This is a genomic window from Larkinella arboricola, from assembly GCF_003259745.1.
Lineage (GTDB): Bacteria > Bacteroidota > Bacteroidia > Cytophagales > Spirosomataceae > Larkinella > Larkinella arboricola.
In genome coordinates this window covers 173,014-230,684 of sequence record NZ_QLMC01000002.1, presented here as the reverse complement: position 1 = coordinate 230,684, position 57,671 = coordinate 173,014, and the positions used below count along the sequence as shown (strand labels likewise).

Genomic DNA, 57,671 nt, shown 5'->3' with positions numbered 1-57,671 from the left:
CACCCACAAACAAATCGTCCAGACCGTCGCCGTTGACATCGCCCACCGCCACCGCCGGGCCGTATTGCGACAATTTATGCGGCAGGAGCTTTTGTTGATTAAAATCGATGTATTCCGGCTCCTGATGCACCCATTTCACCTGGAGCGAATCGGTAACATCCCGAAGCAGGGTTCCGGCGGGCGGGGTAGGCGGCAGCGTAGCGGTTTCGGTCGCGTTTTTCACATCCACCGTCAGCACCTGGTTGGCTTTCACATTCCGCAGGGTTTGTGCTTTGCCGGGCTTGCCGTCCTGTGCGGGCCAGCTAATCCGCACCTCGTCAATCATATTCGTGGCTCCTAACCCAAAATGGGCGGCATTTTCGACCGTTGAAAGATACCCCCGGTAAATGGTGTGTTCGTAGACCTGCTGCTGGCCGTTTCCGTATTTCAGTTCCACAAAGGCCCCGAGCCCCATCCGGTTTTGCTCACTGCCCTTAAACCGGATGCGGAGGTAGTTGGCCTGCTGCGGCTTCTGCTCAACCAGGTTGTTGCGGTACACAAAGGCAGAATCGTTGATGTTATTGATCACCATGTCCAGATCACCGTCGTTGTCCAGATCACCGTAAGCGGCCCCGCCCGAAAACGCGGGTGTCTGTAACCCCCACTCGCGGGAAACATCCGAGAACGTCAGGTTACCGCCATTGTTTTTGAAAGCGTAATTGCTGATTTTAATTACGGGAATCTGGCTTAGCAAATATTCTTTCGTAGCGACCGACGAATTATCGGCATAGTACTGCATGAAATCCCGGTCGGTAATGTCTTTGGGAAAGCCGTTGGTCACCACAATATCCCGAAAGCCGTCGTGGTCGAAGTCCACGGCCAGTGGTGTCCAGCTCCAGTCGGTGGCGGCTATTCCGGCCATCAGGCTGATTTCACTAAAAATCGGGTCACGCGTACCGGGCCGGAAGCCCTGATTCAGTTGCAGGGTATTCCGCATATACTGGTGCGTATAGTTAAATTCTTCGTTGTTGAGGTAGGTCTGGTAGTTGTTCGGCGGAATAAACATTTTCTTCCGCTGGTTATCCTCCGGCAGCATATCCAGTACAACGACATCCATCAGACCGTCGTTATTCAGGTCCGCAATGTCGCTGCCCATCGCCGTATTGCTGGTGTGTTTGAAGAACTGCCCGGCGCGGTCCGTAAAAGCCGGTTTACCAAACCCGCCGTTTTGATTATTGATAAAGAAGTGATCTTCGCTTAGAAAGTCGTTGGTAATGTATAGATCTTTCCAGCCGTCGCGGTTGATATCACAGATGTTCAGCCCCAGGCCATACCCTTCCAACTGAATACCGGCTTCTTTGGACACATCGGTAAATACCGGATGTCCGAGTTTAGGGTCAAAGTCATTACGATATAACTTATCGGTGGTAGGTGACGACCCGTCCGCTACTTTTTTACGGTATGCGTTGGGGTACTTCTCGGCCATATTGGTCAGAACAAAAAGGTCCAGATCACCGTCGTTGTCGTAATCAAAGAAAGCCGCATTTGTGGTATAGCTATCGTCGGCAATACCGTATTCTTTAGCCATTTCCTTAAAAACGGGCACCCCATCTTTCTGCCCCTGCCAGCCCTGATTGACAAACAGCATATTCTCCCGATCATGGGCTGATTTCCGGATGGTTGCGCCAACGTATATATCCAAGAGTCCATCGTTGTTAATATCCACCAGCGCCACCCCCGAACACCATTTGCCGGCCCCGCCGACACCCGCCTGTTCAGTAACGTCTGTGAACTTAAAGTCACCCCGATTCAGGTAAAGTTTGTTAGCCACCAGATTGCCCGTAAAGTAGACATCCTGCAAACCGTCGTTGTTGAAATCACCGATTGCTACGCCCCCGCCATTGTAGAAGTAATCCACATCGAGAATGCTCAGCGTATCCTTCTCAGGCATTTGATTCGAGAACTGAATACCTGTCTCATTAGCAGGCAATAAGCTAAAAAGCGAAGACGTAGTAAATTGGCAGGAACCAAGAAAGTAACCGAAAAGAATAAACAGGCAAAGGCGAACGGCTGGGCGAAACATACCTAAAGAATAATATACAAAATTCATAAAATACAAAAACCAAACAATTTACTCTCAGGAAGATGGAAAGCAAAAATCCATTTTTGCGAAGCGAGGAGGAACCTACAGAAACACACTCTTTCGCTGACAAAATAAAACAAAATACCAGAAATCCTTTGCTATCGCTCTAATAATCAATCCATACCCTAAAATATTGAGAATTTAGTACAGCTTATAACCAAGTTATAATTTGTTAACATTCAAGATAATACAATTAAATAGTATCAACTTATAATAAAATGTTACGACACGTTTTATTATAATATTATTGAGAATGTTTTGAAGTATGTCTAAAGTAATCTTACTTTAGTACGAAAATAAAACCAATTATTACAAAACCTATTATGAAAGCACAATTCTACAGATTGTTTCAATCTGCGTGCGTGGGCGTGTTCGTGCTGCTATGGAGCATAAACGTTATGGCTCAGGAACGCAGAATCTCAGGAAAAGTAACCGGCGCTGATGGTCCCGTACCCGGTGCCAACGTTGTTATCAAAGGCACAACCACGGGTTCATCCACCGATGCCAACGGCGAGTATTCTTTAGTATTACGCGGCACCAATCCAACGTTAGTGATCTCTGCAATCGGTTTCAAATCCAAGGAAGTGGTGGTTGGCAATCGAAGCACCGTTGATATTGCGCTGGAAGATGACGTGACTGCCTTGAGTGAAGTCGTCGTAACGGGGTATACCACCGACAACCGGCGCGAAACGACCGGTGCCGTTTCAACGGTCAAATCCAAAGATTTAACGGCCGTTCCATCGGGTAACGTCGAGCAGCAGTTGCAGGGCCGCGTACCGGGGGTAACGGTTATCACCAACGGTCAGCCCGGTACGGCCAGCCAGGTGCGGGTACGGGGTTTTGGAGCCTTCGGTGGTAACAGCCCGCTGATCATTCTCGACGGGGTTCCGGTGGGTTCATCGGACATCATCGCGCCGGACGATATCGAGTCGACGACGGTGCTGAAAGATGCGGCTGCCGCTTCCATCTACGGAGCCCGGGCCGCCAGCGGTGTGATTGTCTACACGACGAAAAAAGGAGGCAAAACACCCCGCAAATTATCCGTCTCGTATGATGGCCAGTACGGCGTAACAACACCGGGAAAAGGCCAGGAAATGATGAACCCCACCGACTTTGCCACCTGGACCTGGAATGCGTTCCGGAACTCCGGCTGGAAACCGGGCGATGATCAATGGACCCACCCGCAGTTTGGAAATGGCCCCACCCCCGTTATTCCGGATTACCTCATTGTGGGCGGCCGTTATGGTGTTGTGGGTTCAGTTGACCTGGAAGCCGAGCGCGCCAAATACAACATCGACCCATCGCGCGGCTCTATTTATCAGGTTGTAAAGGCGAACAAAGAAGGAACCGACTGGTATAAAGCCATCACCCGTACGGCTCCGCTGACCCGTCACACACTCGGTTTTTCGGGTAGTTCGGAAAGCGCCCGGTATTACGTGAGCTTAACCGCCCAGACGCAGGCCGGGATTCTGAAATACAACAATTTCAATCGTTACACCTTCCGGACGAATACCGAATTTGACCTGTCTCCCAAAGTACGGATCGGTGAAAACCTGCAATTCACCTACCGTTCCGTCGTGGGGCAAATGGGTGGTAACGGTGGACAAGGGGTAGCCGCTGACGAAAACCCGATTCTGGGTGCTTTCCGGATGGCTTCCATCATCCCGATCTATGATGAATTTGGAGGGTATGCCGGAACAGCCGCCAAAGGCTTTAACAACCCGCGGAACCCGGTGGCCGAGCGCGATAACCTGAAAAACAACCGGGCCTTTAACGCCAACGGTTTCGGAAACATATACATTGAATACGATCCGATTCCGGGCCTGACGCTCCGCAGCTCACTGGGTGGTCAGTACGATAACTTCTACAACGTGGGGTACAGTCGTTCCCAGTACGAGAACTCGGAAAACAACGGTAGCTTTGGCTACAACGAAGGCAGCGGGTATGTGTTCCGCTGGACCTTTACCAACACGGCCAGCTACAAGAAGAAGTTTGGCTTACATGGACTTGATCTCCTCGTTGGTCAGGAAGCCCTCAACGACGGTGCAGGCCGGAACATGGCCGGTAACGGTTTGAATCCCTTCTCGACCAATCCGGATTACATCACGCTGACTACGACCTCCTCTTCGGGACGGATCGTGAACAGTGGCTATTTCAAGGGGGTTAATTTCTACTCACTTTTTGGCCGGGCGGTGTATAACTACAATGATAAATACATCCTCACGGGCGTACTTCGCCGGGATGGTTCCTCGCGGTTTGGTGCCAACAACCGGTACGGGGTATTCCCGGCTTTCTCGGCAGCCTGGCGGCTTTCGGCCGAAGAGTTCATGAAGAGTGTTACCTGGATTACCGACCTGAAAATACGCGGGGGCTACGGAACCATGGGGAACTCCAACAACGTTGACCCCAACAACCAGTATAGCCTGTACGCTGCCAACGTGGGACTGTCGGCCTATGACCTCAACGGTACCAACACCAGCACGCTCGAAGGATATTACCGCTCCCGGATTGGCAACGCCGATGCTCGCTGGGAAACCAGTGTTACCAAAAACCTTGGGATTGACGGTACATTCTTTAACGGCAAACTGGACGTCGTCCTCGATTTATGGCAGAAAGATACGCGAGACCTGCTGTATCAGATTCCAACACCGGCAACCGTTGGTTTCCGGGCTTCAGCACCTTTCGTGAACATCGGTAAAATGTCAAACAAGGGGATTGACCTGCAAATCATTACCCGGGGCCGGATTTCCAGTGACCTGAGCTATGAAGTCAACCTGACGGGCGGTATTCTGGAGAACAAGATTGTGGCGCTCGCCGGGGATCAAACCTACATTCCGTATGTTAATCCGGGCTTCCGGGGCATCAACCCCATTCGTAACCAGCTTGGCTACTCCATTTCTTCGTTCTACGGCTATAAAGTTATTGGCCTCTTCCAGAATCAGGAAGAAGTTACCGCTTCGCCCGAACAGGCTGGAAAAGGGGTTGGCCGCTTCCGGTATGCTGACCTGAACGGCGACAACGTTATCAACGATGCCGACCGGACGTACCTGGGCAGCCCGGTTCCGAAGTTTAGCGGAGGCTTGAACCTGCGGTTGAACTACAAAAACTTCGAGTTGGAAACGTACCTGAACGCGTTCCTGGGCAACAAGATTTTCAATGTCTCGAAGCTGTTTACGGATTTTTACCCGACCTTCTCGGGAGCCGCCATCAGCGAACGGGTGAAAAACTCCTGGACGCCAACGAACACCAATACGGACATCCCCATCTTCGAAAGTGCCTCAAACTTCAGTACCAACTCACAGTCGAATTCGTACTTTGTTGAGGATGGTTCGTATATGCGGATGCAGAACATCACCCTAGGATACAAGTTACCAGCCGCACTGCTCGGCAGGCTGAAACTGCAACGGGTTCGGGTGTTCTTTTCTACCAACAACCTGTTTACCGTTACCAAATACCAGGGCCTGGATCCGGGCGTCGGTGGGAATGCTGATACCAACTTCGGGATCGACGTAGGTAACTACCCCGTGACAAGAAGCTTCACGGGTGGTTTGAGCATCGGTCTTTAATTCATGCATTACCCCAATTTTCTTATTTTTGTAAAAGCAATTATTAAAAATGAAAAGTATATATAACAAATGGACGGTTACCACCGCCGTTACGCTAACGCTGACGTTCCTTGGTTACTCCTGCAAGGATTCTTTTCTGGAGGTTCTTCCGACGGGTCAGATTACGGGTGCACAGCTGGCAACCAAAAAAGGAATTGACGGGTCTTTGGTGGCGGTATATGGTCAGCTTAATGGCCGCGATCAGCGGATGGCCAGCCCCTCCAACTGGGTTTGGGGTAGTATCCGCGGAGGTGACGCCAATAAAGGCACAGACCCGGGCGACTTCAGCGATATCAACCCGATTCAACGGTTCGAGTACCTGCCGAGTCAGGGGGTCATTTCCGACAAATGGCAGGGAAATTACGAAGGGGTGGCTCGCGCCAATTCCGTGCTGCGCCTACTGCCCCAGACTACGGACATGAATGAGACCGAGAAGAAACTGGCCGAGGCTGAAACCCGGTTTCTGCGTTCGCACTTCTACTTTGAACTGAAACGGGCTTTCAACAATGTGCCTTACGTAGACGAAACGGTCGACTACAACGAGGGCATTGAACAGGTGAAGAACGATCAGGATATCTGGCCGAAAATTGAATCCGACATGAAGTTTGCTTACGAAAATCTGCCGGAAACGCAGGCTTCCGTAGGTCGGGCCAATAAATGGGCTGCTGCTGCTTACCTGGCGAAGATTTACATGTATCAGAAAAAATTCACCGAAGCCAAAGCCTTATACGATCTGATCATCCCCAACGGGAAAACGTCCAACGGCAAGAAATACGGTCTGTTACCCCGCTACGCTGATCTGTATCGCCCCGCTAGCGATAACAATGAGGAGTCGGTCTTTGCTGTTCAGTCGGCTTCCGGAACCGGAAGCGTCAACAACGCCAACCCGGAGTTTGACCTGAACTATCCGTACAACACGGGTCCGAACGGTCCGGCGGGCTGCTGCGGTTTCTTTGCGCCAAGCTTCGAACTGGCCAACTCATACCGTACCAACGCGAACGGTTTACCGCTGCTGGACAAGTCGTATAACCTGCCGGCTAACGCGCTGAAAAACGACATGGGGATTAAGTCGGATGTAGCCTTTACGCCGGACGCCGGTAACGTCGATCCGCGTCTCGACCACACAATCGGTCGGCGGGGCATTCCGTTCCTGGACTGGATTGTGATGCCGGGCTACGACTGGATCCGGAACCAGCCCAACGCCGGTCCGTACATTACGAAAAAATACGTCTGGTATAAGGCCGACGAATCACTGGTTGACAAAAGCTCCTGGACCCCCGCTTACACGGCCATGAACTACACCATCATCCGGTACGCTGACGTGCTGCTGATGGCGGCTGAAGCAGAAATCGAAGTGGGTTCCTTAACGAAAGCGCTCGAATACACGAATATCGTTCGCAAGCGGGCGGCTAATCCGGAGGGCTTCGTCGTCAATGCGGGCAAACCGGCAGCGAAGTATGTCATCAGTGAGTATCCGGCTTCGGCTTTCGCAACAAAGGATGCAGCCCGGGCCGCCGTTCGGTTTGAACGGAAACTGGAGCTGGCTATGGAAGGACACCGGTTTTATGACCTGGTTCGCTGGGGCACGGCTGATAAAGAAGTCAATGACTATCTGAAATACGACAGCCAGTTCCTGCCGGGTGCGCTGGGTGGTGCGAAGTTTACGCCAAACAAACACGAATTCCTACCGATTCCGCAAGGACAAATCGATATTCTTGGGTCTGACGTTCTGAAACAGAACCCCGGCTATTAAAATTCGTCACGTACTAATTATAGAATTTATAAAGAGGTGGGACAGTTGTTCCACCTCTTTTTTTATCGATAACCTGCCCGGTACTACGGGCGAGCGGCCCAAATCACAAAATCCTGTACGGTATCGCAAAATCCTGCACTTGCTTTTGCAAACAGGAAGCTCTACTTTTGAACCGTCATGAAACACACGCTTTTCCGATACGTCAACCTCCTGATGGCCTGCATCGTACTACTGAGCAGTACGGGCTTTGGCCTGATTGAGCACACGTGCCAGATGCGCGGAAAGAAAGTGTCCATGACCATCAAACGGGAAGCAAAAGCCGGTTGCCCGGTCCACAGTAAAAAAGCGTTTTCTGTTTCAAAAAGCGCTTCCGTCGGCCCGGTCGTTAAACGCACCGACTGCTGCAAGGAAGAGCATCGGTACGAGAACGTCGATTTTTCGTCGTCCATTACCCAACTCGTTGCCAAGTTCCTTAAATCAATAGCCGATGTGGCCGGACTGGGCGCGACGGCCCTGATTAGCTGGCTGATTAATGACCTCCTCCCGGCTGAAACCGTCTCGGCAGCGATCCGGACTGACTCACCTCCTCTCCCCTACGGGCGCGCTCTGCTCTCGTTTGTCCAGAGTTTTTTACTATAGAGAAGTCTTTTTGTGCTGGATAAGGGTCAATGCCGTTGAGGCAGAGGCTGTTGTTTATTTCATCATCACATTTTGACTTGTTATGCATCCACATTCCATCTATAAAAATGGAGTAGCCGCCCTTGTGCTCTCCATGATCACATTCTTTTATACCAACGCACAAACCGTTACCGGTACGGTTTCCGAGCGCGTCAATACCCAAACCGTTCCGCTGGTGGGCGCCACTATTTACTGGGCCGGTACTACGGTTTCTACCACATCCAACGCGGAAGGGAAATTTGAGCTTCCCCGCTCTGGTGTTACCAACCAACTGGTGTTCAGCTTTGTGGGCTTCAAAGCGGATACCGTTGCCGTCACCGACCAGACCGTGCTGGAGGTTATTCTGACTCCCCAGAATACCTTGCAGGAAGTTACTGTTCAGGGCGCTTCGTCGCAGATTGACCGGATATCGCCCATTCAGAACGAGATCATCACGACCCGAACGCTGGCCAAAGCCGCCTGTTGCAACCTCTCGGAGTCGTTCGAAACCAACGCGTCCGTCAACGTGTCGTATAGTGATGCCGTGACGGGAGCCAAGCAAATCCAGATGCTGGGCCTGAGCGGGAATTACGTGCAAACCAACGTCGAGAACATCCCCACCATCCGCGGGCTGGCGTCCACCTTCGGCCTGAATTACATACCCGGCACCTGGATTTCGTCAATCGACATCGGCAAGGGCGCGGGGTCGGTGGTGAACGGTTACGAAAGCATGTCGGGGGCCATGAACGTGGAACTTCAGAAGCCCGATGCGCAGGAACGCGTGCTGGCCAATGCCTACGTCAACAGCTTCGGGCGCGTGGAAGGCAACCTGAATCTATCCAAACCGCTGACGGAAAAATGGAGCGTCGGCTTTCTGGGACACGCCAGCACCCTGCAAAACCGCATCGATCAGAACGGCGACAACTTTCTGGACCTGCCACTCTATAACCAGTATAACGGGATGGTTCGGGCCAAGTACGGCACCGAACGGTTTATGACCCAGTTTGGCGTCAGAGCGCTCTACGAAGACCGTACCGGCGGGCAAGCCACCGAGAACCGCAGCAGCAGCCCAACCTACCGGTTTACCAACACCACCAAACGGCTTGAAGCCTTTTCGAAAACCGCCCGCTTATATCCCGAAAAACCGTATCGCGGCCTGGGCCTGATTCTGAATGCCGTGCATCACGAACAGAACTCGGCTTTCGGCTTCACGCCCTACGACGGTCGGCAACAAACGCTGTACGGCAATCTAATTTACCAGTCGATTATCGACAACACCAACCATTCGTTTAAGGTGGGCGCGAGTTATCTGCTCGACGATTACCGCGAAAAATACCGGGATACCCTCATGACCAGAACCGAGTCGGTACCGGGTGTTTTCGGGGAATACACCTACAAATATCTGGATAAGCTGACGCTCGTGGCCGGGGCCCGGCTGGATTTCCACAACCTGTTCGGCACGCAGTTTACGCCCCGTGTCCACGCCAAATACGACCTGAATCCAAACCTGACGCTGCGGGCGTCGGCGGGCCGGGGTTTCCGGACACCCAATGCGCTGGCCGAAAATTACGGCTACCTGGTGAGTTCGCGGACGGTTTACTTTGACGGCAAACCCCAGGCCGAGGTGTCATGGAATTACGGAACCAGTCTGGCGCAGGAGTTTACGCTGTTCGGGCAAAAAGCGTCGCTGGTGCTGGATTACTACCGCACGGATTTTCAAAACCAGTTGATTGCCGATCTGGAACACCCGCGCGAGCTTCATTTCTATTACCTATCGAGCCGGTCGACGCCGGGAGCGAAAGCCCGGTCTTTTTCCAACAGCTTTCAGGCCGAGCTTAACTACCAGCCCATCAAACGTATGGAAGTCAAACTGGCGTACCGGCTTTTCGACGTTCGGCAGTCGATGGGCATGGCGTTTGGCGAAACGCTATTGCTGCCGCGCATGATGGTGAGCCGCGACCGGGTACTGTTCAACGCCGGGTATGCGCTGCCCTACGACAAATGGAAGTTTGATTTCACGGTACAGTGGAACGGCCCGCGCCGGATTCCGTACCTACGCGAAGGCTACGAGCACACGAGCTACCAGAACATGCCCCGCGAAAATGCGCCCGGTTTTTATAACATCAATGCTCAGGTCAGCAAATCGTTCCGGCTGTGGGAGATCTATCTGGGCGGTGAAAACCTCGGCAATTTCCGCCAGTCTAACCCGATTGTCGGCGCCAACGATCCGTTCGGACGCGATTTCGACGCAGCGGCCCGTGTCTGGGGCCCAATCACGGGCCGCATGATTTACGCCGGATTTCGGTACAAACTTAAAATCTAGTGTCTGAACTGGAATTACGTATGAAACTATACATCAAACACATGGTTTGCGGACGGTGCAAGCGCGCGGTCCGGGAGATTCTGGAAGAATTTGGTATTGACGTTCAGAAGGTTGAACTGGGCGAGGTCGAAGTGGGCGAACTGCCCCCGACGGTTTCGCTGGATCAGATTCGGCAGGCGCTGGCCGAAAACGACTTTGAGCTGCTGGAAGACCGGAAAGCCGTGCTGGTGGAGCAAATTAAAACCATCATTGTCAACGAAATACACCACGATCGGCGCGAGCGCCCGGAGCACCAGAACCTGTCGGATTTCCTGACGCAGAAAATCGGTTACGACTATTCATACCTGAGTCACCTGTTCTCGGCGGTGGAAGCCATGACCATTGAGAAGTACGTCATTGCTCAGAAAATTGAGAAAGTGAAAGAATATTTGCGCTATGGCGAGTTAACCCTTAGTGAGATAGCGTGGCGGCTGGGTTACAGCAGTACACAACACCTGTCGAATCAATTCAAGCAACTGGTGGGGCTGACCCCGAGTGATTTCAAGCGAACGGAAACCGCTTACCGCACGGAGATCGACCGAATAGGTCAGCCAAAATGATGTACAACCGCACCCGGTTTATGTACGTTTGAAGCCGGACCGCCATTCTACTTTTGCATTACCGACCGTAACATAAGAAGATGTAAATCAACTGTTCACTTATATAAACTTACACGGTATGGAAAGTATGCAACGCCACGCAGAGCACGTTCAGATTTGTTTTGATTGCGCAGCCGCCTGCGAACAGTGTGTCACCGCCTGTTTACAGGAAGAACACGTTATGATGATGCGGGACTGCATCCGACTCTGTCGCGACTGTGCCGATTTCTGTAAAATGTGTGCGAGCCTCACCGCCCGCAATTCTGAGTACATGATGGACTTTATGGTACTCTGTGCCGAAGTGTGCGACGCCTGTGCGGAAGAATGCAGCAAACACGACGATGAACATTGCCGGGCCTGCGCCGAAGCCTGCCGCCGGTGCGCCGACGATTGCCGGAAACATTCGGCCAACGCCTGAGGCCCGCCTAATTAACGCGCTATTATCATGAATACAACCTTAAAACCGTTACTCGTACTTTTTTTGTGCAGCATCATCGGGTCAGCCCGGGCAGATGGCTTTCCGGCAGACACCAGCCGGAAGGTCAAGATGCCGCCCGCCAGAAAGATGATGCGGCAGGATAGCATGGACCGTGCCGCCATGAACCACGCCATGCACAACATGATGCAGATGCAACAGGGGATGTCGATGATGTCGCACCTGTATTCGCGGAACCTGCCCATGAACCGGAACGCGTCCGGCACGGCCTGGCACCCCGACCAGACGCCGATGTATATGTACATGGCGCACCCAACCGGCCCGTCTGGCCGCCCGTGGATGACCATGATCCACTACAGCCTTTTCATTCGCCACACCAACCAGAATTTCAACAACCCCGGCAAAAGGGGCCGGGCGACGGCTTTTGACGCCCCCAACTATGTGATGGGCATGGCGCAGCGTCCCGTTGGCCGGCGGGGTTTACTGGCCCTCAAAGCCATGCTTTCGCTCGACCCGTTCACCGTGGGCAACAACGGGTATCCGCTGCTGTTTCAGTCGGGCGAAACCTACAAAGGCCAGCGGCTGGTTGACCGCCAGCACCAGCACGACTTATTCTCGGAACTGTCGGTTGGGTATTCCTACGCGCTTTCGCCCAACGCGGATGTGTTTGGTTACATCGGTTACCCCGGCGAACCGGCACTGGGACCACCGGCTTTTATGCACCGGATTTCGTCGTTCAACAACCCGGACTCTCCCCTGGGACACCACTGGACCGACGCCACCCACATCACCTACGGGGTGGCCACGGCGGGGTTTCGTTACAAAATCGCCAAGCTGGAAGTGTCGAGCTTTACGGGCCGCGAACCGAACGAAAACCGGTATGGCTTCGACCGTCCGCGCTTCGACAGTTATTCGTACCGGCTTTCGGTCAACCCGTCGCCTTCGCTGGCCCTCCAATTTTCGCAGGGATTCCTCAAAAGCCCGGAAGCCATTGACCCGGATCATAACGTGACCCGCACGACGGCATCACTTTTGCACAGTAAATTGCTGGGACGGCCCGACCGCTACGTTTCCTCGGCGCTGGTCTGGGGGATGAATTCGCACGACGGTGTCAATGAAAACGCGTACCTGGCCGAAAGCAGTTTGCAACTGGGCCGAACGGCTTTGTACGGACGGTATGAAAACATCACCAAATCCGTTGACGAACTGGGGCTGCACGATTATTTTTTCGACTATAAAACGGAAGAAACTTTCCCGGTTACCATCAACAGCCTGACACTGGGAATGAACCACCGGCTTTTGCAGTTGGCCCGGACGGATCTGGTGCTGGGTGCGCAACTAACCGGTCATCTCCCCGGAAAATCGCTGGAACCGATTTATGGTAAAATACCGTTATCAGGACAGATTTACCTACGAATTACACCGTCGCTCATGACCATGATGATGCCGGGCGGCCCAATGAACCATTAAACCGATACGCTTTAACAAAAACTCACGATAGCAATGAAAAATTACTTAGCCGGACTTCTTACCCTGTTGTTTCTGGTTGTTGGTATCACCGTTCAGGCGGGCGACGACAACGAAAAGGAAGTCAAAATCAAAACCTCGGCCATCTGTTCCATGTGCAAGGAGCGCATCGAGCGAAATCTGGCGTTTGAAAAAGGCGTCAAGGAATCAAGCCTGAACCTGAAGGACAAAGTTGTGACGGTGAAATACAACCCGAAGAAAACCGACGTGACCCGGATCAAAGCCAACATTTCCAAAACCGGCTACGATGCCGATGAGGTAACCGCCGACGAAAAAGGCTACGCCAAACTCCCCTCCTGCTGCAAAAAAGGCGGACATCATTGAAGGAGGAGTTAAGAATGATGAGTTATGAGTGAAGTGCGTCAGCCAACTCATAACTCATCATTCTTAACTCTTCACTAAAAAGCTATGCTTTTTGAGAATTCTTTAGCGTTTGCCCGGCGGCTTGATCAGGCCGATCCGCTTCGGTCGTACCGTGATCGGTTTCATATTCCCGAGCGCAACGGGGAGCCGCTGATTTATTTGTGTGGCAATTCGCTGGGGTTACAACCCAAAACCGTGCGGCAGGCGCTGGATCGGGAGTTGGGCATCTGGCAGCAGCACGGGGTGGAAGGCTGGTTTGAAGGAGAAAATCCGTGGCTGACCGTTCACCAACGCTGCAAGCAGCCGCTGGCGCAGATTGTGGGCGCTCTGCCGTCGGAAGTTTGTCCGATGAACAACCTGACGGTCAACCTGCACCTGCTGCTGACCTCGTTTTACCGGCCCCAGGCCGGGCGCACCCGGATTCTGACCATTGGCGGAGATTTTCCGTCCGATCAATACGCCCTCGAAACGCATCTGCAAACCCGTGGTCTGAATCCTGCCGATGCCCTCATTGAAGTTTTTCCCCGAACAGACGAACATACCTGGCGCACGGAGGATATGCTGGCGGCCATCGAAGAGCATCGGGATTCGCTGGCGCTGGTCCTGATGAGCGGCTTGCATTACTACACCGGTCAGGTGTTTGATATGGCGGCTATTGCGCGAAAAGCCCGTGCGCACGGTATTCTGGTGGGTTTTGACCTGGCCCATGCCGTCGGCAACGTGCCGCTGCAACTGCACGACTGGGGTGTCGATTTTGCCTTCTGGTGTTCCTATAAATACCTCAACTCCGGACCGGGGGGCGTATCCGGTATTTTTGTTCACGAAAAACATCACCGTGCCGCCCTGCCCCGACTGGCGGGCTGGTGGGGCTACGACGAAACCCGGCGGTTCGATATGACCAAAGGGTTTAGTCCGATGGCCGGGGCCGACGGCTGGCAGCTTAGTACGCCAACCGTTCTGGCAATGGCCGTCCACCACACGGCTTTGCAGATTACCGACGAAGCCGGAATGGAAGCCCTGCGGCAGAAAAGCGAACGCCTGACGGGTTTTCTGGAATTTGTGTTAAAGCAATCCGGCCATCCGCTCAAAATCATGACGCCCGTCAACCCGGCAGAACGCGGCTGCCAATTGTCGCTCCTGATCGAAAACGACGGGAAAGCCGTCTTTAACCGACTTACCGAACAGGGCATCATCGGCGACTGGCGCGAACCCAACTGCATCCGGCTGGCACCAGCCCCGCTGTATAACACGTTTGAGGAGGTCTGGCGGGTTGGGCAGGTATTTCGGGAGGCTTAAAGAGGGTCTTCAAACCGCATCGGGTCCTGGGTAAATGAGCCACCATACCCATCAATTACAACCGTTTTTTTAGCCAGGTCCGGTAGTTGCTTCGTCTGTTCACGAGCCCATGGACAGCTCCTCTGCCCCGGATCCAGCACATACCGCTGACCGGTTTCCAGATCGTCAATTGCTATGCCGACGATAAACCTGCGGTCTTCATTTATCCTTAACAGATGCACGTCGGCTTTCCTGATATTTTTTGTTAGTAGTTGCTGCGGTTTTTCGCGGTCCAGAATATATTCAAACTGCTCTGCGCCTTTCGAATAGACTTTTGCCCGGATGCTACCGTGCGGTTCCAGCCGAATCCGGACGGACCCCGACAGGCTCGAAAGCTGGTCCAGCGGCTGATACGTATTCCACTTTGGAAATCCGTCTTTAGGCCATCCCTCGGGTTCTTCCAAAACCTCGCTAGTGGACTGGCATTGCATCATCGTTAACAGAGTCATCAGAGCAACGGCTCTGCTCAACAAACTGGATTTTCGAAACGTTTTCTTAGTCGGTTTCATGGAAAAAAATGGTTAGACGTTGGCTATTCACATACTGTCTTGAAATTTATACGGTACTATAATGGCTAAAAATAATACATAAACTATAAATATCGTTGAATTTTAGAAAAATATAATTTAACTTACTACTTCACTGCAAATGAGAACGATATGCGTCTGTTTACGCTATTTGCCGCCCTTTTGCTGGCCGAAGCCGCTTTTGCTCAGGCGCCTGCCGCCCGGTATTCCATCAAAGGGTATTTGACCAACCTGAAAGGGCGTACGGTTTATCTGCTGACCCAGTTCCAGTCGGCCAGCGCTCCGTTCGGTTCTAAGGCCGATTCGTGTGTTTCGGCCGATGGTCATTTCTCGTTTCGGGGAGTTCTGGGCGAAGCAAATTATTATACCGTTGCTTTTAAGGATGATGGGAGTGCACAGTCTAAATCCTTCCTTTTGGATTCGAACCCAATTACCGTTATCGGCCATACCGACTCACTCAACCAGTTGTCAATTGTAGGATCACCGGCTTTACGTGATCAGTTGTTGTGGGATAAGATGCTCGAAACACCTTTAAAAAGACAAAATGAACTCAGGCGGTTAATCATCAAATCCGCCCAGAAAGGAGATACCGCGAATACACGTATTTACAGACAGGAATACGAATCTCTATTGCAGGAGATAAGGGCTATAAAGGCAGATTTTATCGATTATCATCCCGGTTCGCTGGTCAGTCTTTTTGAATTAAACTCAATCATCCCGGACATTCCTAACGAAAAAGCCAGGCACTTGTGGAATCATCTGGATTTCTCACTCCAGCAGCATTCGGTCGGGATTAGAATTCACAATCGGATATTTTTTAACCCTGAGCGCAAGCCTGAACCCCGGCAATATATTCCTGACCTGATTCTGGCCGATAAACAGGATAGACCCGTTAGTCTGCTCAACTATAAGGGCAACGTCGTCCTGATTGATTTCTGGGCGAGCTGGTGCGATCACTGCCGCCAGGAACACAACCGGCTTAAATCTCTTTACAAGCAATACAAGGACAAAGGACTCCAGATTATCAGCATTTCGGTGGACGAAGACACGGATGCCTGGAAAAAAGCCCTGCAAAAAGCGGGTTTACCCTGGACCCAGCTCACCGACCGGGTCGGCTCCCGCAACATGGTCGGTACGCAATACGGAAACGGTTCCCTTCCCATCAACCTGCTGATTGATAAAGAAGGCTATGTAATCCGTAAAGGGCTGCACGGCTCCGAACTGGAGAAACATCTGGCGGTAGTCTTCAACCAATAACGTCCGATCCGAAAGTTCCATCGGAACTCATGCCGGGAGCTGCTGATTAGGCGCAGTATTTACGGAATGGTTACCCGCGAAACCGTAAAAGGTAAGACCGGTTGGTTTGGCCCCGTTCGACGGTTCAGCTGACCGTTGACCACCAGAAAATAAGGACCGGCCTTGGCCATCGTGGTGTTAAACAGCAGATTGTCGCCAAAACCGGAGCCGACGCTTCCCTGCGAATAATTATTGATGAGGGTCACGGGAAAAATCCTGTTCACGGCATTTCTCGAAACGTACAGAATACCGTTCTCCAGCCACAAGCCGTCACCGGCATTCACGGGTGCATCCAACTGAATTTCACTAATGGTTTTGTGCTGAATGTCAATACGGTATAATTTACCGAAGGAGGATACCACCACGATCAGGTACCCGCCTTCCGGAGTAATGACAATACCGTTGGCGTTGACGGCATTGGGTGTATACGGAATCTGCTGGTCGGTAAAGGTGAGCCACTGTTCCATATCCCCCGGCTGGGCGGGGGCCACACTGGTTCGGTAGATGTGCTTATTCCACGAATCCGTGAAGTAGACATATTGCCCGTCCAGCACGCAGTCGTTGATAAAGCCGGTGGGCGCAAAAGCCGTCAGGTCCCAGCTTTTCAGTAACGAACCGTCGGGGTTGAGAACCTGAATTTTATTCTGGGTGCCCCCGCAAACCCATAAACGCCCCTGAGCGTCCAGCTTCAGACCATTACAGGTGGGTCGGCCCTGAGCCGCACCGGAAGCAAACAAACTGCTGGCACCGGTTTGAACATCCACTTTCAGAATGTCTCCGTTGCCAATACTGCCCGTATAAAAAACGCCCTGTTTGTCGTCGTAGGCGATTCCTTCCGGAAAAAAGGTGTTTCCCGGAATAATATAGCTTTCCTGCTGAACATCAATCGGATCAATAATATGGTCTTTTAAGCAAGCACTGCAAACGGCAAAAACCAGCCCCAGAAAGAGCAGAGAACGATTCATAGGTTGTGGAGTTAATAACAAGTAACTACCTATGTAACCGTAAACTGACCAAAGCGTTTGGCCGTTAAAGCGATTTTATCAACAAAAGAAGCCCGCCGTCGGTGCTAAGCGGGCAAATAAAGGCTAAACGTTGCCCCTTCGCCCGGCTGGCTCCGGGCGGCAATAGCGCCCCCGTGGTTGTCAACCACTTTCTGGCAGATGGCCAGCCCAATACCGGTGCCCTCGTACTGGCTTCTGCCGTGTAGCCGCTGGAAAACCTGAAAAATCTGATTGGCGTACTTTTCGTCAAAACCAATACCGTTGTCCGACACCTCCAGACAGTGATAGCGGGCCGCTGCCCGGGTGGGTCGAAGGCCAGTGGGAAGATCGTTGGCTGCTACCGCCCGGTAACGAATCCTGATTTGAGGTGACCGACCCGTCTGGTGAAACTTCAGGGCATTACTCAGCAGATTCTGAAATAACTGCCCCAACTGGAGAGAATCTCCGTGAATCGTCGGCAACCGATCGACGTCGATGATGGCCCCCGTCTCTCCGATGGTCAATTCCAGATCCGTCAGCACGGAATCAATAACCCGGTTTAACGACACGGCATCCATCGACTCCTTCTGGGTGGAGATTCGGGAAAAGGTCAGCAAATCCCGGATGAGCGCCGACATCCGGCTGGCCGCAGACCGCATACGATCCAGGTACGCAACCCCCGCCCCCAACTGGCTGGCATACTGACTTTTGAGCACATCACCGAACTGCTGGACCTTGCGCAGGGGTTCCTGCAAGTCGTGGGAGGCCACATAGGCAAACTGTTCCAGATTCAGGTTGATAGTACTCAGGAGCTGGTTCGATTCGGCCAGATTATCGTTTGTTGCCGCCAGTTCCTGGGTTCGTTCCTGCACCTGCTGCTCCAACTGGGCCGACAGCGTCCGATACCGTTCTTCGCTTTCTTCCAGCTTCTGGCGGTTGATCATCTCTTCGGTAACATCCTGAACCACCCCGGCAAACCGCACAACCTGTCCTGCTTCGTTGAAATAGCTCCGGCCCGTCGACCGAATCCACCGGATTGCGCCGTCTTCCCGAATCGTACGGTAAATAACTTTATAAATTCCCCCCGATTCCGGCTTCATGGCCTGCTGGACGGCCTGCTCGATCCGGCTTACATCGTCCGGGTAAACGTAATTCAGGGTTTCATCAAAAGCAAACTGGTTGGCCTTGCTGATGCCAAACAGCTCCCGACAGCGATCGTCCCACTGAACCCGGTTCGTAACGGGGTCTACTTCCCAGACACCCAGACCGGCCGCCTGCAACGCAAAATCTATATCTAACCGTTCGGTAAGCCCTTTCCTATCAAAGGGTTTGCTAGCTTCACTCATCTTGAAGTTGAAGTTGATACCGCAAGTTAAAAACTTGCTTCAAACTCCACGGATCCCCGCCTGAAATTTCAGGTTCAGGTTCGCTACCGATACGAGTGTTTTTTGAAAGTCCTGTTCAAGCCCGAAAAAAAACAGAAACAGTGCCATTAAAGGATGGGTCACTGGCGGATAAAAATTGACTCACTACACCGACAGTTGAAGCGGGCGGAAGGGCATCGGTCCTGCCCGAAATGACCAGAAATTAGTTGGTGCAAAAAGTGATTAAAACGGCCCATTGAAAGACGTTTTATTTTCTTTATCTTGTAGGCACGAAAGCCCAGCATCAGGAAACTTCTCAGCCTACGATCTGTGTTGATTACTTATACTTCACCTAACTAAACTGTACCAGAAAACCAGTCAATGATTATGGCACTGGGGGCTGCTTTCAACCTATATAGCCCCGCTACTACCTTAACATGCCGTCAGCCCTACTCCATTGAACAGGCTCAGGCCGCCAACGAGGCTTTTGATGCCGCCGTTAAAGATTTTCTTCGTGCCTGGATTGAACACGGAACGGTGTCTCCCAAAAGCCTTGAAGGAAGCGCCGATACAGAAGATTTTATTGAACACGGCGCGCTGCGCAGTTTTTTCAAACACCGGGATGACGCATTTGAACGCATTCTCGCTCAGGAAAATCTGGCCCGGCACCTGCTTCGGCCCATTGATGAGGTCTACTTCCAGGGCGATGCCTACGAGCCGCTGCTGGCCAAATTTGAGCGACGTATATACAATATAGCCGCTTCCCGTGAGCACCTGGCGGTTCCGTTCCGGTATAGCCCCGTCAGCCGTCAGGGAGATTATGGCGATACCATCCAGCTCACCGACGCAACCGGCCAGGTGGCCCCGGAGGATATCGGTGTGTATTTTGGAACCCGCCGGGCGGATAATACGGCCCTAACGATTCTGGCGCATCAACTGCGCTGGGAGGCACTGGCCCCTTCCCAGTTGGCCGTTCACGTCATCACGGAAGGGTACATGGAGGATTCGCTTCGGCGGGTGAGAACCCTCACCGAGCAATTCCGTGAACAGGGAATCGATGAATCCCAGTGTTTTGTCATTCAGCGACGCCATGCAGTCGATGATCGCCATCTGGGAACGGCCCTGCTGGTTATGAATCCGCACAGGCCGACCCTGCCCCAGCGAATCATTTTCTGCGATACCCTGCGAACAGGACCACAGCCGCCCTGGTGGGACAAGTTCAAGGCCAAAATTGATACGGTCTTTCCGCAGCCGACGGGTCATCCACCGGCCTCCGACAAACTGGAGGATGGCGGGGTGAAACTCCAGCGACTGCACGACGGTGTGCCCGTTCGCCATCAGGATATTGATTGTGCTTTCTATACAGCCTCTATGGGCCGTGCCCTGATCCAGTTGGCCAAAGCGGAGCCTGAGCTGATTCTGCACGGGTCCATTGAAGCCGTCATCAGCCAGATGACGGCCCGGATGCCGGAATATTACGAGCAGCCTGACCAGCCCAAAGAACCGGCCCTGGTGCGTGAATTCAACGTAATTCAACGGTGGAATACCGGCTGGCACGCGCTGAAAAATATGATGCAGCATCAGTTAACCGGTTTGGCAGAACAGTTCGCGATGCCCATCGAACGCCCTTTGGAGTTCTCCTAATACGCTTTTGCCCGTTTACGGAAAGCACTGAAAAGCCAGACGGATACACACGGTTCTGGCTTTTCCGGCTTTTCAGATTTATAGCCCTGGATTTCGCGCGATCCGTACCTTTGACGCACTTTATCTTCGTTTAGTATTCCATGTCCGGAGAGGCCGTATTATTTGTTTACCTGGGGTCGGTGGGCGCCATCTTCCTGCTGAACGCCGTCCAGTGGAGCTTTTTCCGGGACTGGGTATATGGGTTATTTACCCTGCAAACCCTGATCTGGTTCGCGCATTCGGCCTTTAATCGCCTTTCCGGAGAAGACATCCCCCTTAGCGAGTCGCAGAACATGGCCGTCTACGCGGCTGAATATGGCCTGGTCAGAATTTTCTACGTTGGGTTAATTTACCGCCTGTTTACGATACCGCATCTTCCGCTAACGCAGTGGCTTCGCCGGGGGCAGTTGGGGATGGGTATCTTTTTACTGGTCGAAGTGGGTATGATGCTGCTACAGGAACACTGGCACGTGTCTCCATCCGGGCGGATTCTATCAACGGTCTACTGGTGTCTGCTCATGAGTACCAGCGTTATCGGAAGCTGGGTAGCCGCCCAACGGCGCGACGCAGTTGGCATCCTGTTTCTGATTGGCAGTGTGCTCCTGCTCGTCAATGAAACCAACCACCTGTTTTACTACACCGGTTATCCGTGGACGTTATCCCGGGAGCCATCGACGATTCAGTGGCACATCCGCATCCTGGGTGGGTCGCGCATTCTTCAACTGCTCTGTTTTTCGCTTTGTCTGATGTTTCGCCAGCGTCAGCTTGCGGTGGCCGAGGCCGTCGAGCAGACCCGCCGGGAACAGCAATTGGTTCAGCAACGTCTGCAAACGCAGCTGGCCTTTCAGCGACTGGAGCAGGAAAAGACCCAGGTTCAGCTCCGGGCGCTACAGGCCCAGGTCAACCCGCACTTTCTGTTCAATAGCCTCAACTCCCTGTCGTCGCTCATCGACGACAATCCCGAACAGGCCAGCCAGTTTGTTGATCGGTTGAGTCAGGTATACCGGTATCTCCTCAAAGCCAACGAACAGCCGCTGACCACCCTGGCCCGTGAGCTGGATTTTATCCAGTCGTATTACCATTTATTGAAAACCCGCTACGAAAGGGGATTAACGGTATCCGTACAGGTTGATCCGGCCTTTACCTCCTGGCAACTCCCTCCCATGACGCTGCAACTACTGGTCGAGAATGCCGTCAAACATAACGTCATCCTGGCCGCCCAGCCTCTACAGATTGCGATTCAGACCGATCACCCGGGCCATTTAGTGATCCGCAACAATCTTCAGCGCAAACGAACCCGCGTGCTGTCGAACGGCGTCGGGTTATCGACCATCCTGGCGCAATACCAGAAGCTTGGTCATGCCGTTCCCGAAGTCATTGAGAGTACGGATGCGTTTACGGTACGAATCCCGTTGATTCAGCCGGTAGCCGAGCCGGTTTAGAAATGCGCCTTATTCATCGTGACCAGCACGGGCTTACGTTCCTAAAAAAGTCCCGACAAACGCCTGCATCCGCCGGAAATGGGTTCCCTCCCAATAGATTTTGCCGCAGTTCGAACACCGGAAGAACGTTTGCTGCGATTCCTGAACAAGCGGAGGAAGCTGGTCAAAAACCGTTTCTTTGTCCACCGATTGCAGGAGTCCGTTGCAGCTCATACACCGTTGAAAAGGAGTCAGATGCTGGTCCAGCCCAAACCGTTGCACCACCTCACGAAGCTGCTGCCGGGGTTGTGTATGCCGGACGAAATAACCGTACTCGACGCTAGTACGCATCAATAATCCCCGATCCCGGGTCAACAGAATCCGGCTTTCTCCGGCAGCGATGTGCGCCAGTTCCGGATCGGCATAGTCATTCCGGTAAAGCGTATCGAAGCCGAGCATTCGTAAATAGCCCGCCAGTTTACCCAGATGACAATCGAGTACAAACCGGAACCTGGACAAGAGCCTGGGCAGGACCCGCGACAACGACGCCACATCCACGGTTGCAAACGTAGCGGGATAAACGCTTACATAATCACTGTCCTCCACCACATACGAAAAATCAACCGACTGACTGTTGACCAGCAGCAGGCCCACTTCCGGATGCGGAACCCCGAACGATTCGATGGTATCTTTCACCGACATTCGGTGCAGAAATGACCATTCAAATGCCGTTTGTTTCCGGCCTGTCGGCAGGAAGTCGTTCAGAGAACCGTAAAACCGGAACGTAGCGGTATACATGGAAAATTGCGTTCGATTTAAGGCGTTCCGTTCATTCGGTTAAACGCGTTGCGTAACTCATCCGGCGTTGCCTTCACCATGGTTTCGCTGAACCCAAAGGAAATCTCGGTTTTACCCTGTTTTAGCTGATCAAACACGGCATTGATAAAATCGCTGACCGGCGGGGCCTGGTCGTGCAACCCCTTGCCGCCCAAGTCGGTATTGAGCGCGGGCGGAATCAGTTCGATCACTTCGATGTCCCTGGATTTTACCAGCGCCCTGAGCGACAGCGTGAACGAATGGAAAAAGGCTTTTGTCGCCGAATAAACCGGCACTTTCGTCAGCGGTACAAACGCCAGTCCGGAGGTCACATTCAGGATCGACGTTAGCGAGGGCAGATTCAGAAAAAGGGAAGTCAGTTGCAGCGGGGCTTCGATGTTAATCCGGATTTCGTCGGTCGCCCGCTGAAAAAAATCCGCATCCGAGACGTTCATCCATTGCTGGATTCCGGCGTTATTGACCAATACCGTCAGGTCGGGGTGTTCCTTTGCTACCCACTGGTAGAGTTCCTGCCGCTCCTCCGCCCTCGACAAATCGCAGACGCGGGTAATCACGGACGGCAACTGCTCCGAAACCTCCCGGAGCGCGGCTTTTCGTCGTCCGCAAATGATCACGGTATTCTTCTCCTGAACAAAGCGCCGGGCCAGCCCCAGGCCAATGCCCGACGCCCCGCCCGTAATAAGAATTTTATGGTTTGAAATATGCATACCGCTGGTTACTGGGTTAACGGAGTGGTAACCTTCTGCCGGTTTAATAAGTTTTGAGGTCAGGCGTATCCGGCTGACGAACTGTTGGCTTTTTCGGTAGCAGAAGATCCGAACATTTACCTTTCCTGCGGGTTAACGCCTATATCATTCTTCCAGCATCGTTTGCAAATCCATTCCAACTCCGTTATGAAATCTCCTTTTTTTTCACGTCGCCATTTTATTCATCAGTTAGGCACGGCTGCCTTCATGGCGCCCACCCTAAGCACATTCGCTTTACAGAGCTGTCAGAGCAAAAGCGGTGAATCAAAGGCTGAAGAAGCCAGTTCGGAAACAACCAAAACCGGCTCGGCGCGTAAACTAGGCATTGCGCTGGTCGGGCTCGGCCAATACAGCGAAGGGGAACTGGCTCCGGCTCTGGAAAAAACCGAGAATTGCCGCCTGGCCGGAATCGTGACCGGGACCCCCGAAAAGGCCGAAACGTGGAAAAAGAAATACAACATTCCCGATAAGAACGTCTACGATTACAAGACGTTCGACCAGATTGCCGACAACCCCGATATTGACATCGTTTACGTGGTGCTGCCCAATAGTCTCCACGCCGAATATACCATCCGGGCCGCAAAAGCCGGCAAGCACGTCATTTGTGAAAAGCCGATGGCCATGAACGCCGAAGAATGCCAGCAGATGATTGACGCCTGCAAGAAAGCCAACCGGCAGTTGTCGATTGGGTACCGGCTCCATTTCGAACCGCACCACCAGGAAATGATGCGGCTGGGTCAGAAAGAGACTTTCGGCAAGGTTAATCGGATTATTGCCCACAACGGCCAGGTACAGGATGCCAAAAACCTCTGGCGGCTCGGAAAAGGCATCGGTGGCGGGGGACCGCTGCGCGATGTCGGGGTGTACTGTTTGCAGGGAGCCATTTACACCAAAGGGCAGCTTCCCATTGCTGTTTCGGCCAAACTGCATCCGGTTACGGACCCGGAGAAATTCAGCAACGTAGAGGAAGGCATCGATTTCACCCTGTATTTCGCCGATGATACCACCGCCGAATGCCGGGCCAGCTTCAACGACAAGTATAATCAACTGCGGGCCGAAGCCGCCAATGGCTGGTTTGAACTGTCTCCGGCCTATGGCTATTCCGGACTGGAAGGTAAAACCAGCAAAGGCAAGATGGACATTGAAAACGTACCGCAGCAGGCCCGCCAGATGGACGCCTTTGCCAATTGCATTCTGACGAATACGCCGACAACCGTTCCCGGCGAAATGGGAATGCGGGATGTGCAGTTGATCGAAGCCGTTTTCAAAGCCGCCCGGACCGGTCAGAAGGTACCGACCCCGAATCTTGTTGAGATACTGGACAAATCGGCCATTCCGAGCTAAAACCGTTGTTTCCCCAAAAGGCATACGCCAGGACCGGACTGTTCCTGGCGTATTCTTTTTGGGACTTTTCACGTCCGGTTATAACGCGCCCGATAGACGCGACTGGCCTTCATTTGCCCCCTTCTGGTCTGATTTCAGGCTGTAGCGAACGCCCGACCAGACAAACAGATAGACGGTTTCATAGTTACCAGCATCTGCCGATCCAGGTAATTGAGCAGCGCCACAAACCACAGCAAACCAACCACCACCCAGGGGTTATCGTTCTGCCCTTCGTTTTTATATCCTCCATACCTTAACAGGATTAGTGAACATCCGGGATGGTCAGCCGCCAGACCGCGGGCGTCCGAACTCCCGGTGATACTTCGCCGGACGGCAACACCAACCCGTTCTCCCAGCCGACGACGGGCGTGGTGACTGGCACCGGAAACGCCAGCGTGTCGAGCTTTGACCAGCGGCCCTGCTCCAATCGGTATTGCCAAACCGTCCGGACAAAGCCGGGGTGATTGCGTTGCAGTTCGTTGCGCTGGCGGGTCAGGCTTTCGGCTTCCGAACCGTCCGGCAACGTTTTCAATCGGTTATTGAGAGCCTCAATCTGTTTGAGCCGCTGGCCGTTGTCTCCGCCAATAACCCACAGTGAACGCCCGTCCGAACCGGCGCCATGAGCGGCCAACGGCTGGGGCAGGTCGGGAAGCCCGTGCCAGCGATTCTGGTCTAGCCGGTATTCATAAGCATCCGCAAAAACCGTGGTGACGCCCGAACGGGTCTGCCGCCCACCCACAACATACAGCGAACGATTCATAGCAACCAGTGTGGTATAAGCCCGGCCCGGACCCGGCAGGTTCGCCCTTTTCTGCCAGCCTTTTGCCGGATTCCGTAAATTCAGCGTATACACCTGGTTTTCCGCGCCGTGTTCCGATTCGCCACCCACCACAACGAGTTGATAGTCCAGCACAGCAGCGGCCAGATTCGCAAGCGGTTTGGGCAACGGCGGTAATGAATCCCGCTGAATGGTTTCGGTAGCGGGGTTCCAGGTCAGGCTAAACACGTCGGCATACGACCGTTCCGCATCATTCCCGCCAATACCGATCAGCCGATTGTTCCAGCTCACCGAAGTGCCATACCCCAGTGGCCGGGGCAATTGGCCACCCATTTTCCAGGAACCGTCTGGTTTGTTCAGCACATACACCGTCGCGTGCCAGACTTTTTTGCCGTTCTGCCAGGGATAGCCGTTTGGAAAATTCGCCCCTCCTGCCACCAGCAAAGCGCCGTTGCTCACTCCGGCAAACGCCCCGGCTACACCCGGATTCGGGCGACCCTGCACATTTGGCAGATCGGGCAGGCGGTCCACCGAAAGCCGTCCCTGGCTTTGACCGGGCAGCGACAGCAGGATAAACACAGCTATGAAGAGGGGAATCAACGGCATTTTGAAAAGCAAATCGTGATTAGTGCGATGCGGAAGCGGGCAAGGGGGTCGCGTATGGATAAAAACCGATGCGGTCCAGATCCTGTAGAAACGCTTTGTACTGCTCCGGCGTCGGGTTGCGAATGGGCGAACGGAATTCCCCGCAATCCAGCCCAATGGCCCGCATGTAGGCTTTACCCGTGGCAATGCCGCCGTATTTACCCAGCAGTTCCACAATGGCGATTGATTGATCCTGCAACTGCCGTGCGCGGTTGATGTCGCCCGCATCAAAAGCCGCAATGAGGGCCTGATACAGCGGAGCCGCGTAATTGTAGGTACTGCCCACGGCCCCACGCGCGCCCATCGCCAGAGCCGCCAGAAACACCTCATCCCAGCCCCACAGCATATCATACTGCCCGTTGTTAAACAGCAGACACTGCCGGTATTCCATCAGATTGTTGTGGGTGTACTTAATGCCCCGGAAGTTCGGCAGCCGACCGTCCATCTCGCTCAGGAAATCGAGCATCGACAAATGAACGTTCGTTAACGCCGGGATGTGGTAGAAATACAGCCCGAGTTCCGGAACGGCTTCGCCCACCTGCACACAGAAGTCGGCCAGCGCCTGCGGAGTAGCGGGTTTGAAATAAAACGGTGCGATCACGGCCACGGCCTGAAAACCGTGTTGGGCGGCTTCTTTCGCCACCAGAATGCATTCGGCCAGGGATGTACCACCCACCAGCATGATTTTGTGGAGATCAGGCAGATCCACCGCACCCCAGGCCCGAAGCAGATCAAGCTTTTCGGTGAGAGTCAGGGAAACGCCCTCGCCCGTCGAACCGGCGATAAAGGCCCCCTTAACCCCGCTCTGCACCAGCATCCGGGCGTAAGGCTCAATGATCGAAAGATTCAGCGACCCGTTGGCGTGCATTGGGGTAAACGGGGCGGCAATCAGGCCCTCAATTTTCGGTATAGCAACCATGTATGCGTTAATGAATCCGGCTTTGTAAGTTGAAATGTATTGAAAGCATCCGCTTGTCCTATCAGGAAAAATAAAAATTGACGACGCATCGAAGGGTCCGTTCCGATCGAGGCCGCACCACCAATGAGCCTATAGTCCGTATGACGGAACGGGCGCTCAAGAATACCTGCTGGAAACTCGCTGCCTTTTATCGCATCGTTCTCATCCGGTATGATTTTACAAAGCTATCAGGTCTAACTTAATCTTCAAAATAGTATACAAACTTTAAACTATACCGCTATATTTTGTCTTTAACCAAGACATTCCTACTTTTGCCTTTTATTAAATACTACATAATGTGAGTTTGGTCGATAAAGAGGATGGGCTGCGACTTCAGGAGCAGACTTCGCTGGTGGATAAAGTGGAGTCGGACCTATTGGACTTTTTTCTGGCCCGGCAGTATAAAACCGGGGACGTAATTCCAAAGGAGGTTGAGCTGGCGGTGCAGTTGGGCGTCAGCCGGACGGTAATTCGGGAGGCCATGCAACGGCTTCGGATGCGGGGTATGATCGATACCAAAAAGAAACGCGGTACGGTTATCACCCACCCCGACCTGCTATCACTGCTTGAAAAAACAATGCATCCGGGCATTCTCGACGAAGAAACCCTGCGCGACGTTTTCGAACTCCGGATGGTGCTCGAAATTGGCATGGGCGACCTGCTGTTCGAGCGCATCACCCAGCGCGATATCGACGAACTCTACGCCATTGTGGCCGAAGAACCCGCCAACACCGAGGATATGATTTTCGACGTGGATATGGAAATCCGGTTCCACGGCAAACTCTATGAAATCACGGGCAACCGCACGCTCAAACGGTTTCAACGGATGTTACTACCCGCGTTTGACTATGTACATAAGAGTGGTATTCTGAAAAAAAACGTGTACCACAAGAAATTTGTATCACACCGGGGACTGGTAGATATTCTTCAGCACGGCACGCCCGAGACGTTCCGCAACGCGATGCGCAACCATTTTGAAAATCATTTCCAACGTTTATTTTAACGCCGATGACGTTTTTGTCTTTTTTATCGGTTTGGGGCCTGCTCATGGCTTCCCCTACCGAAACTGTTCCACAAAGAACCACTCCGCCGAGCGAAGTAACCGTGTTTCGTAATGGCGATAACGGTTACCAGTGTTACCGCATTCCGGCCATCGTGAAAGCCCCGGATGGCAGTCTGCTGGCGTTTGCCGAAGGCCGCCGGACCAACTGTGGCGATTTTGGCGATGTGGATATTGTCCTGCGGAAAAGCCGCGACGGTGGCAAAACCTGGAGTTCGCAAACCCAGGTTGTGGATTTTGGAACCAATCAGGCGGGCAATCCGGCACCGGTTTTCGACCTGACCGACCCCCGCTATCCGAACGGACGGCTGTTTTTGATTTACAACACCGGCACCGCTTCCGAAGACGCCGTTCGCAACGGGAAAGCCATCCGGGAAGTGTGGTACAAAATCAGTACCGACGGCGGCCAAACCTGGTCCGAAGCCGTGAACATCACCACGCAGGTCAACCGCCCGAACAAGCCGGAGGTTAACCCGGCCTACCGATTTTCGGAAGACTGGCGCTCCTACGCCAACACACCGGGCCACGCCCTGCAACTCAGTCAGGGCCGTTACCGGGGCCGGATTTTTGTGGCCGCCAACCATTCCGCCGGACCGCCCAAGCAGGAGTTCCGGGATTATCAGGCCCACGGTTTTTACTCCGACGATCACGGGCAGACCTGGAAACTGAGCCCCAGTGTCGATTACCCCGGTGGCAACGAGAGCACCGCAGCCGAAACCACCGATGGCGGTTTGCTGATGAACATCCGGAACCAATCGGGCGATGTCAAAAACCGGCTGCTGGCCTACTCGCCCAACGCGGGCGAAAGCTGGAAACCAACGGTTGTTGCCACGGCCCTGCCCGACCCGGTTTGTCAGGGATCGATGATTAACTACCGGACCCCGGCGGGCAAACCCGTGCTGCTGTTTGCCAACCCCAATAGCCCGGCCAAACGCGAGAAGCTAACCGTGCGCGTCAGCACCGACGACGGCAAAACCTGGTCGGCGGGCAAGGAAATCTATAGCGGCTCGTCGGCTTATTCGGATCTGGTTGTGCTTTCGGATAATATGATAGGGATTTTATATGAAAGGAATGACTATACTCTGATTAATTTTGCGTACTTTTCGCACGACTGGCTGGCACGCTAGAACCGTAACCTAACTTGAATGACCCCTGCTAATACTTACGCTTCGCTGTACCGGGACACGCTGCTCAACGACGTGATTCCCTTTTGGCAAAACCACTCCCTTGACCGCGAAATGGGCGGTTTTTATACCTGCCTCGACCGCACCGGTCAAGTCTACGATACCGATAAATTCATCTGGCTACAGGCCCGGCAGGTCTGGACCTTCGCCATGCTTTACAACCGCGTGGAACAGCGACCCGACTGGCTGGACGTATCCCGGCACGGTGCGGATTTCCTGCAACGGTTTGGCCGGGCCGACGACGGAAGCTGGTATTTTTCCCTGACGCGCGACGGAAATCCTCTGATCCAGCCCTACAATATCTTCTCCGACTGCTTTGCCACGATGGCTTTCGGCCAACTTTCGCTGGCAACCGGGAGCGACGAGCAGGCGAATCTGGCCGAATCGACGTTCCGGCAGATTCTGGCCCGGCGCGACAATCCGAAAGGTCACTGGAACAAAGCCGTGGCCGGTACGCGCCCGCTGAAGAATTTCGCCCTGCCGATGATTCTCTGCAACCTGGCGCTGGAAATTGAACATCTGCTGGATAAGAGTCTCGTTGAGCAAACGATCGACGAATGTATTCACGAAGTGATGGACGTGTTCTACGACCCGGCGCTCGGCCTGATTCGGGAGAATGTCACACCAGACGGCCAGGTTTCGGATTCGTTTGAAGGACGGCTTCTGAACCCCGGCCACGCCATTGAAGCCATGTGGTTCATCATGGACCTGGCCGTTCGGCGCAACGACCGCTCGCTGCTCGACCGGGCTGTTCAGCTCACGCTTCAGACGCTGGAGTATGCGTGGGATGCGGATTTCGGCGGTCTGCTGTATTTTATGGACGCCAACGGCCACCCGCCCCAGCAACTCGAGTGGGACCAGAAGCTCTGGTGGGTCCACGTCGAAACGCTCATCAGTCTGCTGAAAGGCTACCAGCACACGGGTGACGAACGTTGCTGGCAGTGGTTTGAAAAAGTACACGACTACACCTGGAAACACTTTCCGGACCCGGAAAACGGCGAATGGTTTGGGTACCTCAACCGCCGGGGCGAGGTGCTGCTGCCGTTGAAAGGCGGTAAATGGAAAGGATGTTTTCACATTCCGCGCGGGCTTTACCAGGGCTGGAAAACGCTGGATGCCATTGCTCGTAATCAAACCGTACGCCAATAACGCAGGAAACAAGGACGAACCTAATGGCAAACTTACCGCTACAAAGTGTCAGCCTGGAAGAAACAGACGAAGGCGCACGGCCCAACTATACGCCCGCACTGGCATCGCTGGCGGTGCTGTATTTCATGATGGGATTTATCACCTGCCTGAATGACACGCTGGTGCCTTTTTTCAAAAAAGGTTTCAGCCTGAATTACACCCAGTCGTCGCTGGTGCAGTTTTACTTTTTTCTGACCTACGGTATTATGTCGATTCCGGCCGGAAAAATTGTGGAGCGCGTGGGGTATAAAACGGGCATGGTGCTGGGGTTTTCCATTGCGGCTCTGGGGGCGGTCCTGTTTTATCCGGCTTCGGCCCTGCACCAGTACGCCCTGTTTCTGGCGGCCCTGTTCGTTATTGCCATCGGGATTGTGCTGCTTCAGGTGGCAGCCAACCCGTACGTGACCATTCTGGGCCCGGCCCAAACGGCTTCTGCCCGGCTGACGCTCATTCAGGGGGTAGGCTCGATGGGAACAACGGTTGCCCCGCTGTTTGGGGCGGCTTTCATTCTGGCCCCGCTGGCCGATGCCTCCAGCGATGCCGTCCGGTATCCGTACCTCGGCATTGCCGCCTTACTGGCCGCAATTGCGCTGGTGGTTGGACGGCTCCGGCTGCCGGTGCTAAAAGCCGGATCGACTACCGAACTTGCCCCGGAGCCGACCACGAACCGGGTGTTTAGCTTCCGAAATCTGCGGTTTGGTGTCTGGGGAATCTTTTGTTACGTGGGGGCCGAAGTAGCCATCGGTACGTTCCTCACCAATTACATTGCCGACACCCTGCATACCACCGAACAGGAAGCCAACCAATTCGTCGCTTTTTACTGGGCCAGTATGCTGGTCGGGCGTTTTCTGGGCGCTTTCCTGCTGAAATCAATCAAAGCCTCCACCATGCTGACGGCATGTGCCCTGCTGGCGATGGTGCTCGTTACGGTTTCGATTCTTTCGACGGGTTATCTGGCGGTCTGGTCAATGATCGCCGTGGGTTTGTGCAATTCCGTGATGTTCGCGATCTTATTTTCGCTGTCGGTTCAGGGTCTGGGGCGGCTAACCGATCAGGCGTCGGGCTGGCTGGCCACGGCCATTACCGGCGGAGCCATGGTTCCGTTTTGTCAGGGTCTGCTGATCGATCGGTTTAGCTGGCCGGTGGCATTTTTGTTGCCGCTTGTCTGCTACGCATACATTCTGTTCTACGGTCTGAATGGCTACAAAAGCGTTAAGAATTAAGAATGAAGAGTTAAGAATTAAGAGTTATGAATGCATCAGCCAACTCTTAATTCTTAACTCATAACTCTTAACTCATCCTCCTATTTGCTTTTTGGCATCAGGACCGTGTCGATGGAGTGAATGACGCCATTGGTGGCTTCCAGGTCGGCCCGGTTGACGGTGGCGGTGTTGCCCTGCTCATCGGTGATGGTGATGGCATCGTCCTGTTTGCTGACCGTAAGCGTTCCGCCTGTAACGGTTTTCAGTTTCTGCCCATCCTGTAGCTGATCGGAGGCATAATTGCCTTTTACGACATGATACGATAGCAGTTTCACCAGCTTCGATTTGGCGGCAGGCTGCCATAAGCCGTCGAGCGTTCCGGCAGGCAGTTTCTCAAACGCTTCATTCGTCGGTGCAAAAACCGTATAGGGACCTTTTCCGGCGGCCTGTTCCGACAGACCCGATACGCGTAACGCCCGGAAAAGCACGGTATGTTCAGCCGATTTGGCCGCGCTGATGGCCAGATCACGGCCCGTCGATCCACCGGATTTCATTCCACCCCGCGATTCGCGACCGGCTCCCATCGGACCATAGGCGTTGGCATTGCTTTGGGTAGAAACCGAGGTGCTGCTCCCCAGAATGCCCGATTGCGGGGTCGTTGCGGAGGGGCTCGCTGTTGAATTGCTGCGCGAAGTAGAGTCCTGGACGGTTTGCGCCCGAACGGTTTCGTTGGCTCCCACCAGCAACCCCACTGCCAGAGCAAGGGCAAAAACTGCTTGCTTCTTCATACTTACGAATGGTTAGGTAGATAAAAACGTTGAGATAATTCCGACATCTTTTAACACAATTCATCCTGAATTGTTGTCATGATGTTGAGGGACTAACGGGAGGGGCTCGAGGAATATTTTATTCCAGTTGAAAACAGACCGGTAAACTTAGTGTAGACCGGACAAGCCATTGCATCCTTTAAAAAAAGTGTCACCTTTGTTCTTTATTCAATTTTATTACCATGCAAATTTCCAAACACAAAGTTGCCGGCATCCACTACACCCTGCGCGACAACGACGGCAATGTTCTCGACTCCAGCGAAGGCCGTGATCCACTATATTATCTACACGGCGAGGGCAATCTCATTCCGGGGATGGAAAACGGTCTGGACGGTAAATCGCCCGGCGATAAGTTCCAGATCAAAGTTTCGCCCGAAGAAGGCTACGGCGTCCGCGACCCGCAGATGATTCAGGATGTTCCCAAAAGTGCATTCGGCGGCCAGCCCGTTCAGGTTGGTATGCAATTCCAGACCAATCAGGGTCAGGTTGTAACGGTTACAGAAGTAGGGGCCGATCAGGTTACGATCGACGCCAACCACCCGCTGGCCGGTCAGGAACTGAACTTCGACGTAGAAGTTGTTGACGTTCGGGATGCTACTCAGGAAGAAGTTACGCACAAACACGTACACGGACCCGGTGGTCATCACCATTAATCCGTTTCTGAATAAACCGTTGGTTGATCATCTATTTTTCCTACATTTAGGACGAAGACGGATGACCAGCCAACGGTTTTCCATTTCCCTTCCCCCTAACCGATGAAAAATTTCATGCTTCTGCTTCTGGCCGGTTGCTGCGCCACGCAGGTCTTGGCCCAAACCACGGCTCCTACGCCTGAACTCCAGATTAAAACGGCGGTACTGGCCGCTCCGGCCGACAAACGGGATGGTGCCACCATCTACGGTTATTCCGGTAAAAATGAGTTTATTATCCTGCGAAAAGGCACCAATGAATACGTCTGTCTGGCGGATGATCCAACCCAGAAAGGACTGAATGTGTCGTGCTACCACAAGGACCTGGAACCGTTCATGGCCCGCGGTCGGGAGTTGAAAAAGCAGGGTAAAACAACGGCTGAAATTATGAAGCTTCGGGAGGAGGAAGAAAAAGCCGGAAAGTGGAAAATGCCGAAGCAGCCATCAACGCTATTTGTTTATACCGCGCCCGATTCCAGTTACAATGCAACAACGGGTGACGTAAAAAACGGTTATCTGCGCTACGTGGTGTATATCCCCTACGCCACCGCCGAGAGCACCGGTCTGCCCTTAAAGCCCGAAGCACCGGGTATGCCCTGGATTATGGACCCCGGCACCCACCGTGCCCATATCATGATCAATCCACCATCGGGCAAGTAATAGACCACGTTTTCGCGGCTACCTGTTTTTGGTATAAAAATGAGCAGGTCAGGAATCGTTCGGATTCCTGACCTGCTCATTTAACCGGGTGATCTGCTCTTAATTCATCTTCAGTTCGCGCGCTTCCACCCACCGCATCCGGTAGGCATTCATAGCGGTTTTGCCCAGAGCGTCCATCAGGCGGTAATTGACCACCAGCCCGACGGCAGCCCCGATGCCGGGCAGTAGCTGCGCCATTTTGGCCAGGTCAATATAATCTCGGTATTCCTGCTGAAACGTCCGCCAGTCGAACTGGTTGATGTCGTCCGGAAACAACTGACTTTTGGCCTGCCAGTGGGTCATTTGCTCGTACACAGCCTGCCGCCGTTCCTGGCTCGAAAACGCAAGCTGAAAGATGTGCATGATATAAAGTCGCTCCCGGTAATCGTTGATAGGATAGCCGTAAATGGCCGCAATTTCAAACAGCAGCTTCATCTTCAGGGCCAGCAGAATCGGAAAATCGGCCATAGCGAGCAGAAAACCGCCCGCACCGGTCACACCGCCTTCTGCGGCTCCGGCTGTCTTGTAGAAAGCAATTCGTGCCCGAACCCGGTCTTCGCGTTCTTCCAGTGACAGATGATGCAGCACGGGCTGGCGGGTCAGAGATTCGGCCCCAAACAGCACGGCCCGCGTCATTTGCTTGATGGCGGAGGTGATGGCCTGATGAATTTTTTCGGGAATGATGCGGTTTAGCCGGACTTGCAGGCTTTTGGAAAGCCGGTTGACCACCGATGGACGACGCATCATCTTCTGACGCCAGGTGTTTAGTTCGCGCACAACGGCGTCTTCGTACGGAGACATGGCTGGTTTGGTTTTAGGATTAGCGCGGCCCCTGCCGCCGGTTGGTTTGCCGCACGCCCGTTCCCAGCCGGGCATTGTTCGACACCTTGTTATACCCTTCAAACGTTGTATTCTCAACGGTTGTATTGTAGGAGTCGAGATTTAGTTGAATGGCGGTTTTCGTGCTGTCAGTGGTAACAAACCGGCTTCCGTCCGTAATCCGGCTTTGCTTGATACGCGCCCCCACAATTCCGCTGTTGATAAACTGGCTGTTTTTTACCAGCAATTCGGTGAGCTGGCCGTTGTAATACCGGATGTTGCCGCCCCGGAACGTCGCCCCGTTGACCGTAATCCGGCGTGAACCGGAGTTTTCGTAACTAATATACGCATCTTTGTCAAACTCACAACCGGGGCCAATGATGGTTTCTTCGTTGGTGGACGCCTTTCCCCCGTAATTGGAAAACGAGTTGCGGGATACGGTGTTGACGGTTTTTACATTGGTCAGCGTCACCGGACCGCTAAACGTCAGGGCGCCGTCGGTATCCGTGGCTTCCAGTCCCTTTCCACAGTTCCGGGCGGTAAAATTGGTGACCCGGATGCGGTATTGGTAATGCAATCCCTTGATGGCATTCACGCAGTTTTCAGCTTCTCCGTTCAGGATGGTCGCTTTGACCCGCTCCGAAACGCCAAATCCGACGCGGTAGCCGCTGACTTTGCAATGATTCCAGGTAGCCCGGTGGTCTGAATCGGTTTGCTCCCCCTCCGACCAGAACCCAGCGTAGGGACTCGTCCCTCTGGTGTTGCGGGCCACGCAGTAGCTAAACACACTGCCGGGCGCGTTGTCGCTGTCGAAGGCATCTCCTACGCAATCCGTAACGGTGCAGTACTCAAAACGGGTATTTCGGGCGTAGCCACCCGCAATGAACGGCGACTTCCCGCCCACGTCATGATACCGTTTCTGGCCGGAAGCCCGGCAGTTGCGAAACACATTGCGATCCGAGACGGCTTTCTGCCCTCCCCCGTTCAGCAGTTCATTTTCCACGACAAACGTTGAGGCATCGGCATTTGAAATGGCAACCCGGTCGGCACCGCTATCCGTGCAGCCGCCGAAGTAAATACCGCCTTCAATGGGGCTTTTGTCACAGTCGATACTCAGGTCCCGGATAAAAACCCTCTTTTTTTGGTTGGCCCAGAAGGCATAACCGCGTTGCGTATTCCGGATGATGACGGTTCTTCCGATACCGGCTCCCTGAATACTGATCAATGAACCCGTTATCTCAACCGGTCCCTGCACAAACCGACCCGCCGGGTATTTCAATGTGCCTCCACCCCGTTTTTTCAAATCCGCAATAGCCCGGTTTGCCGCTGGTGTCAACTCCGTTTCACCCGGTTTTTTGTACGTTAACACCGAAACAACAGGCAGCCCAAAAGCTACTGATCCCCAAAACATTAGCACGCAAAACGGTATGAAAGTTGTACGAGTCATGCAGAAATTAGTTTGGTTAACGAATTATTACCGGCCTTTCAGCGTTAATTATTTACATCCCTTTTTACATACTAGACACACTTTCAACGTTTTATGAAAAAAGCGCTGCTATTCCTTTTTGCCATTTTGCCCCTTAGCCTTGCCAGCATCGGCACCACCGTGAAACACACTCCTCACTCGACGCTCAACCGAACCAGCCTCTGGTCGGGGGTGTACGATGACCTGAAGCTTGACAGCAATGGACTTCGGCGGGAAGTGTTCGAGTATGCACTCCGCGGCTTGCAGAAAACCAATTTTCCTAAATCTGTTCTCAGTATTGTCGATCTCAGCCAGCCATCAAGCAAAAAACGGCTGTACGTAATTGATCTTAATTCGCGCAAGCTGCTGTTTCAAACTTACGTGGCCCACGGTCGTAATTCGGGCGAGTTAATGGCGGCTTCATTTTCCAACACGCATTCGTCGTACCAGTCCAGTCTGGGCTTTTACCAGACACTCGGCACCTACCAGGGTAAACACGGTTTGTCGCTCCAGCTGAAGGGCCTCGAACGGGGTTTTAATGATAACGCCTTCAGCCGCGCCATTGTGATACACGGGGCCGATTATGTCTGCGAAGATTTTATCCGGCGGACCGGCCGACTGGGTCGCAGTCAGGGCTGCCCGGCCATTGAAAACGCCATCAGCAAAGACATTATTCAGGCCATCAAAGGCGGTTCCTGCCTGTTTGTGTATTCGCCCAACAAGGATTATCTGCAAAAATCAACCTTTCTGCTCTGATCGCTTAAATCGGTCGGCCACCGTCCAGTCCGTAGACATCGTTATAACCCCGTAAATTGCCTTTTTCATCCACATCGACTCGGTTGTAGACCACAAAAACCGGGAACGGTTTGGGCAATTTCAGCGTCTGCGGTTTCTGATCAACCATGCAACGGTTCATGAAGCCTTCGTCCAATACCGGCTTTTCCATCAGGTAGTTGGCCAGTTCGACGGGTTTCTGAACCCTCATACAGCCGTGGCTCCGCCAGCGGTCGGATGTCTGGTCAAACAGGTCACGGGCGTTGGTATCGTGCAGGTAAATCGCTCCCGGTCCCGTCAGATTGAACTTGATCAGTCCCAGCGAGTTGCTGCACCCGGATGCCTGACGAAACCGGTACGGAAAGTTTTCGGCGGACAGGGAGGCCCAGTCAATCAGGTAGGGGTCCACTACCTGCTCTTTTTCATCCAGCACTTCCATGTTTTGATTGTCCAGATACTGAATGTTGGCCTGCACTTTTGGCAGAATTTCCTTGATGCCAATGCCGCGCGGCACGTTCCAGTACGGATACGTAATAATGTCGGTCAGGTAGGTGGTAAAAAACGGCGTTTTGGTATCTTTTTTACCGGCAATCACGTCCATCGGCAGCAGGCATTTGCCGCTCCGGTCGTAGATGTTCAACTGAGCCGCCGGAATATTGACCACCAGAAACCGGTCAAATTCGAAGCGGTTCAGATACCGGTAAAAGTTCAGCGTTTGCCGGACGTACTTGGCCGTATCGTAGACACCGGCTTTCCGCAAACGGGTGTAATGATTAACCAGTGTGGTATAATGCCCAAAAATCGGCGTTTTCTTCAGCGAATCGAGTGCTGACCGACCTTCATCTTTTTTCAGCATCGAAATAGCCCAGACCGTATCGATTTTTTCGGGAAGTTTGTTGTAGGTAATTCGCGACGGTTTCAGCCCATACCGGAGTTCGAGCAGTAAGCCGGTAAACTTCTCGCCAAACTCTTTTTTCGTATCGGTTGCCTGAAACGAATACCGGTTGGTATCAATCCCGACCGAATCAGCAGCCCGGCATAATTGCCGCATCACCACCTCTGCCTGCTCCCGGTTCCAGCCCTCCGCCGGCACATCGTTCTTATTCAACAATCCAAAATGTTTCAGCGCAAACCATCCCACAAATAAAACAACAACAGCGCTGGCAATTAATATAATGATCGTACGGCGTTCCATGATTCAAAACTCACATAGGTTTAACTCTCTTTCTTATAAAACAAGCCGTAACCCGTTGCTGTTTGAAAAAACGCGTTTTTTGACGATTTAAGCGTTCACTAGTTGTAACCGATGAACTCTGGTTGGGATCATCTTTGCTCAACCGGGCAAGTTGCAAACCGGACCTTTTTATACGACTCATACAATGCAAAAAGCCCCAAAGACGCTGATGCAATCAACCTCTTTGGGGCCATAGGATTAATCCGGTTCTTATCTTTTGCGGCCGCTTCCAAACAGGAATAAAACCGTTCCAACGATCAGACCAATGCCGAGGGCCCGGGCTACGTGGAATGAAACCGGGGGTGGCATATCGACAATGCCCTGCTCGTCCGTATGCGCCGGTTGTTTGACATATCGACCCCCTTTGGGAACCTCCCGTTTTTCAAAATTATGGATCAGATCTTCCAGTAATTGCGGCAACTGAATCCCATGGATGGCTTTCCCATGACCGGTTCCGGCGGCTGTTGGATTGAGAGCCGCCAGCTTCTGAATCGAGCGTTTGGAAGCTTCCCAGTCGAAGGTAAAATAAGCCGGAGGGCCGTGCAATTCTTCCTTCTGGGTCATGACGGCCACAGCCGAATTCTGGTTAGTGTTCGTAAACGCATCACCCGCAATCAGCGCCCGATCACTTTCGCGGAACAGCGAAATGTGCCCCGGCGCGTGGCCCGGCGTGTGGATCACCCGCCAGTCGGGCAGTTCCGGTATCGTATCGTTCTCGGAAATAGCGCGAACCCGATCACCAAAATTGTAGGGACTGGTTGGAAACATCCACGACATATACGCCATCGCCCCCCCGCCAACGGCCGGGTCTGGTGGCGGATAGTGTGACTTACCCTGCAAATACGGCAACTCTAACGGGTGCGCATATATCGGAACATCGCCCCACTCTTTCAGCAGGCTTTCCAGTGATCCGGCGTGGTCGAAGTGCCCGTGAGTCAGCACAATAGCCTGGGGCGGGTTGTTTTCACCGAACAGTTCGCGGGCTTTCTGACGAATCGGATCGGCTCCGCTCGGTGTTCCGGCATCCACCAGTACCCACTTGCCCCCGGGTTGGGCCTCTCCAATGAAGAAGATATTCACAAAAATGTTCTTGATTCCCCGCACGTCTTCAGCAATATCGTACGGTCCCAATTCAACGCTGGTTCCCAGGTTTGCAGTCATTTGGCTTTCCATACCCTGTTTTGGTTTGTTTCCTGTTTAACCGCAATGTTTCCGGATTGTTGGTTTTCGTTACGAGTTTAAAGCCAATGGCCTACGGTTTTCGGTTTCCTTTTCGGGTAATAGCCTTTGTTACTTTATACGGCATTTAGTAACCGAAACGGAATCGTATACAGCGTTAAAGAAAAAGTCAATATTAGTTCCTGGTTACAAATTTGTGTATCTTTACGGTCGAAAACCGCCGTTAAGAATGCGAGTTCTGAAAGTGACTAAATACAGCCCGATTCTGCATGAACTGCGGGCTTCGTGGGGTGTGCTTCAGGCCGGAAAATACCTCCTGACTGAGTCCATGCAAAACCAGCCCCCGCACGAAGATTTTTTCGCCTACCAAAATGCTATTGCTGAAATCGGGCGGATTGAACGGAAGCTGGACATCTTATACGATGAGATTCAGGCCGTTGAATTGCTGCACCAGGCCGCCATCCTGATTGGGAACTACGAAGATATGTCGAACCGCAAACGTTCCGGCGACAACTCCCCTCTGAATTAATTCATCACCCGAACGCCCTGTTCGCGGTATAATGCCAGAATCTCCGGTCGGGCATCCGGGTCAGTCACCAGGGTCTGGACCAAACTTAACGGCGCAAACTGCATATACTTATCTTTTTCGAGCTTCGTCGAGTCGCAAAGCAGGTAGGTTTCCTCTGCCTGACCCGCCATTGCCAGCGTCATCCCGGCTTCGGTTTCACTGTGCGCCGATAAACCGTTGGCCGCTGAAATACCGTCTACCCCCAGAAAAGCTTTATGAGCCCGGTAGCGGGCAATGTGTTCATGGGCAATCAATCCGTGAACGGCCTGCCGCTTCGCATCAACCTCCCCACCCACCAGATTAACCGTCACCTCCGACTGCAACAACTCATTGACCACCGGCAGCGAATTGGTAATCACCTGAATGCGTTTATTCCGGATAAACTGGCACAACCGAAAAACCGTACTGCCGCAATCCATAAAAATAACATCTCCTTCCTGAATCTGCTGAGCAGCCAGCCGGCAGATGTAATCTTTGTTTTCGGAATTAACGGCGGTTTTGTTCACAAACTGCACCGGATTTTTCGCCAGACTGACCTTCATGGCGCCCCCGTGCGTACGGTAGATCAGGCCGTCGGTCGCCATCTGGGTCAAATCCCGACGAACGGTAATTTCCGACGTTTGCAGAAGGTCGGCCAGTTCTTTCACTTCTACTGAGCCCTTCTCTTCTACCGTTTGTAAAATAATCCGCTTGCGATTTGGAAAGCTCATCACTTTAAAATTCTTTTGTTCGATCAAAATTAATCAATTACAATCAAAATCAAACAAATACTACCATGAATAATGCCCGGGTTCACCTACTGAAAGACGAAGTCTTGTCTGACAATTGGTATACATTACGGAAAGTTACCTTTAATTACCAGCGAAAAAACGGCGTTTGGGAAACGCAGTCGCGGGAAGCCTACGACCGCGGAAATGGCGCTACGATTCTGCTCCACAACCCGGAAAAGAATACCGTTATTCTCACCCGACAGTTTCGGATGCCCACCTACGTGAACGGAAACAGCAGCGGTTTGCTGATTGAAGCCTGTGCCGGTTTGCTGGATAATGACAATCCAGAAGATGCCATCCGGCGGGAAACTGAAGAAGAAACCGGCTTTGTGGTGACCAACATCCGGAAAGTGTTTGAAGCCTACATGAGCCCGGGATCGGTTACGGAGAAGCTCTATTTTTTTACGGCCGACTATACGGATACCACCGAAAAGCGGGCCGGGGGCGGTATTGAAGAAGAAGAAATTGATGTACTCGAACTTCCCTTACCGCAGGCCATGCAGATGATTGTCCGGGGCGAAATCGTGGACGGAAAAACCATCATGCTCCTTCAGCACCTGTGTCTGCAACAGCACCAGGCGGCCTGAAATAAATTTCGGCCCCAACCTCCCTCTTCGCAGTCTTCTCACTGGAGGGTTGGGGCCGACGTTCAAGTGTACGGTGAAAAACGGAATCGGACAGCAACTAAATAAAACTACGTCTCGCATTTCGGCGAATCACCGGCGGCAAACCGCTTAAGTAGAAATCATCAATCGGTTGATTCCAGACCTGCTTGAAACGCTCTTCCAGCACCCTGACATCAGGATGCGTTGTATTGGTATCTTTTAATTTGTATAATTCATCGCCCATTAAACAAGAGAGCAAAAAGAACGGATCGTAGTGCATGTCGATAGGATAATTTGTACCACAAAGTACCCCCGCCCTCATTAAAACCGTATGTAATTCAAATTAAACCCCACTTAAAAGGGCCGCTATAACGTTGTAAGGGGTTAAATTGAGATTAAAACCTGACAAAATCTCTGTTGACATATCCAGCAAAAATATTAAATCGTCAGGAACAGGCAAAAGGGAGTGGTAATTGGAAAAATGGTTTTGCGGAAAAATTTGTTATACGTGTAGAAACCAACAGTTGTACCATGACAACGCTGACTGAAACCTACACGGACATGCTCCGGTCGCTGATTGCCCTTCGGAAATATGTCAAGATTTTTTATACTACCGACCTGAATGAACTGCTCTCGGTCACTGCTATTATGACGGATTTCAAACCCGGGCCTGATGGCGATTATGTTCAGCTGGCGTCGGGCGAATTGATCCGGACCGACCGTTTGGTAAATGTCAACGGTGTGTATGCCCCGGGCCACGAAGACTATGAGAGTTGTCTGGATTGCCGGATCTGATCCGATTTCAGCTAAAGAGTGTCCCTTTTTATTCAGAAAGCAGGCCGTCCGGCTTGCTTTTTTTGGCGGCTGACCCAGAAACATATACCGGTGCAGACTGACATTTCTGCCAATTATTTATTGACAAACCGGCCTTTCCTGCTTTTTTTGTGGCTGAAATTCAGTAAACCGAATACATGAGCTTAACCCATGAATCTGGCACTGTGCCCGCGCGCATTGCTGCATTGCTCAATCTGACGACCCGCCAGGTTGCCAATACCGTTCAGTTACTCGATGAGGGCGCAACCGTTCCCTTCATTGCCCGCTACCGCAAAGAAGCCACCTCGCAACTGGACGAAGTTCAGATTGGAGCCATTAAAGATACTTACCAAAAGCTGGTAGAACTCGACAAACGCCGGGAAGCCATCCTGAAATCCATCGGAGATCAGGGCAAACTCACCGCCGAACTTCGCCAGAAAATTGAAGCTGCCGACTCGGTGACCGAACTGGAAGACTTGTATTTACCCTACAAGCCCAAACGGAAAACCCGGGCCAGCATTGCCATTGAAAAAGGACTGGAACCGTTGGCAAAACTCATCTTCAGCCAGCGTGAAAATACCATCGAACGAAAAGCCGCAACGTACCTCAACGATCAGGTCGGTAGCGTGGAAGAAGCCTTGCAGGGTGCCCGCGACATCATGGCCGAGTGGATCAGCGAAAACGCCGACGCCCGCCAGCGCATCCGGAATCTGTTTGAACGTGAAGCCATCATCCGGTCGGTCGTCAAGAAAGATAAAGCGACGGTCGGCATCAAATACAAAGATTATTTCGATTTTGCCGAACCGCTCCGCCGGGTTCCCTCCCACCGGCTGCTGGCCATCCGGCGCGGAGAAGCCGAGGGCATTTTGTCGGTCAGTATCTCGCCCGATGAGGATGCCGCCCTGGAAAGGCTGGACCGGCAATTCCTGCGCTCCGGCTCCTCAGAAAGCATCGATCAGGTTGCCATTGCCGTTAAGGATAGTTACAAACGATTGATCAAACCGTCCATTGAAACCGAGTTTGACAACGCATCCAAGCAGAAGGCCGACCAGGAAGCCATCAAGATTTTTGCCGATAACTTACGCCAGTTGCTGCTTTCGCCCCCGCTGGGTCAAAAACGCGTGCTGGCCATCGACCCCGGTTTCCGGACCGGCTGTAAAGTGGTTTGTCTGGATGCGCAGGGCAATTTGCTGACCAACGACGTAATCTACCCGGACAGCCGCCGGGACCAGGCGCAGCAAACTTTATTAAAGCTGGTTTCCCAGTATCAAATCGACGCCATTACCATCGGCAACGGTACGGCCGGACGCGAAACAGAAGAATTTGTCCGAGGACTGGACTTTGGCAAAACCGTTCCGGTCTTTATGGTCAGTGAACAGGGGGCTTCCATTTATTCGGCATCGGAAGTGGCCCGTCAGGAGTTTCCCAATCACGACGTTACCGTTCGGGGGGCTGTCTCCATCGGTCGGCGGCTGATGGACCCATTGGCCGAACTCGTCAAAATTGACCCGAAATCCATTGGTGTGGGGCAGTACCAGCACGATGTTGATCAGTCGGAATTAAAAAACAGCCTGGACCGGGTGGTCGAAAGCTGCGTCAACCAGGTGGGTGTGTCGCTTAATACGGCCAGCAGCCACCTTCTGCGCTACGTCTCCGGCCTGGGGCCGCAACTGGCGAATAATATTGTGGAATTCCGGGCTCAGAACGGGCCGTTCCAGTCGCGCGACCAGTTGAAGAAGGTGCCCCGGCTGGGCAATAAAGCCTACGAGCAGTGCGCCGGTTTCCTCCGGATTGATGCGGGCAAAAACCCGCTTGACAACAGCGCCGTCCACCCGGAAAGTTACCCTGTGGTGGAGCGGATGGCCCGCGATCTAAGCTGCACCGTTTCGGATTTGATAAAAAAACCCGACCTCCGAAAACAGATTAAGCCCGAACGGTACGTTACCGAAACAGTGGGTCTGCCCACTTTGCGCGATATTCTGGCCGAACTCGAGAAACCGGGCCGCGATCCGCGTGAACTGCTGACGGTGTTTGCATACGACGAGCGGGTTCGAAAACCGGAGGATCTGCGCGAAGGTATGCAGTTACCCGGCATTGTCACCAACGTGACGGCTTTCGGCGCGTTTGTCGATATTGGCGTCAAGCAGGATGGGCTGGTTCATATTTCCCAGCTTTCCAATCAGTATGTTTCCGATCCGCGTCAGGTCGTTAGCGTTCATCAGAAGGTGCAGGTGAAGGTGCTGGAAGTCGATTTACAGCGCAAGCGTATTGCCTTAACGATGAAATTTTGATAGCTTGATCTGGTTATTCCGACGTCAGGAGGGTTATTTCCGTATCCTTCTGGCATCCCGATGGCCGAATTGTAACCATCCATGCAAAACAACAGAACCCTACTAATGAGGACTTTATTTCGCCCTTTTTGGCCTACGGCCCTTCTGGTGCTGACATTGTCGTCCTGTTCTTTTTTCAAGACCTCCCATTATACCCCGCCCGCCCAGCGGAGAACCGCGGTAGCCAATCGCAAGCCCGCCGTTTCGAAACCGTTGAAAACCGTCGATACGCGAACCTACCAGAAAGGCTACGTCCCCCAGGTCGTTAAGATTGCCCGGACGTACACCGGAACCCCCTACCGGCTGGGCGGTACTAGCTCGGACGGTATCGATTGCTCGGGACTGATTTTTGCCGCTTTCAATACCGTCGGTCTGCAAATGCCACGGGTTTCCTGGCAACAGTCGGAAGTAGGTTATGAAGTGGACGTTCCGCAAATTCAGCCGGGTGACCTGCTGTTTTTTGTACCGGACGACGGAAAATCCGGTTACGTTTCGCATACCGGTATTGTTACGGAGGTACTCGGCCCTTCCAACATTCGGTTTATTCACGCATCGTCCTCGCGCGGGGTGCGGGAAGACAACCTGTTTTCGAACTACTTCAAAGGGCGGTTTGTCAAAGCCGTCCGCCCGTTTTAACCGTTATTTTTCAGGAAAGCGGCCGCCATTTCGAGCGTCTTCAGATACGAATAGTGCGGTGGTGTGTAATCCAGGGAGTTTTTCCCGGACCGGAATTCTTCCAGAACCGTAGCCAGCGGGACAAATTGCAGCGCGGCAACTTCGTCGGGCTGCATCACAAACCCGTCGATGGTCCGGTTGGTCTGGAACAGGTACACCGCAGCGTGTTCCCGGTCGTATAACGAAACGCTTTCGTCGATAGCAACCACGTCCACGTTGCCCAGGTACTGAAGTTCGCTGCTCTGCGGCCGTACGCCAATTTCCTCCTCCACCTCCCGAATGGCGCATTGTTCGTATGTCTCGCCTGGGTCGAGGTGGCCGCCCACGCACACATCCCAGAAGTTAGGCAGGTAGCGTTTATCCGGATGACGCAGGCTCAGCAACACTTCATTCTGATGATTCAGGACAACAATTTCGGAGGTACGGTGCCAGTCGCCGTCACGGTGGGCATCAATTTTCGGTTTGGTAAAGCCCAGCGGTTGGTTTTGGGCATCAAAGATTTCGAGTAGGTCCATAAAAAAAGCCGCATTCCTGCGGCTGTTGGGTTCATTAACGTTATTACGACGCCGTAACGCAAAGATGGTCGTTTTTAGGCATCGGCTCCTCATGGTTTGCTAAAAATCGACAACGACACGGGATTAAACCCGCTGCAACACGTCGTCAATAAAACCGTATTCCCGGGCTTCCTCGGCTTTCATCCAGTAGTCGCGGTCGGCATTGCGCTCCAGTTCTTCGACGGAACGACCCGTATGACGCGCCATGATTTCGTACAGTTCCTGCCGCAGAATCACAATTTGCCGGGCCGTAATTTCAATATCGACCGACTGCCCCTGAGCCCCACCGTGCGGCTGGTGAATCATCACGCGGGCGTGCGGCAACGCCGATCGTTTTCCGGGTGCTCCGGCGCAGAGCAGAACCGCCCCAAACGAAAGCGCCACGCTGGTGCAGATGGTGGCGACGTCGGGCCGGACGTACTGCATGGTGTCGTAAATGCCCAGACCGGCATAAACCGAGCCGCCGGGGCTGTTGATGTACAGCAGAATGTCTTTTTTGGGATCGGCCGATTCCAGAAACAACAACTGGGCAATAATGACATTGGCAATGTTGTCGTCCACGGCGGTGCCGAGGAAAACGATCCGGTCGGCCATGAGTCGGGAAAACACATCGACCTCCCGGAAGTTCATGGGCCGCTCCTCAATGACGGCCCGGGTCATGTTTTCGACCTGATGCAGATACCGGTCGACCGTAAGGCCGTTCAGATGTTGTCCGTGCACGGCAAATTTACGGAACTCACTTTTGCTAAGTTCGGGATAATACATGGCGTTAAAAAGGGTTACAGATGATCAGCTGAGCAACGGCAATACGAAGCCGCCCGGCCCGTAAAAGCCGTTATTGAAAGGGGTTAAGCGGTGATTATGTGGAATTTAACGGGCGAAACTACCCGAATAACCGGACGTATAGGGCATCCAGTTCACGACGCAATTGCTGCCGTCCGGCCAGCCGAAGCGCCTGGTACGCCCGTTTCTGAGCCGCCAGCTTCTGTTGCCAGTCCTGATCCCAGAGCAACCGAACCGCTACATCAAGCTGCTGTTCTTCGGTCAGGCGACCTTGCAGGTACGCTTCCAGCAATTGTACTTCTTTCAGTTCGGGGCGCATGGCGGTCAGGGTTTGAAGTTCTCGATGGAAAGATGGCCGACGGCTTTCCGGAGCCGCTCCAAACACTTGTATTTCTGTACGGTAGCCGTCCGAATGTTCTGGTAACCATGCTGGGCCGCAATCTGCTCCAGTCGCTGGCCGAAGTAGTAGAAGCTGACCAGGATGGATTTACAGGTGTCGCCCAGTTGCTCCACAAACGTCATGAGTTTCAGCGGAGCGGGTTCTTCCCCCCCGGTGGGCGGTTCCCAGACGGTTTCGGCCTGGCTTTCGGTCAGCGGTAGCTGGCGCGTCCGTTTATCCAGTTCCTGCCGCCAGAGGTTCTTGCAAATGCCCATCAGGTAGGTACTGACGGAAGAGGTCAGGGTGAGCTGCTCCTGAACGGTTTTTTCGTAGAACAGGATCATGGCTTCGTGGAAGATATCTTTCGCATCCTCGGTTGTCCCACCCCGTTCTTTCACGTAATGCCGTACCATCGGAAACGTTTTGGCGTAAATCCGTTCCAATGTTCGATCCCGGTCAGTGATCAGGGCGACGTCCATCGACAAACTTGGGGTTGCATTCATACGCTTTTTTAGGGGTTTATCGGCATAACGTCGAAGTATCACCCAAGGGTACGAAAAAAAAGTTTGTAGAGAAACCCGTAACAACAAAGAAGCCCCAAATCCGGTGGATTGGGGCTTCCTGAGAAATCTGGTGGAGATAGTCGGATTCGAACCGACGGCCTCTACAATGCCATTGTAGCGCTCTAGCCAACTGAGCTATACCCCCTTTTTTCGTGGTGCAAAGATCAGAAAAATCTGAAATAATGCAAGGGGGCCTGAAAATATTTCGTTTAGCCAGAAAAAATCTTTGTGCGAATCCCTTACTGCGCCACCATTTCGGCGTCAGCAATAATGTAATTCAGTTCGTAGATGTTATCGGCATTCAGCTTGAGCGTTCCGCGGAACGTCCGGCGCTCATCGGTTTTGAACTTCATACCCGGTTTCTTGAATTTCAGCGATACCACCGACTCCGGCCCGGCTCCTCCGCAGAAGAAACACGCGCTGTACGGGAAAGCTGAAAGCACATAGGTATTCGATTCGATATCAACCGGAAGCACATACCCGGTCAGTTCAACCGGCTTGCCACTCAGTTTCTGGATACCGGCTCCGAAGGTTGGATACAGCATATACACCGATTCTTCCGGATACCATTTTTTCTTAAAAGTCACATCGCGCAGGATTTCCCACGACAGTTTAACCGGCTCGGCAACCGTCGTGACCGGACGCTCACCCCGTTCTCTGGCCGGGGTAAACGATGCGAAAGTCAGCAGTCCTAAAAGAGCGATGAAGCAGCTAGTTTTTTTCATGATCAGGCCGTGTTCAGATAAACACAAATCTACGTCGTTTTACGATTTAAAAACAACACTATTTTTCGTTTGGTTCGGGTTCTCAGACTCATAAATCACGAAGTTACGGGTTCATTCCTCTAATTATCATAATTTTTTTTACCTTTACCTTAATCAACGTTCGTTGCATCATATAAACTGTGTCGGAAGTAGATAACGTTACACCCCAGACCACCCAGCCTTCGGCCCGCCATTTCAACCGTTTATTTTTGATCACACTGGTATTTATTGCCGTGTTGATAACGGTGGCTGAAGTTGTGACCCAGCTTCAAACCCGACGCGAAGCCGAACGGGTTATGATCATTGGGATGGCTTCGGCCCAGCGCCACCATAGCCAGCGCATTGTCAATAAGATTCTGCAACTCAGTCGCCCCAGCGAACACGCTCGTTTTCAAAACAATCTGACCGAAATTAAAAACCTGTTTGCGGAGTTTGAAACCAATCACCTGCACATCGAGCAGGGGACGGTGCCGGGCTACCCGATCATGCTGCAAAACAGCGACAGCGTTAAAATTCGCTTCCAGTTTCTGAAACCGTATTACTTCGGGTTCCGGGAATCGGTGCAGCGCATCATTCAGGAAGCAGAACAGGTCAGCAGTCCGGAAGAATTTACGTCTACAGCCGATCTGACGGCCCTGCTGGCCAACGAAACGCCATTTCTGGAAAATATGGACGCGGTTGTTCAGCAGTACACCCGCGAAACGCTCGACAATGTGGATACCACCCGCCTGATCGAGTTTACCATTTATCTTTTCACGCTGCTCGCGCTGGTATTTGCGGGCTGGTATATTTTACGACCGGCAATCAATAAATTTGAGGCCGTTATCGTTCAACTGGTTGAAGCTGAAACCCGAACGGCCACGACCAACCGGAAGCTGCTCTCGCTGAACCGGGCGCTGAAAGAAACCCGGCAGCAACTCTTCGATGCCACCCGTCAGCAGTACCAGCAACAGATGGATGAGCAGAAACTTCGGACCTCGTATCTGGTGGCGGGTCAGGAAGAAGAACGCAAGCGGCTTTCGCGCGAACTGCACGACGGTATTGGACAAATGCTGACGGCTATTAAATTGCAGGTCGAAAGTTTCGAACGGAGTTTAAACGGCAAGGAAAAGGAAACCAAAAGCTTTGTGGTTTTGAAAGACCTCATTGCCCAAACCATTCAGGAAACCCGTAATGTATCAAATAACCTGATGCCAACGGTTCTGAGTGATTTTGGCCTGATCCCGGCGGTAAAAATGCTGGCGGATTCGCACGATAAAAACAGCAAAACAGACATTACATTTCACACCAACCTGTCGAATGTTCGTTTGGATAAAAGCGTTGAAATTGGCGTTTACCGCATTGCGCAGGAAGCCGTCAGTAATGCGCTTCGCCATGCCGAGCCAACGCAGATAACCATTGATTTATTCGAAAAAGATAATTACTTGCATTTGATTGTCAACGACGACGGAAAAGGGTTTCGAATCCACCGCAGTAAGAAAGAAGACACCAAGCGGCCGTCGCAGGGCATTCACAACATGCACGAACGGGCCGCCCTGATAAACGGTAAATTTAAAATCTCATCTGCGCCCGATAAAGGCACAAAAGTTCAGGTAAGTATACCTTTTAAACTTGTACAGCAAGAATATGAGTACACTAAAGTTAATGCTGGTTGATGACCATTCTATTGTCAGAAACGGAATTCGCTCACTCCTCGAGCAAAATGACGAATTTGAAATTATTGACGAAGCCGGCGACGGAGAAGAAGCCCTTGAAAAGCTGAAAACGCAGCAACCGGACGTGGTGCTGATGGACATTTCGCTGCCCGGCATGTCGGGAATCCAAACGACCCAGATTATTTCACGGCTGTACAAGAACATCAAGACGCTGATGCTTTCGATGCACAACAACGAAGATTACATTCTTCGGTCGGTCGAAGCCGGTGCCTTTGGTTACATTCTGAAAGATTCGTCGAGCGACGAAATGATGAAAGCGCTCCGGACCATCGCCAGTGGCGAAAAATACTTCAGCTCGCCCGTAGCCACGATCATCCTCAACGGGTATATGCACCAGTTGAAGAAAACGGAACGCACCAGCAAAGTCCGGCGTTCGAAGCTATCGAAGAAGGAAAAAGAAATTCTGCAATTTCTGGTGGATGGTATGAGCAGCCGCGAAATTGCCGAAAAACTACAGCTTTCGGTTCGCACCGTCGATAACCACCGTGCCAACATGATGCGCCGTCTTCAGGTGAAAAATGCTGCCGAACTGGTTAAAATGGCCGTAGAAGAAAAGCTGATCTAATAAACTATTTCGAGTAGCGGTCGTGTTATACCGTCGTAGTCTATTTCAACACATACCGTGTGTTGCACGCGTTGTCTACATTTGCGTAACAAAGACTATAGTATAAGTATAGTATCGTAACTCTAACCAAAACGAATCTACGTATGGCACTCCGATTAGGTGACATTGCTCCGGATTTCACAGCCGAAACCACCGAGGGCACCATCAATTTCCACGAATGGCTGGGCAATTCCTGGGGAATGATCTTTTCCCACCCCGCCGATTTTACCCCCGTCTGCACTACTGAGCTGGGCCGGACCGCTCAACTCAAAGACGAGTTCGAAAAGCGCGGAGTAAAGGTTATTGCGGTGAGTGTTGATCCGCTTGACTCCCACCGGGAATGGGTGAAAGACATCAATGAAACGCAGAACACTACCGTTGATTTTCCGCTCATTGCCGACCACGACCGCAAAGTGGCCGAACTCTATGACATGATTCACCCGAACGCTTCGGAAAAAGCGACGGTTCGCTCGGTGTTCATTATTGGTCCCGACAAAAAAATCAAACTGACGCTGACCTACCCGGCATCGACAGGCCGTAACTTCTTCGAAATTCTGCGGGTTATTGATTCGCTGCAACTAACGGCTAACTACCAGGTGGCTACGCCCGCCGACTGGCAGGAAGGCCAGGACGTGATTGTGGTTCCTGCCGTGAGTACCGAGGATGCCGTGAAGAAATTCCCGAAAGGCGTCAACATTGTGAAGCCGTATCTGCGGACGACTCCGCAGCCGAATAAATAAGGTTTCGACCTGAACCAAAAGCGGGTACTGGTTGGTTTTCAAGCCATCGGTACCCGTTTTTATTTCGGAGCCGCCCGGAATTTGCCTCATTTTTTTCGAACATTCCTGAAGTCTCCTGGTTTGGTTTGTGTAATCACTATTAAACAAACGTTATGAACGTCTTAGAACGCAATCCAACCAAAGGATCGGTGAAAAACCCGAATCCATCGCACAAAGAGGGACCTGTGGCCGAGGCCATTGAAGAGCAAACTGCCAAACTTCCATCTGACCTTTTTCTGTGGGCATCCATAGCTTCGATGGGCGTTTCCCTTTTCTATAAGTTTCAAAATGAAAACGACAAGGCTTTGTTCGTGGGTCAGTGGGCAGCACCCTTTTTGCTGCTGGGCCTTTACAACAAAATTGTGAAGCTGGAAGGCCACGATTAATTTAAAATGCCCTGAAGAAGAGAGGCAGAACGGAAGAAGGTGATGGCAACATTCCTTCCTCTATTCTTCCTCTCTTCTTTTTTCTCCTTATTTTTGCCCGGTATGAGCCAGATTGTTCTGTATCTATATCGGAAAAGAAAGTACTTCCGCTGGCCATTTCTGGCGCTGTGTCTGCTGCTGGTCGGCCTCTGGTGGTACCGTTCCCTTGAAAACGTCAACGAATTACAGTGGCAATATGTAAACGGCTACGGGATTCGGATGCCGCTGAAGTATACCATTCACGGTATTGACGTTTCGCACCACAATAGTCGGATCAACTGGAAACGCGTTTGCCAAGCGCAGGCTAATGGGGTAAGTCTCCAATTTGTTTTTGTAAAAGCTACAGAGGGGGCCACGCTGGTTGACCGCCGGTTTAAACACAACTGGAAAGAAGCCGGTAAAGTGGGCTTAAAACGAGGAGCCTACCATTTTTACCATCCAAAACGCGATCCGGCCAAACAGGCCCGGAACTTCATCAAAACCGTTACGCTAAAACCCGGCGACTTTGCCCCCGTGCTGGACATCGAACGCAACGATAAAGGCCGGGTGCCCGCCGATAAATTAATTGCCGACATCCGCATCTGGCTGCGTCTGGTGGAAGACCATTACGGGATGAAACCGATTATTTATGTCAACCGGCATTTCTATTTGCTCTACATTGCCGGTAACTTTGACGATTATCCGCTCTGGCTTGCCGATTATTCCAGCGACCATCCCGACCAGTTTAAGGCCGACCGCTTGTATATTTGGCAGCATAATGAAAAAGGCTCCGTGGATGGGATTCGCGGAAAAGTCGATTTTAACGTGTTCGTTTGCGAACCCGAGCGATTGAAAGAAATTTGTCTTTGACCCCAAATCCAATGTTACCTACCCATTCTTTCCTCCAACTTCCTGCTTATCAGCAGTTGAAGAGCCATTATGAACAAATAAAAGACCGTCATCTGCGGGATTTGTTTGCCGAAAATCCAAAACGGTTTGATCACTTCTCGCTGCGGTTTGAAGATATACTGGTCGATTTTTCCAAAAACCGGATCGACAACGAAACGCTGACCCTGCTGCGCCGACTGGCCGGTGAAGCCGGTTTAGAGGAAGCCATTGAAAAAATGTTTTCCGGCGACCCCATCAATGTGACCGAAAACCGGTCCGTACTCCACATTGCCCTGCGGAACCGCTCCAACACACCCATTGAGGTGGATGGCAAGGATGTGATGCCGGACGTAAACGCGGTGCTGGACAAAATGAAAGGCTTTTCGGAACGCCTGGCTTCGGGCGACTGGAAAGGTTATACCGGCAAACCGATCACGCAACTGGTCAATATCGGTATTGGTGGTTCGGACTTGGGCCCGGTGATGGTCACATCCGCCCTGAAACCTTACGCCGTTCAGAAAGACGGAAAACCGCAATTTGGTGTGCATTTCGTTTCAAACGTCGATGGTGTGCATATCTACGAAACGCTGCAAAACCTTGATCCGGAAACCACGCTGTTCATGATCGCGTCGAAGACCTTCACGACGCAGGAAACAATGGCCAACGCCCACTCGGCCCGCGACTGGTTTCTCCAGCACGCCCAGGACGAATCGGCGGTGGCGAAACATTTTGTTGCTATTTCCACGAATAAACCGGAGGTTGAAAAATTCGGCATCGACCCCGAGAACATGTTTGTTTTCTGGGATTGGGTCGGCGGACGGTATTCGCTCTGGTCGGCCATTGGGTTGTCGATTGCCTGTTACATCGGCTTCGAAAATTTTGCGGAATTGCTGGAGGGGGGCCACGCGATGGATCAGCACTTTAAAAATACCCCGCTGGAAGAAAATATTCCGGTTACACTGGCCCTGATCGGCATCTGGTACAACAACTTTTTTGGGGCCGAATCGCACGCAATTTTACCGTACGATCAATATATGAGCCGGTTTGCCGCCTATTTTCAGCAGGGCGACATGGAAAGCAACGGAAAATCCGTCGACCGGAACGGCCAGCCCACGGCTTACCAGACCGGCCCGGTAATCTGGGGCGAACCCGGCACCAACGGCCAGCACGCCTTTTACCAGTTGATTCACCAGGGCACCAAGCTGATTCCGTGCGACTTCATCGCTCCGGCAATTAGCCAACGGCCCCTCGGCGACCATCATAAAATGCTGCTTTCCAACTTCTTTGCCCAAACCGAAGCCCTGATGAACGGAAAATCCGGTGAAGAGGTAGTAGCCGAGTTGGTAAAGTCCGGAAAGAACCGGGAAGAAGTTGAACTCCTGATGCCGTTTAAGGTATTTTCGGGCAACCGACCTACGAATTCCATTCTGGTCAAGCAAATTACGCCCCGCACACTCGGCAGTCTGATTGCCATGTACGAACACAAAATCTTTACGCAGGGCGTCATCTGGAACATCTTTAGTTTTGACCAGTGGGGCGTTGAATTGGGCAAGCAACTGGCCAACCGCATCCTGCCGGAACTAGCCGACGACCAGCCGGTTTCTTCGCACGACAGCTCAACGAATGGCCTGATCAATTATTTTAAAGAATTACGCAAGTCGTAAACAATCCAAAATTTCCCTAGTTATAGAGGTGTATGTGATAGCATACACCTTTTTTTATACAACTTCAACAACGTTATAATCATGAAACGCAACAGTACAATGCTTGCGCTTTGCCTTTTGGGAACGTGGAGCGCATTTGCTCAGAACATTTCGTCCGATACGACCAGAACGACGACCACGACGATTACTTCAACTTCCAGCCAAACTGATACCACCTATCGTTCGAACTCGGCTAACTCGACCAGCTCTACCACCGACAATTCGTCAAGCACGACAACGCCGACGAATAGTTCTTCGTATTCATCGACGCCTAGTAACAGCAGTTCGTCTATGTCAAGCTCGGCCACGGATTACAGCAGCCGGGAATCGCGCACCAAACGCGAAAAAGCGGAGAAACCTTACAAAGCATTTACCGGCGGCTTTTACGTGGGGGCTAACACCACGCGTTATAAAGGTGAAGACATTGACGGTGATAACCCGTCGGGCCGTCTTGGCTACCAGATCGGGGCTTTTGTACGGGGTGGTGGCCGGTTATACGGTCAGTTAGGGGTTGAGTATTTTGCTTCCAGCTCCAACTATTTCCGGCCCGGCGACGGTTCTTCGCTCTCGGATATTTCTGGACGAATCAATACGAAATGGCTGCAAATTCCGGTACTGGTTGGGGTAAAACTGGCTCAGTCAGAGCGTGGTATCTCAGCGGTGCGTCTGGGTGTGGGTGCTGAATATGCCAACCGGTTAAGCGGCAGCAACACCATTGACATTGACGATGATGAAATTAAAAGCGGTACTTTCCTGGGTCTGGTCAATCTGGGCTTTGATATCGGTCCCGTCCTGATCGACCTGATGTATCACCACGGTTTCTCCGACGCAATTAGCGGATTCAATGATTCACAACGTCGGTCACTGGGTGTAAACTTCGGCTTTAAGTTCTAAGTAAGTAGCGTGCTGTTTCCAAGTTGAACGGTGCCACGGCTCAAATTCGTGGCACCGTTTTTTTATTATAAAAGGGCCGCTTCCTGCCTTAATTTTTCCACAATCTGGTCGGCCGCCAGCTTCTGCTGTTCACCCGTCACCATATTTTTCAACGTCAGTTGCCCCGTCTGAATTTCCTCCGAACCAATCAGAACCACGTACGGAATCCGCTTGGCGTTGGCATAATCCAACTGTTTTTTCACTTTGGCCGCATCCGGATAGGCTTCGGCCGAAATGTTATGGGCCCGCAACTGGCTCAGCAACGGCAATCCAACCGAACGCCCTTCGGCATCCAGATGCACCACCAGCACCTGCGTTGACTGCAAACCGGTTTCCGGAAACAACTTCAATTCCTCCATCACGTCGTAAATCCGGTCAACACCCAGAGAAATCCCTACGCCCGACAGGCCCGGCATCCCAAACGCCCCGGTCAGGTTGTCGTAGCGCCCGCCCCCGCTGATGCTGCCAATCTGCACGCCGTTGGCCTTCACCTCAAAAATGGCCCCGGTATAATAGGACAGCCCACGCGCCAGCGTCACGTCCAGTTGTATCCGGGCATCCGCCAGCCCATATTGCCCCACCAGCGACCAGACTTCTTCCAGCTCGGCAACGCCTTTCAAGCCTACTTCCGAACCTGCCAGCCAGGTTTTCAATTGCGCAAAAGCCGCCTGGGTTTCATTCGAAAACTGAAACATGGGTTCCAGCTTTTCGATGGATTCATCCGAAAAGCCGCGTTGTTTCAGTTCCTCCACCACTTTTTCTTTCCCGATTTTATCGAGTTTGTCAATGGCAACGGCCAGCGGTCCCTCCTGCCCTTCGGCACCAACCACCTCCGAGATCCCGGTCAGAATTTTCCGGTTATTGATTTTTACGGTAAAATCCTGAATGCCCAGATTCCGTAAACTTTCGTGCAGCATCAGGACTATTTCGGCTTCACACAGCAGCGAATCTGTTCCCACCACGTCGGCGTCACACTGCACAAACTCCCGGTAACGGCCTTTCTGGGGCCGGTCGGCCCGCCAGACCGGCTGGATCTGATACCGTTTGAACGGCATCGCCAGGGCGTGCCGGTTCATGACCACGTAGCGGGCGAACGGAACCGTCAGGTCGTAACGCAGACCTTTTTCTGAAATTTTAAGAGTCAGTTTTCGGGCATTTTCCTGCCAGTCGGCCTGGGTTAAACCGTTGGCAAAATCGCCGGAATTAAGGATTTTAAACAACAACTGATCCCCTTCCTCGCCGTATTTTCCCATCAGGACCGACAGGTTTTCGAGGGCGGGCGTTTCGATGGGTTGAAAGCCGTAACGCCGGAACGTCTGCCGGATGGTTTCCAGCAGAAAAAGCCGTTTGCTCATCTGTTCCGGCCCAAAGTCGCGGGTTCCGCGGGGTACACTCGGTTTTTGCATGGCGCAAAAATAGCAAGCCCGGCGGATAGATTATTGGTTTTGTGCAGCTTTTCCGCTAATTTTGCGGACCATTTGGAATCAACTTATTAATTTATACAATCATGGGAGTTACCGAACTGAAACGGAAGGACAAAAAAAATAAAGCACGGGCTAATAATAAAATTGCACGCATCAAGCAATTGCTGCGCCGTCCGGAAATTAAGAACGTGGATGTAGAAGCCATTAAAGCTTCTTTCGCCGAAAAGAAAAATCAAACGGCTGAAGCCTAAGCGGTTTGATTTGGGCAGTCAACTTGCTGAAAACTGCTCACGCTCATTCGATTACCTCGTTACGCTCGACGGACGGGGTTTTCTTTTTTTTGCCGCTCCCGAAGCATCTTTTTCAGGTACCGACGAATAATCCTACGGTTTTCGATCCGCATCCGGAAAATGACGGCTTGACCAAACAGGGAGATTCCGGCATTGATGACGACCAGGCTATACGTCCCGAGCAGAAACCAGCGGCTGAACGATTCGCCGGTATGTTTCAGGTGAGCAGCCTGGCTAAACACGCATAAGCCGTACCCAATCAGTATCAGACTGAAAGGAGCCAGCAAGAGCCATTTGGTACGTGTACTCATTCGCTTGAGAAGGCGCCGACCGGGAGGTTTGGAAGGAGCTATGGCCATCGTGTTTACTTTCTACATTGATTAAAGCTCTAATTTAACAGACTAAATCTCATTTTACCCTTAAATCT

General features: G+C 52.5%; 55 protein-coding genes and 1 tRNA gene (1 of these 56 running past the window's edge). 33 read left to right on the top strand and 23 right to left on the bottom strand.

The features are described from left to right. Positions 1–2,062, bottom strand: partial view of a CRTAC1 family protein gene (locus LX87_RS08045; RefSeq protein WP_111628324.1) — the 5' portion only. The gene continues 1,592 nt to the left of window position 1, outside the view; 2,062 of the gene's 3,654 nt are visible here — the first part of the coding sequence; the start codon lies at positions 2,060–2,062; its stop codon lies beyond the left edge, outside the window. A 383-nt stretch (positions 2,063–2,445) separates the two neighbouring features. On the opposite strand from LX87_RS08045, the gene LX87_RS08040 reads away from it, so the two are divergent. The 9 genes from LX87_RS08040 to kynU all read left to right on the top strand — a co-directional run bounded on the left by LX87_RS08040 (position 2,446) and on the right by kynU (position 14,720). Continuing rightward, a complete protein-coding gene (locus LX87_RS08040) occupies positions 2,446–5,688 on the top strand; it encodes a SusC/RagA family TonB-linked outer membrane protein (protein ID WP_111627708.1) in 3,243 nt (1,080 codons plus the stop codon). Positions 5,689–5,737: 49 nt separating this feature from the next. Beyond that, on the top strand, positions 5,738–7,480 hold the full coding sequence (locus LX87_RS08035; protein ID WP_111627707.1) for a RagB/SusD family nutrient uptake outer membrane protein: 1,743 nt from the start codon (positions 5,738–5,740) through the stop codon (positions 7,478–7,480). 177 nt (positions 7,481–7,657) lie between these two features. Further along, on the top strand, positions 7,658–8,119 hold the full coding sequence (locus LX87_RS08030) for an HYC_CC_PP family protein (RefSeq protein WP_111627706.1): 462 nt from the start codon (positions 7,658–7,660) through the stop codon (positions 8,117–8,119). Between the two features lie 133 nt (positions 8,120–8,252). Continuing rightward, positions 8,253–10,460 carry a TonB-dependent receptor gene (locus LX87_RS08025; RefSeq protein ID WP_229310590.1) on the top strand — a complete coding sequence of 736 codons (2,208 nt, stop codon included), beginning with the start codon at positions 8,253–8,255 and terminating at the stop codon, positions 10,458–10,460. A 20-nt stretch (positions 10,461–10,480) separates the two neighbouring features. Then, the gene (locus LX87_RS08020) at positions 10,481–11,059 is read left to right on the top strand and encodes a helix-turn-helix domain-containing protein (protein WP_111627704.1); all 579 of its coding nucleotides are present in this window, start codon (positions 10,481–10,483) and stop codon (positions 11,057–11,059) included. A gap of 127 nt (positions 11,060–11,186) precedes the next feature. After that, positions 11,187–11,516: a four-helix bundle copper-binding protein gene (locus LX87_RS08015; protein ID WP_310587898.1), complete on the top strand. Its 330-nt coding sequence runs from the start codon at positions 11,187–11,189 to the stop codon at positions 11,514–11,516. A 27-nt stretch (positions 11,517–11,543) separates the two neighbouring features. Then, the gene (locus LX87_RS08010; RefSeq protein ID WP_111627702.1) at positions 11,544–13,004 is read left to right on the top strand and encodes a hypothetical protein; all 1,461 of its coding nucleotides are present in this window, start codon (positions 11,544–11,546) and stop codon (positions 13,002–13,004) included. A 33-nt stretch (positions 13,005–13,037) separates the two neighbouring features. Next, the gene (locus tag LX87_RS08005; RefSeq protein WP_111627701.1) at positions 13,038–13,385 is read left to right on the top strand and encodes a heavy-metal-associated domain-containing protein; all 348 of its coding nucleotides are present in this window, start codon (positions 13,038–13,040) and stop codon (positions 13,383–13,385) included. A gap of 84 nt (positions 13,386–13,469) precedes the next feature. Further along, the gene (gene kynU / locus LX87_RS08000) at positions 13,470–14,720 is read left to right on the top strand and encodes a kynureninase (protein ID WP_111627700.1); all 1,251 of its coding nucleotides are present in this window, start codon (positions 13,470–13,472) and stop codon (positions 14,718–14,720) included. Here kynU and LX87_RS07995 read toward each other — a convergent pair. Then, positions 14,717–15,268, bottom strand: a complete 552-nt coding sequence (locus LX87_RS07995) for a hypothetical protein (RefSeq protein WP_111627699.1) — start codon at positions 15,266–15,268, stop codon at positions 14,717–14,719. The genes kynU and LX87_RS07995 overlap by 4 nt on opposite strands. A gap of 150 nt (positions 15,269–15,418) precedes the next feature. Here LX87_RS07995 and LX87_RS07990 point away from each other — a divergent pair, with 150 nt between their 5' ends. Continuing rightward, positions 15,419–16,543 (top strand): TlpA disulfide reductase family protein, encoded by a 1,125-nt coding sequence (locus LX87_RS07990; RefSeq protein ID WP_111627698.1) that lies wholly within the window; start codon positions 15,419–15,421, stop codon positions 16,541–16,543. A 59-nt stretch (positions 16,544–16,602) separates the two neighbouring features. Here LX87_RS07990 and LX87_RS07985 read toward each other — a convergent pair whose 3' ends face one another. Both LX87_RS07985 and LX87_RS07980 read right to left on the bottom strand, forming a co-directional pair. Then, positions 16,603–17,547 (bottom strand): SMP-30/gluconolactonase/LRE family protein, encoded by a 945-nt coding sequence (locus LX87_RS07985; RefSeq protein ID WP_111627697.1) that lies wholly within the window; start codon positions 17,545–17,547, stop codon positions 16,603–16,605. A 104-nt stretch (positions 17,548–17,651) separates the two neighbouring features. Continuing rightward, complete coding sequence (locus LX87_RS07980; RefSeq protein WP_111627696.1) at positions 17,652–18,911, bottom strand: sensor histidine kinase; 1,260 nt, start codon at positions 18,909–18,911, stop codon at positions 17,652–17,654. A 399-nt stretch (positions 18,912–19,310) separates the two neighbouring features. Here LX87_RS07980 and LX87_RS07975 point away from each other — a divergent pair, with 399 nt between their 5' ends. Together LX87_RS07975 and LX87_RS07970 are read left to right on the top strand one after the other, a co-directional pair. Continuing rightward, positions 19,311–20,573 (top strand): hypothetical protein, encoded by a 1,263-nt coding sequence (locus LX87_RS07975; protein ID WP_111627695.1) that lies wholly within the window; start codon positions 19,311–19,313, stop codon positions 20,571–20,573. A 140-nt stretch (positions 20,574–20,713) separates the two neighbouring features. Beyond that, positions 20,714–22,054: a sensor histidine kinase gene (locus LX87_RS07970; protein ID WP_229310589.1), complete on the top strand. Its 1,341-nt coding sequence runs from the start codon at positions 20,714–20,716 to the stop codon at positions 22,052–22,054. A 33-nt stretch (positions 22,055–22,087) separates the two neighbouring features. On the opposite strand, the gene LX87_RS07965 is transcribed toward LX87_RS07970, so the two are convergent. After that, positions 22,088–22,831, bottom strand: coding sequence for a Mut7-C RNAse domain-containing protein (locus LX87_RS07965; RefSeq protein ID WP_111627694.1), 744 nt, complete (start codon positions 22,829–22,831; stop codon positions 22,088–22,090). Positions 22,832–22,848: 17 nt separating this feature from the next. Next, positions 22,849–23,577, bottom strand: coding sequence for an SDR family oxidoreductase (locus LX87_RS07960; RefSeq protein WP_111627693.1), 729 nt, complete (start codon positions 23,575–23,577; stop codon positions 22,849–22,851). A 186-nt stretch (positions 23,578–23,763) separates the two neighbouring features. Between LX87_RS07960 and LX87_RS07955 the strand changes: the two genes are divergently transcribed. Then, positions 23,764–24,960, top strand: coding sequence for a Gfo/Idh/MocA family protein (locus LX87_RS07955; protein ID WP_111627692.1), 1,197 nt, complete (start codon positions 23,764–23,766; stop codon positions 24,958–24,960). A 301-nt stretch (positions 24,961–25,261) separates the two neighbouring features. On the opposite strand, the gene LX87_RS07950 is transcribed toward LX87_RS07955, so the two are convergent. Together LX87_RS07950 and LX87_RS07945 are read right to left on the bottom strand one after the other, a co-directional pair. Then, complete coding sequence (locus tag LX87_RS07950) at positions 25,262–26,383, bottom strand: Kelch repeat-containing protein (RefSeq protein ID WP_111627691.1); 1,122 nt, start codon at positions 26,381–26,383, stop codon at positions 25,262–25,264. Between the two features lie 19 nt (positions 26,384–26,402). After that, positions 26,403–27,341 carry a dihydrodipicolinate synthase family protein gene (locus tag LX87_RS07945; RefSeq protein WP_111627690.1) on the bottom strand — a complete coding sequence of 313 codons (939 nt, stop codon included), beginning with the start codon at positions 27,339–27,341 and terminating at the stop codon, positions 26,403–26,405. 337 nt (positions 27,342–27,678) lie between these two features. On the opposite strand from LX87_RS07945, the gene LX87_RS07940 reads away from it, so the two are divergent. The 4 genes from LX87_RS07940 to LX87_RS07925 are packed head-to-tail and all read left to right on the top strand — an operon-like array spanning position 27,679 to position 32,035. Beyond that, the gene (locus LX87_RS07940) at positions 27,679–28,383 is read left to right on the top strand and encodes a FadR/GntR family transcriptional regulator (protein ID WP_111627689.1); all 705 of its coding nucleotides are present in this window, start codon (positions 27,679–27,681) and stop codon (positions 28,381–28,383) included. A 44-nt stretch (positions 28,384–28,427) separates the two neighbouring features. Continuing rightward, entirely contained in the window at positions 28,428–29,567 is a 1,140-nt protein-coding gene (locus LX87_RS07935) for a sialidase family protein (protein ID WP_229310588.1), read from the top strand. An 18-nt stretch (positions 29,568–29,585) separates the two neighbouring features. Further along, entirely contained in the window at positions 29,586–30,773 is a 1,188-nt protein-coding gene (locus LX87_RS07930) for a n-acyl-d-glucosamine 2-epimerase (protein ID WP_111627687.1), read from the top strand. Between the two features lie 23 nt (positions 30,774–30,796). Further along, positions 30,797–32,035 carry a sugar MFS transporter gene (locus LX87_RS07925; RefSeq protein WP_111627686.1) on the top strand — a complete coding sequence of 413 codons (1,239 nt, stop codon included), beginning with the start codon at positions 30,797–30,799 and terminating at the stop codon, positions 32,033–32,035. An 80-nt stretch (positions 32,036–32,115) separates the two neighbouring features. Here LX87_RS07925 and LX87_RS07920 read toward each other — a convergent pair whose 3' ends face one another. Beyond that, a complete protein-coding gene (locus tag LX87_RS07920) occupies positions 32,116–32,802 on the bottom strand; it encodes a fasciclin domain-containing protein (protein ID WP_111627685.1) in 687 nt (228 codons plus the stop codon). 221 nt (positions 32,803–33,023) lie between these two features. Here LX87_RS07920 and LX87_RS07915 point away from each other — a divergent pair, with 221 nt between their 5' ends. Then, positions 33,024–33,494: an FKBP-type peptidyl-prolyl cis-trans isomerase gene (locus LX87_RS07915; RefSeq protein WP_111627684.1), complete on the top strand. Its 471-nt coding sequence runs from the start codon at positions 33,024–33,026 to the stop codon at positions 33,492–33,494. 114 nt (positions 33,495–33,608) lie between these two features. Beyond that, positions 33,609–34,190 carry a hypothetical protein gene (locus LX87_RS07910; RefSeq protein ID WP_229310587.1) on the top strand — a complete coding sequence of 194 codons (582 nt, stop codon included), beginning with the start codon at positions 33,609–33,611 and terminating at the stop codon, positions 34,188–34,190. Positions 34,191–34,289: 99 nt separating this feature from the next. Here the strand turns inward: LX87_RS07910 and LX87_RS07905 are convergent, their stop codons facing one another. Both LX87_RS07905 and LX87_RS07900 read right to left on the bottom strand, forming a co-directional pair. Next, a complete protein-coding gene (locus LX87_RS07905) occupies positions 34,290–35,030 on the bottom strand; it encodes an EcsC family protein (RefSeq protein WP_111627682.1) in 741 nt (246 codons plus the stop codon). Between the two features lie 19 nt (positions 35,031–35,049). Next, on the bottom strand, positions 35,050–36,459 hold the full coding sequence (locus LX87_RS07900) for a hypothetical protein (protein WP_111627681.1): 1,410 nt from the start codon (positions 36,457–36,459) through the stop codon (positions 35,050–35,052). Positions 36,460–36,588: 129 nt separating this feature from the next. Between LX87_RS07900 and LX87_RS07895 the strand changes: the two genes are divergently transcribed. Next, on the top strand, positions 36,589–37,269 hold the full coding sequence (locus tag LX87_RS07895) for a murein L,D-transpeptidase catalytic domain family protein (RefSeq protein WP_111627680.1): 681 nt from the start codon (positions 36,589–36,591) through the stop codon (positions 37,267–37,269). 4 nt (positions 37,270–37,273) lie between these two features. Here LX87_RS07895 and LX87_RS07890 read toward each other — a convergent pair whose 3' ends face one another. Continuing rightward, positions 37,274–38,482 carry a L,D-transpeptidase family protein gene (locus tag LX87_RS07890; protein WP_111627679.1) on the bottom strand — a complete coding sequence of 403 codons (1,209 nt, stop codon included), beginning with the start codon at positions 38,480–38,482 and terminating at the stop codon, positions 37,274–37,276. A 249-nt stretch (positions 38,483–38,731) separates the two neighbouring features. Further along, on the bottom strand, positions 38,732–39,682 hold the full coding sequence (locus LX87_RS07885) for an MBL fold metallo-hydrolase (RefSeq protein ID WP_229310586.1): 951 nt from the start codon (positions 39,680–39,682) through the stop codon (positions 38,732–38,734). 247 nt (positions 39,683–39,929) lie between these two features. Here LX87_RS07885 and LX87_RS07880 point away from each other — a divergent pair, with 247 nt between their 5' ends. After that, positions 39,930–40,229: a hypothetical protein gene (locus LX87_RS07880; protein ID WP_111627677.1), complete on the top strand. Its 300-nt coding sequence runs from the start codon at positions 39,930–39,932 to the stop codon at positions 40,227–40,229. Here the strand turns inward: LX87_RS07880 and LX87_RS07875 are convergent. Next, positions 40,226–40,978, bottom strand: a complete 753-nt coding sequence (locus LX87_RS07875) for a DeoR/GlpR family DNA-binding transcription regulator (protein ID WP_111627676.1) — start codon at positions 40,976–40,978, stop codon at positions 40,226–40,228. The genes LX87_RS07880 and LX87_RS07875 overlap by 4 nt on opposite strands. Positions 40,979–41,043: 65 nt before the next feature. On the opposite strand from LX87_RS07875, the gene nudK reads away from it, so the two are divergent. After that, complete coding sequence (gene nudK / locus LX87_RS07870) at positions 41,044–41,625, top strand: GDP-mannose pyrophosphatase NudK (RefSeq protein WP_111627675.1); 582 nt, start codon at positions 41,044–41,046, stop codon at positions 41,623–41,625. A gap of 97 nt (positions 41,626–41,722) precedes the next feature. Here nudK and LX87_RS28520 read toward each other — a convergent pair whose 3' ends face one another. Further along, the gene (locus LX87_RS28520; RefSeq protein WP_146624442.1) at positions 41,723–41,923 is read right to left on the bottom strand and encodes a hypothetical protein; all 201 of its coding nucleotides are present in this window, start codon (positions 41,921–41,923) and stop codon (positions 41,723–41,725) included. Between the two features lie 251 nt (positions 41,924–42,174). On the opposite strand from LX87_RS28520, the gene LX87_RS07865 reads away from it, so the two are divergent. The 3 genes from LX87_RS07865 (at position 42,175) to LX87_RS07855 (ending at position 45,422) form a co-directional block, all read left to right on the top strand. Further along, complete coding sequence (locus LX87_RS07865) at positions 42,175–42,438, top strand: hypothetical protein (RefSeq protein WP_111627674.1); 264 nt, start codon at positions 42,175–42,177, stop codon at positions 42,436–42,438. A gap of 176 nt (positions 42,439–42,614) precedes the next feature. Next, positions 42,615–44,747, top strand: coding sequence for a Tex family protein (locus LX87_RS07860; protein WP_111627673.1), 2,133 nt, complete (start codon positions 42,615–42,617; stop codon positions 44,745–44,747). A 105-nt stretch (positions 44,748–44,852) separates the two neighbouring features. Continuing rightward, the gene (locus LX87_RS07855) at positions 44,853–45,422 is read left to right on the top strand and encodes a C40 family peptidase (RefSeq protein ID WP_111627672.1); all 570 of its coding nucleotides are present in this window, start codon (positions 44,853–44,855) and stop codon (positions 45,420–45,422) included. On the opposite strand, the gene LX87_RS07850 is transcribed toward LX87_RS07855, so the two are convergent. The 6 genes from LX87_RS07850 to LX87_RS07825 all read right to left on the bottom strand — a co-directional run bounded on the left by LX87_RS07850 (position 45,419) and on the right by LX87_RS07825 (position 48,465). Continuing rightward, positions 45,419–45,976 (bottom strand): NUDIX hydrolase, encoded by a 558-nt coding sequence (locus LX87_RS07850; protein ID WP_170139326.1) that lies wholly within the window; start codon positions 45,974–45,976, stop codon positions 45,419–45,421. The two genes, LX87_RS07855 and LX87_RS07850, sit on opposite strands and share 4 nt — an antisense overlap. 123 nt (positions 45,977–46,099) lie before the next feature. Next, positions 46,100–46,780: a ClpP family protease gene (locus LX87_RS07845; protein ID WP_111627670.1), complete on the bottom strand. Its 681-nt coding sequence runs from the start codon at positions 46,778–46,780 to the stop codon at positions 46,100–46,102. Positions 46,781–46,898: 118 nt separating this feature from the next. Further along, a complete protein-coding gene (locus tag LX87_RS07840; protein ID WP_111627669.1) occupies positions 46,899–47,117 on the bottom strand; it encodes a hypothetical protein in 219 nt (72 codons plus the stop codon). 5 nt (positions 47,118–47,122) lie between these two features. Next, positions 47,123–47,680, bottom strand: coding sequence for an RNA polymerase sigma factor (locus LX87_RS07835; RefSeq protein WP_111627668.1), 558 nt, complete (start codon positions 47,678–47,680; stop codon positions 47,123–47,125). Positions 47,681–47,808: 128 nt separating this feature from the next. Next, positions 47,809–47,885, bottom strand: a tRNA-Ala gene (locus tag LX87_RS07830). 94 nt (positions 47,886–47,979) lie between these two features. Continuing rightward, on the bottom strand, positions 47,980–48,465 hold the full coding sequence (locus LX87_RS07825; RefSeq protein WP_111627667.1) for a DUF3299 domain-containing protein: 486 nt from the start codon (positions 48,463–48,465) through the stop codon (positions 47,980–47,982). Positions 48,466–48,644: 179 nt separating this feature from the next. On the opposite strand from LX87_RS07825, the gene LX87_RS07820 reads away from it, so the two are divergent. The 7 genes from LX87_RS07820 (at position 48,645) to LX87_RS07790 (ending at position 55,491) form a co-directional block, all read left to right on the top strand. After that, positions 48,645–50,159, top strand: a complete 1,515-nt coding sequence (locus LX87_RS07820) for a sensor histidine kinase (protein WP_111627666.1) — start codon at positions 48,645–48,647, stop codon at positions 50,157–50,159. Next, positions 50,131–50,784, top strand: a complete 654-nt coding sequence (locus tag LX87_RS07815; protein WP_510186288.1) for a response regulator transcription factor — start codon at positions 50,131–50,133, stop codon at positions 50,782–50,784. The genes LX87_RS07820 and LX87_RS07815 overlap by 29 nt, the downstream gene beginning before the upstream one ends. Before the next feature lie 143 nt (positions 50,785–50,927). Further along, positions 50,928–51,563, top strand: coding sequence for a peroxiredoxin (locus LX87_RS07810; RefSeq protein WP_111627664.1), 636 nt, complete (start codon positions 50,928–50,930; stop codon positions 51,561–51,563). Positions 51,564–51,715: 152 nt separating this feature from the next. Beyond that, positions 51,716–51,988, top strand: a complete 273-nt coding sequence (locus LX87_RS07805; RefSeq protein WP_111627663.1) for a hypothetical protein — start codon at positions 51,716–51,718, stop codon at positions 51,986–51,988. A 102-nt stretch (positions 51,989–52,090) separates the two neighbouring features. After that, entirely contained in the window at positions 52,091–52,876 is a 786-nt protein-coding gene (locus tag LX87_RS07800) for a glycoside hydrolase family 25 protein (RefSeq protein ID WP_111627662.1), read from the top strand. A gap of 11 nt (positions 52,877–52,887) precedes the next feature. Next, positions 52,888–54,558 (top strand): glucose-6-phosphate isomerase, encoded by a 1,671-nt coding sequence (gene pgi / locus LX87_RS07795; RefSeq protein WP_111627661.1) that lies wholly within the window; start codon positions 52,888–52,890, stop codon positions 54,556–54,558. A gap of 81 nt (positions 54,559–54,639) precedes the next feature. Beyond that, positions 54,640–55,491: a putative outer membrane beta-barrel protein gene (locus LX87_RS07790; RefSeq protein WP_111627660.1), complete on the top strand. Its 852-nt coding sequence runs from the start codon at positions 54,640–54,642 to the stop codon at positions 55,489–55,491. A 65-nt stretch (positions 55,492–55,556) separates the two neighbouring features. Here the strand turns inward: LX87_RS07790 and hisS are convergent, their stop codons facing one another. Continuing rightward, entirely contained in the window at positions 55,557–56,936 is a 1,380-nt protein-coding gene (gene hisS, locus LX87_RS07785) for a histidine--tRNA ligase (protein WP_111627659.1), read from the bottom strand. Between the two features lie 101 nt (positions 56,937–57,037). Here hisS and LX87_RS28760 point away from each other — a divergent pair, with 101 nt between their 5' ends. After that, a complete protein-coding gene (locus LX87_RS28760) occupies positions 57,038–57,205 on the top strand; it encodes a hypothetical protein (RefSeq protein WP_170139325.1) in 168 nt (55 codons plus the stop codon). A gap of 59 nt (positions 57,206–57,264) precedes the next feature. Here LX87_RS28760 and LX87_RS07780 read toward each other — a convergent pair whose 3' ends face one another. Beyond that, the gene (locus tag LX87_RS07780) at positions 57,265–57,555 is read right to left on the bottom strand and encodes a hypothetical protein (RefSeq protein WP_111627658.1); all 291 of its coding nucleotides are present in this window, start codon (positions 57,553–57,555) and stop codon (positions 57,265–57,267) included. Between the last annotated feature and the right edge of the window lie 116 nt (positions 57,556–57,671).

Coding starts and splice junctions, on each gene's coding strand:
- LX87_RS08040 (WP_111627708.1), top strand. CDS start 2,446: ATGAAAGCACAATTCTACAGATTGTTTCAATCTGCGTGCGTGGGCGTG.
- LX87_RS08035 (WP_111627707.1), top strand. CDS start 5,738: ATGAAAAGTATATATAACAAATGGACGGTTACCACCGCCGTTACGCTA.
- LX87_RS08030 (WP_111627706.1), top strand. CDS start 7,658: ATGAAACACACGCTTTTCCGATACGTCAACCTCCTGATGGCCTGCATC.
- LX87_RS08025 (WP_229310590.1), top strand. CDS start 8,253: ATGATCACATTCTTTTATACCAACGCACAAACCGTTACCGGTACGGTT.
- LX87_RS08020 (WP_111627704.1), top strand. CDS start 10,481: ATGAAACTATACATCAAACACATGGTTTGCGGACGGTGCAAGCGCGCG.
- LX87_RS08015 (WP_310587898.1), top strand. CDS start 11,187: ATGCAACGCCACGCAGAGCACGTTCAGATTTGTTTTGATTGCGCAGCC.
- LX87_RS08010 (WP_111627702.1), top strand. CDS start 11,544: ATGAATACAACCTTAAAACCGTTACTCGTACTTTTTTTGTGCAGCATC.
- LX87_RS08005 (WP_111627701.1), top strand. CDS start 13,038: ATGAAAAATTACTTAGCCGGACTTCTTACCCTGTTGTTTCTGGTTGTT.
- kynU (WP_111627700.1), top strand. CDS start 13,470: ATGCTTTTTGAGAATTCTTTAGCGTTTGCCCGGCGGCTTGATCAGGCC.
- LX87_RS07995 (WP_111627699.1), bottom strand. CDS start 15,268: ATGAAACCGACTAAGAAAACGTTTCGAAAATCCAGTTTGTTGAGCAGA.
- LX87_RS07990 (WP_111627698.1), top strand. CDS start 15,419: ATGCGTCTGTTTACGCTATTTGCCGCCCTTTTGCTGGCCGAAGCCGCT.
- LX87_RS07985 (WP_111627697.1), bottom strand. CDS start 17,547: ATGAATCGTTCTCTGCTCTTTCTGGGGCTGGTTTTTGCCGTTTGCAGT.
- LX87_RS07980 (WP_111627696.1), bottom strand. CDS start 18,911: ATGAGTGAAGCTAGCAAACCCTTTGATAGGAAAGGGCTTACCGAACGG.
- LX87_RS07975 (WP_111627695.1), top strand. CDS start 19,311: ATGATTATGGCACTGGGGGCTGCTTTCAACCTATATAGCCCCGCTACT.
- LX87_RS07970 (WP_229310589.1), top strand. CDS start 20,714: ATGTCCGGAGAGGCCGTATTATTTGTTTACCTGGGGTCGGTGGGCGCC.
- LX87_RS07965 (WP_111627694.1), bottom strand. CDS start 22,831: ATGTATACCGCTACGTTCCGGTTTTACGGTTCTCTGAACGACTTCCTG.
- LX87_RS07960 (WP_111627693.1), bottom strand. CDS start 23,577: ATGCATATTTCAAACCATAAAATTCTTATTACGGGCGGGGCGTCGGGC.
- LX87_RS07955 (WP_111627692.1), top strand. CDS start 23,764: ATGAAATCTCCTTTTTTTTCACGTCGCCATTTTATTCATCAGTTAGGC.
- LX87_RS07950 (WP_111627691.1), bottom strand. CDS start 26,383: ATGCCGTTGATTCCCCTCTTCATAGCTGTGTTTATCCTGCTGTCGCTG.
- LX87_RS07945 (WP_111627690.1), bottom strand. CDS start 27,341: ATGGTTGCTATACCGAAAATTGAGGGCCTGATTGCCGCCCCGTTTACC.
- LX87_RS07935 (WP_229310588.1), top strand. CDS start 28,428: ATGGCTTCCCCTACCGAAACTGTTCCACAAAGAACCACTCCGCCGAGC.
- LX87_RS07930 (WP_111627687.1), top strand. CDS start 29,586: ATGACCCCTGCTAATACTTACGCTTCGCTGTACCGGGACACGCTGCTC.
- LX87_RS07925 (WP_111627686.1), top strand. CDS start 30,797: ATGGCAAACTTACCGCTACAAAGTGTCAGCCTGGAAGAAACAGACGAA.
- LX87_RS07920 (WP_111627685.1), bottom strand. CDS start 32,802: ATGAAGAAGCAAGCAGTTTTTGCCCTTGCTCTGGCAGTGGGGTTGCTG.
- LX87_RS07915 (WP_111627684.1), top strand. CDS start 33,024: ATGCAAATTTCCAAACACAAAGTTGCCGGCATCCACTACACCCTGCGC.
- LX87_RS07910 (WP_229310587.1), top strand. CDS start 33,609: ATGCTTCTGCTTCTGGCCGGTTGCTGCGCCACGCAGGTCTTGGCCCAA.
- LX87_RS07905 (WP_111627682.1), bottom strand. CDS start 35,030: ATGTCTCCGTACGAAGACGCCGTTGTGCGCGAACTAAACACCTGGCGT.
- LX87_RS07900 (WP_111627681.1), bottom strand. CDS start 36,459: ATGTTTTGGGGATCAGTAGCTTTTGGGCTGCCTGTTGTTTCGGTGTTA.
- LX87_RS07895 (WP_111627680.1), top strand. CDS start 36,589: ATGAAAAAAGCGCTGCTATTCCTTTTTGCCATTTTGCCCCTTAGCCTT.
- LX87_RS07890 (WP_111627679.1), bottom strand. CDS start 38,482: ATGGAACGCCGTACGATCATTATATTAATTGCCAGCGCTGTTGTTGTT.
- LX87_RS07885 (WP_229310586.1), bottom strand. CDS start 39,682: ATGACTGCAAACCTGGGAACCAGCGTTGAATTGGGACCGTACGATATT.
- LX87_RS07880 (WP_111627677.1), top strand. CDS start 39,930: ATGCGAGTTCTGAAAGTGACTAAATACAGCCCGATTCTGCATGAACTG.
- LX87_RS07875 (WP_111627676.1), bottom strand. CDS start 40,978: ATGAGCTTTCCAAATCGCAAGCGGATTATTTTACAAACGGTAGAAGAG.
- nudK (WP_111627675.1), top strand. CDS start 41,044: ATGAATAATGCCCGGGTTCACCTACTGAAAGACGAAGTCTTGTCTGAC.
- LX87_RS28520 (WP_146624442.1), bottom strand. CDS start 41,923: ATGCACTACGATCCGTTCTTTTTGCTCTCTTGTTTAATGGGCGATGAA.
- LX87_RS07865 (WP_111627674.1), top strand. CDS start 42,175: ATGACAACGCTGACTGAAACCTACACGGACATGCTCCGGTCGCTGATT.
- LX87_RS07860 (WP_111627673.1), top strand. CDS start 42,615: ATGAGCTTAACCCATGAATCTGGCACTGTGCCCGCGCGCATTGCTGCA.
- LX87_RS07855 (WP_111627672.1), top strand. CDS start 44,853: ATGAGGACTTTATTTCGCCCTTTTTGGCCTACGGCCCTTCTGGTGCTG.
- LX87_RS07850 (WP_170139326.1), bottom strand. CDS start 45,976: ATGGACCTACTCGAAATCTTTGATGCCCAAAACCAACCGCTGGGCTTT.
- LX87_RS07845 (WP_111627670.1), bottom strand. CDS start 46,780: ATGTATTATCCCGAACTTAGCAAAAGTGAGTTCCGTAAATTTGCCGTG.
- LX87_RS07840 (WP_111627669.1), bottom strand. CDS start 47,117: ATGCGCCCCGAACTGAAAGAAGTACAATTGCTGGAAGCGTACCTGCAA.
- LX87_RS07835 (WP_111627668.1), bottom strand. CDS start 47,680: ATGAATGCAACCCCAAGTTTGTCGATGGACGTCGCCCTGATCACTGAC.
- LX87_RS07825 (WP_111627667.1), bottom strand. CDS start 48,465: ATGAAAAAAACTAGCTGCTTCATCGCTCTTTTAGGACTGCTGACTTTC.
- LX87_RS07815 (WP_510186288.1), top strand. CDS start 50,131: ATGAGTACACTAAAGTTAATGCTGGTTGATGACCATTCTATTGTCAGA.
- LX87_RS07810 (WP_111627664.1), top strand. CDS start 50,928: ATGGCACTCCGATTAGGTGACATTGCTCCGGATTTCACAGCCGAAACC.
- LX87_RS07805 (WP_111627663.1), top strand. CDS start 51,716: ATGAACGTCTTAGAACGCAATCCAACCAAAGGATCGGTGAAAAACCCG.
- LX87_RS07800 (WP_111627662.1), top strand. CDS start 52,091: ATGAGCCAGATTGTTCTGTATCTATATCGGAAAAGAAAGTACTTCCGC.
- pgi (WP_111627661.1), top strand. CDS start 52,888: ATGTTACCTACCCATTCTTTCCTCCAACTTCCTGCTTATCAGCAGTTG.
- LX87_RS07790 (WP_111627660.1), top strand. CDS start 54,640: ATGAAACGCAACAGTACAATGCTTGCGCTTTGCCTTTTGGGAACGTGG.
- hisS (WP_111627659.1), bottom strand. CDS start 56,936: ATGCAAAAACCGAGTGTACCCCGCGGAACCCGCGACTTTGGGCCGGAA.
- LX87_RS28760 (WP_170139325.1), top strand. CDS start 57,038: ATGGGAGTTACCGAACTGAAACGGAAGGACAAAAAAAATAAAGCACGG.
- LX87_RS07780 (WP_111627658.1), bottom strand. CDS start 57,555: ATGAGTACACGTACCAAATGGCTCTTGCTGGCTCCTTTCAGTCTGATA.